At 63.7% G+C, this 44,261-nt stretch carries 43 protein-coding genes and 1 pseudogene; 31 read left to right on the forward strand and 13 right to left on the reverse strand.

Annotated features, from left to right (window positions below; translation table 11 throughout):
* From AC1D34_RS15685 to AC1D34_RS15695, 3 genes are all read left to right on the forward strand, one after another.
* Positions 1 to 472, forward strand: a 472-nt coding sequence (locus tag AC1D34_RS15685; RefSeq protein ID WP_476824687.1) for a YbfB/YjiJ family MFS transporter, incomplete at its 5' end; no start/stop codon positions are given.
* Between the two features lie 314 nt (positions 473 to 786).
* Entirely contained in the window at positions 787 to 1,626 is an 840-nt protein-coding gene (locus AC1D34_RS15690; RefSeq protein WP_441491212.1) for an amino acid ABC transporter substrate-binding protein, read from the forward strand.
* A gap of 86 nt (positions 1,627 to 1,712) precedes the next feature.
* On the forward strand, positions 1,713 to 2,429 hold the full coding sequence (locus AC1D34_RS15695; protein WP_441506769.1) for a glutathione S-transferase: 717 nt from the start codon (positions 1,713 to 1,715) through the stop codon (positions 2,427 to 2,429).
* Between the two features lie 157 nt (positions 2,430 to 2,586).
* Here the strand turns inward: AC1D34_RS15695 and AC1D34_RS15700 are convergent, their stop codons facing one another.
* Positions 2,587 to 3,792, reverse strand: a complete 1,206-nt coding sequence (locus tag AC1D34_RS15700) for an NAD-dependent formate dehydrogenase (RefSeq protein WP_441506768.1) — start codon at positions 3,790 to 3,792, stop codon at positions 2,587 to 2,589.
* Positions 3,793 to 4,347: 555 nt separating this feature from the next.
* On the opposite strand from AC1D34_RS15700, the gene AC1D34_RS15705 reads away from it, so the two are divergent.
* Entirely contained in the window at positions 4,348 to 4,641 is a 294-nt protein-coding gene (locus AC1D34_RS15705; protein ID WP_476824688.1) for an HdeA/HdeB family chaperone, read from the forward strand.
* 312 nt (positions 4,642 to 4,953) lie between these two features.
* Here the strand turns inward: AC1D34_RS15705 and AC1D34_RS15710 are convergent, their stop codons facing one another.
* Positions 4,954 to 5,589, reverse strand: a complete 636-nt coding sequence (locus tag AC1D34_RS15710; protein ID WP_476824689.1) for a hypothetical protein — start codon at positions 5,587 to 5,589, stop codon at positions 4,954 to 4,956.
* 350 nt (positions 5,590 to 5,939) lie between these two features.
* Complete coding sequence (locus tag AC1D34_RS15715) at positions 5,940 to 6,761, reverse strand: universal stress protein (protein WP_476776148.1); 822 nt, start codon at positions 6,759 to 6,761, stop codon at positions 5,940 to 5,942.
* Between the two features lie 722 nt (positions 6,762 to 7,483).
* On the opposite strand from AC1D34_RS15715, the gene AC1D34_RS15720 reads away from it, so the two are divergent.
* Both AC1D34_RS15720 and AC1D34_RS15725 read left to right on the forward strand, forming a co-directional pair.
* A complete protein-coding gene (locus tag AC1D34_RS15720; protein WP_476776149.1) occupies positions 7,484 to 7,720 on the forward strand; it encodes a hypothetical protein in 237 nt (78 codons plus the stop codon).
* Between the two features lie 231 nt (positions 7,721 to 7,951).
* A complete protein-coding gene (locus AC1D34_RS15725) occupies positions 7,952 to 10,291 on the forward strand; it encodes a xanthine dehydrogenase family protein molybdopterin-binding subunit (protein WP_476824690.1) in 2,340 nt (779 codons plus the stop codon).
* Between the two features lie 47 nt (positions 10,292 to 10,338).
* Here AC1D34_RS15725 and AC1D34_RS15730 read toward each other — a convergent pair whose 3' ends face one another.
* Positions 10,339 to 10,974 (reverse strand): DUF1062 domain-containing protein, encoded by a 636-nt coding sequence (locus AC1D34_RS15730; RefSeq protein WP_441506804.1) that lies wholly within the window; start codon positions 10,972 to 10,974, stop codon positions 10,339 to 10,341.
* A gap of 892 nt (positions 10,975 to 11,866) precedes the next feature.
* On the opposite strand from AC1D34_RS15730, the gene ehuB (AC1D34_RS15735) reads away from it, so the two are divergent.
* From ehuB (AC1D34_RS15735) to AC1D34_RS15750, 4 genes are all read left to right on the forward strand, one after another.
* Positions 11,867 to 12,757, forward strand: a complete 891-nt coding sequence (ehuB, locus tag AC1D34_RS15735; protein WP_476776151.1) for an ectoine/hydroxyectoine ABC transporter substrate-binding protein EhuB — start codon at positions 11,867 to 11,869, stop codon at positions 12,755 to 12,757.
* Between the two features lie 93 nt (positions 12,758 to 12,850).
* On the forward strand, positions 12,851 to 13,549 hold the full coding sequence (locus tag AC1D34_RS15740; protein WP_441491202.1) for a GntR family transcriptional regulator: 699 nt from the start codon (positions 12,851 to 12,853) through the stop codon (positions 13,547 to 13,549).
* A 66-nt stretch (positions 13,550 to 13,615) separates the two neighbouring features.
* Positions 13,616 to 14,872 (forward strand): peptidase dimerization domain-containing protein, encoded by a 1,257-nt coding sequence (locus AC1D34_RS15745; protein WP_476824691.1) that lies wholly within the window; start codon positions 13,616 to 13,618, stop codon positions 14,870 to 14,872.
* Positions 14,873 to 14,898: 26 nt separating this feature from the next.
* Positions 14,899 to 15,651, forward strand: coding sequence for an SDR family oxidoreductase (locus AC1D34_RS15750; RefSeq protein WP_476776153.1), 753 nt, complete (start codon positions 14,899 to 14,901; stop codon positions 15,649 to 15,651).
* An 8-nt stretch (positions 15,652 to 15,659) separates the two neighbouring features.
* On the opposite strand, the gene AC1D34_RS15755 is transcribed toward AC1D34_RS15750, so the two are convergent.
* Positions 15,660 to 16,328: a GntR family transcriptional regulator gene (locus AC1D34_RS15755; protein ID WP_476776154.1), complete on the reverse strand. Its 669-nt coding sequence runs from the start codon at positions 16,326 to 16,328 to the stop codon at positions 15,660 to 15,662.
* A 153-nt stretch (positions 16,329 to 16,481) separates the two neighbouring features.
* Here AC1D34_RS15755 and AC1D34_RS15760 point away from each other — a divergent pair, with 153 nt between their 5' ends.
* From AC1D34_RS15760 to AC1D34_RS15800, 9 genes are all read left to right on the forward strand, one after another.
* On the forward strand, positions 16,482 to 16,859 hold the full coding sequence (locus tag AC1D34_RS15760; protein ID WP_441491198.1) for a RidA family protein: 378 nt from the start codon (positions 16,482 to 16,484) through the stop codon (positions 16,857 to 16,859).
* Between the two features lie 27 nt (positions 16,860 to 16,886).
* A complete protein-coding gene (gene ehuB, locus AC1D34_RS15765; RefSeq protein WP_476824692.1) occupies positions 16,887 to 17,789 on the forward strand; it encodes an ectoine/hydroxyectoine ABC transporter substrate-binding protein EhuB in 903 nt (300 codons plus the stop codon).
* A 27-nt stretch (positions 17,790 to 17,816) separates the two neighbouring features.
* The gene (gene ehuB / locus AC1D34_RS15770) at positions 17,817 to 18,707 is read left to right on the forward strand and encodes an ectoine/hydroxyectoine ABC transporter substrate-binding protein EhuB (RefSeq protein WP_476824693.1); all 891 of its coding nucleotides are present in this window, start codon (positions 17,817 to 17,819) and stop codon (positions 18,705 to 18,707) included.
* A gap of 24 nt (positions 18,708 to 18,731) precedes the next feature.
* Positions 18,732 to 19,397 (forward strand): amino acid ABC transporter permease, encoded by a 666-nt coding sequence (locus AC1D34_RS15775; RefSeq protein WP_162768001.1) that lies wholly within the window; start codon positions 18,732 to 18,734, stop codon positions 19,395 to 19,397.
* Positions 19,370 to 20,053 carry an ectoine/hydroxyectoine ABC transporter permease subunit EhuD gene (ehuD, locus tag AC1D34_RS15780; RefSeq protein WP_476776157.1) on the forward strand — a complete coding sequence of 228 codons (684 nt, stop codon included), beginning with the start codon at positions 19,370 to 19,372 and terminating at the stop codon, positions 20,051 to 20,053. The genes AC1D34_RS15775 and ehuD overlap by 28 nt, the downstream gene beginning before the upstream one ends.
* Before the next feature lie 47 nt (positions 20,054 to 20,100).
* A complete protein-coding gene (gene ehuA / locus AC1D34_RS15785) occupies positions 20,101 to 20,895 on the forward strand; it encodes an ectoine/hydroxyectoine ABC transporter ATP-binding protein EhuA (protein ID WP_441506755.1) in 795 nt (264 codons plus the stop codon).
* 82 nt (positions 20,896 to 20,977) lie between these two features.
* Entirely contained in the window at positions 20,978 to 21,976 is a 999-nt protein-coding gene (lhpI, locus tag AC1D34_RS15790) for a bifunctional Delta(1)-pyrroline-2-carboxylate/Delta(1)-piperideine-2-carboxylate reductase (protein WP_476824695.1), read from the forward strand.
* A 62-nt stretch (positions 21,977 to 22,038) separates the two neighbouring features.
* Positions 22,039 to 23,076: a trans-3-hydroxy-L-proline dehydratase gene (locus AC1D34_RS15795; RefSeq protein ID WP_476824696.1), complete on the forward strand. Its 1,038-nt coding sequence runs from the start codon at positions 22,039 to 22,041 to the stop codon at positions 23,074 to 23,076.
* Positions 23,077 to 23,190: 114 nt separating this feature from the next.
* Entirely contained in the window at positions 23,191 to 23,595 is a 405-nt protein-coding gene (locus AC1D34_RS15800; RefSeq protein ID WP_441506753.1) for a RidA family protein, read from the forward strand.
* 366 nt (positions 23,596 to 23,961) lie between these two features.
* Here the strand turns inward: AC1D34_RS15800 and AC1D34_RS15805 are convergent, their stop codons facing one another.
* Complete coding sequence (locus AC1D34_RS15805) at positions 23,962 to 24,942, reverse strand: alpha/beta hydrolase family protein (RefSeq protein ID WP_476776158.1); 981 nt, start codon at positions 24,940 to 24,942, stop codon at positions 23,962 to 23,964.
* Positions 24,943 to 25,190: 248 nt separating this feature from the next.
* On the opposite strand from AC1D34_RS15805, the gene AC1D34_RS15810 reads away from it, so the two are divergent.
* The 6 genes from AC1D34_RS15810 (at position 25,191) to AC1D34_RS15835 (ending at position 31,444) form a co-directional block, all read left to right on the forward strand.
* On the forward strand, positions 25,191 to 26,786 hold the full coding sequence (locus AC1D34_RS15810; protein WP_441491189.1) for an ABC transporter substrate-binding protein: 1,596 nt from the start codon (positions 25,191 to 25,193) through the stop codon (positions 26,784 to 26,786).
* 45 nt (positions 26,787 to 26,831) lie between these two features.
* Positions 26,832 to 27,851, forward strand: a complete 1,020-nt coding sequence (locus tag AC1D34_RS15815; RefSeq protein ID WP_441491365.1) for an ABC transporter permease — start codon at positions 26,832 to 26,834, stop codon at positions 27,849 to 27,851.
* Positions 27,848 to 28,765 carry a nickel transporter permease gene (gene nikC / locus AC1D34_RS15820; protein ID WP_441506750.1) on the forward strand — a complete coding sequence of 306 codons (918 nt, stop codon included), beginning with the start codon at positions 27,848 to 27,850 and terminating at the stop codon, positions 28,763 to 28,765. Before AC1D34_RS15815 ends, nikC begins: the two co-directional genes overlap by 4 nt.
* A gap of 11 nt (positions 28,766 to 28,776) precedes the next feature.
* A complete protein-coding gene (locus tag AC1D34_RS15825) occupies positions 28,777 to 29,646 on the forward strand; it encodes an ABC transporter ATP-binding protein (RefSeq protein WP_441491187.1) in 870 nt (289 codons plus the stop codon).
* Complete coding sequence (locus AC1D34_RS15830) at positions 29,643 to 30,413, forward strand: ABC transporter ATP-binding protein (RefSeq protein WP_441491186.1); 771 nt, start codon at positions 29,643 to 29,645, stop codon at positions 30,411 to 30,413. Before AC1D34_RS15825 ends, AC1D34_RS15830 begins: the two co-directional genes overlap by 4 nt.
* Positions 30,414 to 30,505: 92 nt before the next feature.
* Complete coding sequence (locus AC1D34_RS15835; RefSeq protein ID WP_476824694.1) at positions 30,506 to 31,444, forward strand: LysR substrate-binding domain-containing protein; 939 nt, start codon at positions 30,506 to 30,508, stop codon at positions 31,442 to 31,444.
* 28 nt (positions 31,445 to 31,472) lie between these two features.
* Here AC1D34_RS15835 and AC1D34_RS15840 read toward each other — a convergent pair.
* The 3 genes and pseudogenes from AC1D34_RS15840 to AC1D34_RS15850 form a co-directional block, all read right to left on the reverse strand.
* Positions 31,473 to 33,092 (reverse strand): annotated as a pseudogene (locus tag AC1D34_RS15840) (potassium transporter Kup); the annotation flags it as partial.
* A gap of 340 nt (positions 33,093 to 33,432) precedes the next feature.
* Positions 33,433 to 34,146, reverse strand: a complete 714-nt coding sequence (locus tag AC1D34_RS15845) for a riboflavin synthase subunit alpha (RefSeq protein WP_441506746.1) — start codon at positions 34,144 to 34,146, stop codon at positions 33,433 to 33,435.
* A gap of 176 nt (positions 34,147 to 34,322) precedes the next feature.
* Positions 34,323 to 34,541 (reverse strand): hypothetical protein, encoded by a 219-nt coding sequence (locus tag AC1D34_RS15850; protein ID WP_441491182.1) that lies wholly within the window; start codon positions 34,539 to 34,541, stop codon positions 34,323 to 34,325.
* A gap of 156 nt (positions 34,542 to 34,697) precedes the next feature.
* On the opposite strand from AC1D34_RS15850, the gene AC1D34_RS15855 reads away from it, so the two are divergent.
* The 6 genes from AC1D34_RS15855 to ubiA all read left to right on the forward strand — a co-directional run bounded on the left by AC1D34_RS15855 (position 34,698) and on the right by ubiA (position 39,814).
* Positions 34,698 to 35,504, forward strand: a complete 807-nt coding sequence (locus AC1D34_RS15855) for a MerR family transcriptional regulator (RefSeq protein ID WP_441491181.1) — start codon at positions 34,698 to 34,700, stop codon at positions 35,502 to 35,504.
* Positions 35,505 to 35,515: 11 nt separating this feature from the next.
* Entirely contained in the window at positions 35,516 to 36,445 is a 930-nt protein-coding gene (locus AC1D34_RS15860; protein WP_441506744.1) for a hypothetical protein, read from the forward strand.
* A gap of 190 nt (positions 36,446 to 36,635) precedes the next feature.
* Positions 36,636 to 37,136, forward strand: coding sequence for a sugar O-acetyltransferase (locus AC1D34_RS15865; protein ID WP_441491179.1), 501 nt, complete (start codon positions 36,636 to 36,638; stop codon positions 37,134 to 37,136).
* A gap of 183 nt (positions 37,137 to 37,319) precedes the next feature.
* Positions 37,320 to 37,814 carry a hypothetical protein gene (locus tag AC1D34_RS15870; protein WP_441506743.1) on the forward strand — a complete coding sequence of 165 codons (495 nt, stop codon included), beginning with the start codon at positions 37,320 to 37,322 and terminating at the stop codon, positions 37,812 to 37,814.
* A 111-nt stretch (positions 37,815 to 37,925) separates the two neighbouring features.
* Positions 37,926 to 38,717 carry an endonuclease/exonuclease/phosphatase family protein gene (locus AC1D34_RS15875; RefSeq protein WP_476824697.1) on the forward strand — a complete coding sequence of 264 codons (792 nt, stop codon included), beginning with the start codon at positions 37,926 to 37,928 and terminating at the stop codon, positions 38,715 to 38,717.
* A gap of 182 nt (positions 38,718 to 38,899) precedes the next feature.
* Positions 38,900 to 39,814 (forward strand): 4-hydroxybenzoate octaprenyltransferase, encoded by a 915-nt coding sequence (gene ubiA / locus AC1D34_RS15880; RefSeq protein ID WP_441506742.1) that lies wholly within the window; start codon positions 38,900 to 38,902, stop codon positions 39,812 to 39,814.
* A 153-nt stretch (positions 39,815 to 39,967) separates the two neighbouring features.
* Here ubiA and AC1D34_RS15885 read toward each other — a convergent pair whose 3' ends face one another.
* The 4 genes from AC1D34_RS15885 to kce form a co-directional block, all read right to left on the reverse strand.
* A complete protein-coding gene (locus AC1D34_RS15885) occupies positions 39,968 to 40,684 on the reverse strand; it encodes an amino acid ABC transporter ATP-binding protein (protein ID WP_441506741.1) in 717 nt (238 codons plus the stop codon).
* A 240-nt stretch (positions 40,685 to 40,924) separates the two neighbouring features.
* Positions 40,925 to 42,136 (reverse strand): ABC transporter substrate-binding protein, encoded by a 1,212-nt coding sequence (locus tag AC1D34_RS15890; RefSeq protein ID WP_441491175.1) that lies wholly within the window; start codon positions 42,134 to 42,136, stop codon positions 40,925 to 40,927.
* 26 nt (positions 42,137 to 42,162) lie between these two features.
* Positions 42,163 to 43,203, reverse strand: a complete 1,041-nt coding sequence (locus AC1D34_RS15895) for an SMP-30/gluconolactonase/LRE family protein (protein WP_441506740.1) — start codon at positions 43,201 to 43,203, stop codon at positions 42,163 to 42,165.
* 8 nt (positions 43,204 to 43,211) lie between these two features.
* The gene (gene kce / locus AC1D34_RS15900; RefSeq protein ID WP_441491173.1) at positions 43,212 to 44,138 is read right to left on the reverse strand and encodes a 3,5-dioxohexanoate:acetyl-CoA acetone transferase; all 927 of its coding nucleotides are present in this window, start codon (positions 44,136 to 44,138) and stop codon (positions 43,212 to 43,214) included.
* Between the last annotated feature and the right edge of the window lie 123 nt (positions 44,139 to 44,261).

Here is a 44,261-nt window from a genome sequence, read left to right on the forward strand (position 1 = left end):
GGTCGGACAGGTGCTCACGGCCACCGATCCCGTGCATATCTGGGCGGTCTTCGGACTTGGCGCCGTGCCATCCTGCTTCTTCTGGCATGCCATGCACGAGCGCTTCGGCACACGTCGGAGCCTGGCTAGCAATCTGGTGGTTCAAGCGATCGGCGTCGCGCTGCCTGTGCTGCACACGCCCGCAGCCTACGTGCTGAGCGCATTGCTCGTCGGCGGCACCTTCATGGGCACGGCGACGATCGCCATGCCGGCTGCGCGCAAGGTGGCGGCGGCGGTCCGTTTCAACATGCTGGCGCTGATGACCGCCTCCTTCGGCATCGGGCAGATCATCGGCCCGCTCATGGCCAATGCGATCTATGCCCGTACGCAGGCGTTCGACATCTCCCTGAGCATCGCCGCCGCATCGCTGGTTGCCGGCGCCGTTCTGTGCGTGGATCTCCCCGGCAATAGGGCGCAATCGCATCCAGTCTGACTGCRCCGCCGGGGCGATCATCTCTCGGATCGCGTCACGGTCCCGACCCGGCTCCTGCGATCCCCGAAGGATCGAGAACAGGCATTCTTGCCGCTGCGTGACAAGCTGCATAACATGGTGATGTCGGCGAGGTCGTTCTGCTGGATTGTCATGAGGCGCGGCGCATCCTCGATGGAGCACTCATCGGCAAGAAGACACGGCAAGAATACGAGAAGCGATACGCACGCATCGCAAGCCCCGGCCGCCAGAAACGACGTTCTTCGATCCATCCGACCGGCTTAGTGTGCGCCATGACCAAAGGGCGGAACGCGACTATGCAAGCTTTATTGATCGCATTTCTCTGCGTGGCGACATCGGCGGCAAGCCTGGCGGCGGATACCCTGGCGCGGGCCCGCGAGACCGGGACATTGCGGCTTGGCTTCCGGGTCGATGCGCCCCCGTATTCCTATCGGACGACCAGCGGCGAACCCTCCGGCTATATCGTCGATCTCTGCCGCGAAGTCGCCGCCGGCGTGAAGAAGGCGCAGGGTTTGCCTGCGCTCAAGATCGACTATGTCGAGGTCTCGTCCACGGCTCGCCTGGAAGCGTTGCGCGACGGCAAGATCGATATTCTCTGCGATCCGACATCGATGACCATGTCGCGCCGCGCCATGGTCGATTTCTCGCTCCCGACCTTCATCGATGGCGCCGGCGTCCTGCATCGGACCAATGAACTGACGCGGCTCGAGGACCTGCGCGGCAAGAAGATCGGCGTGCTCCGGGGCACGACGACCGAGGAGGTTCTGAAGACGACTTTGACGCAACTCGGGATCGAAGCCGAGATCGTTCCGATGCTGGCTCATCCCGACGGGGTCCGCAGCCTGGCGGCGGGAAAGATCGACGCCTATTTCGCCGATCGCGGGATCCTGAGCTATCACCTGCTCAACAGCGAGAACCGCTCCGGCATGAAGCTCTCCGACCAGTATTTCACCTTCGAGACCTATGCGCTGGCTCTGCCGCGCGGCGATGAAAAGCTGCGCCTGCTTGTCGATGCCACGCTGGCGGAGCTCTATCGCACCGATCGCGTGAAGCAGATCTATGCCCGCAGTTTTGGAAGCTTCCCGCCGGATCAGTTCATCCGTGCCCTCTTCGTCATCAATGGCGTGCCGAAATGAGGGGATTGGGTGCCTGACCTGACAGGTCTCGAGGCTCCGACAAAAGTATTCGCCGGCGGAGACCGATCGCGAAGGAGGCCAGCTCCATGCAGGACTACACGCTCTATTACTGGTCGGTCCCGTTTCGCGGTCAGTTCGTGCGGGCGGTGCTGGCATGGGCCGGCAAGACCTGGCGCGAAGCCGGCGACGGCGAGATCGCAAAGCTCATGGACGAGCCGGTCGAGCTCGTGCCGGTCCCGTTCATGGGGCCGCCGCTGCTGATCGACAACGCGGACGGCTTCGCCATCGCGCAGATGCCCGCCATCATTCTCTATCTCGGCGAGACGCTCGGCCTCATGCCGGCCACGCCGCCCTTGCGGGCGTTGACCATGAAGATCGTCAACGACGCCAATGACGTCATCGACGAAATCACGCTGCAAGGCGGCCAGTCGATGTGGACGCAAGAGCGCTGGCGCGAATTCGTGCCGCGCCTCGAGAAGTGGATGTCGTTCTGGGAAGAGACCGGGCGTCGGCACGGGCTGACGGCAGAGGCTGGTTTTCTCCTCGGCGGCAAGGCGCCGGGCATCGCCGATGTCGTGACCGCAACCTTGTGGACGACGATGGCCGATCGCTTCCCGGTCCTCGCATCGATCCTCGAGGAGACCGCGCCGCTCACGAGCGGGCTCGCGCGCCGCGTCTCCGCCCTGCCCCCCTTGGCCGCATTGGCCGAGAAGGCCCGCAGGGACTATGGCGACGAAACCTATTGCGGCGGTCAGATCGGAATGGCTCTGCGCAAGGTCGCTGGCGAAACCGCGCATCGCTGAAGATGGCGGAGCCGTCTCCCCTCTCCGGAACAACGGCGAAGGCGCGCAAGCTCTCGGAATGGCCAAGGCAACGGCGCCTCAGGGAGCCCGCATTGACCTCGGAAGCCAGCGGCTGTCCGTCTCAGGTTTGCCGCTTGCGGAACAGATTCCGATTGGATCACGTCCTGGTCTTGAAGCGCGCCGCCTCTTCCGAACCATGGGTGGCGTCGCCGGCGCTATAAGAATGCGCGCCAGCGCCCGCGAGCTTGCCGCCATCGACGATCAGATATTCCTCCCGGATCGGCCGGCCTTCGAACCAGCATTCCAGGATTTCGCGCGTGCCTGCGGCGTAGCGGGCTTGGGCGGAGAGCGTAGATCCCGAGATATGCGGCGTCATGCCGTGATGCGACATTGATCGCCAAGGATGGTCCTGGGGGGCCGGCTGCGGGAACCAGACATCGCCAGCATAGCCGCCGAGCTGCCCGCCCTCCAGAGCGCGGGCCACAGCGTCACGATTGCAGATCTTGCCGCGCGCCGTGTTCACCAGATAGGCGCCGCGTTTCATCCTGGCGATCATCGCCTCGTCGAAGAGATTCTCTGTCTCCGGATGCAGAGGTGCATTGATCGTGACGACATCGCAAAAGCCAACCATGGATGCCGCGTCCGCGTGGAAGGTAACGCCAAGTTCCTGCTCGACCGCCAGCGGAAGACGGTGGCGGTCGGTGTAGTGCAGCTTCACGTCGAACGGCTTCAACCGGCGCAGCACGGCGCTGCCGATCCGGCCGGCACCGACGGTTCCGATCTGCATCCCCTCGACATCGTAAGAGCGCGCGACGCAATCGGCGATGTTCCAGCCCCCACGGAGCACCCACTGATAGGAGGGGATGTAGTTTCGCACGAGCGCCAGGATCATCATGACCACATGTTCAGAGACGCTGATCGAGTTGCAGTAGGTCACCTCGGCAACCGTTACACCACGATCCATCGCGGCTTGAAGGTCGACATGGTCTGATCCAATGCCGGCCGTGATCGCAAGCTTCAGTTTGCTCGCCTTGGCAATGCGCTCTTCGGTCAGATAGGCCGGCCAGAAGGGCTGCGAGATCACGATTTCGGCGTCGGGGAGCTCGCGTTCGAAAACGCTGCCGGGACCGTCTTTGTCCGAGGTCACAACCAGGCTGTGCCCGGCGCTTTCGAGAAATTTCCTCAGGCCGAGTTCGCCCGACACACTGCCGAGCAGAACCCCCGGTTCAAAGTCGATCGCCTTCGGCGTGGGAAGTGTCTGGCCGCCGGGGTAGCGGTCGAGTTCCGGCAGACCGTCCCGCGCATATCCTGCCGGGTAACCGTCGGCTGGATCGTCATAGAGGACGCAAACAACCTTTGCCATTCTATATCTTCCTTCGTCAGGCACGAAGAGGAAGACGCTTGATTGTCACTGCTGCCCGCCAAGACGATGATCATCGGCGGCCCGCTCTGAAGTGTCGGAGGCCAGCTGATCCTGGTGCTTCCTCGATCGGAAAGTTGCGCGCTAGTCCAAATAAGATGGAGAAGCCGGACATGGTTTCAAGACCGGAGGACAGTGGCCTGCCTCCCTGAAAAGTGGTCCTCCCGGAGGTATGGCTTTTGAGCCGACGGAGGACTGAAGAAATGGCCTGTCTCTCTTCTTCGGCATAATGGGCATCCTCCAAGGCTCAAAAAGCCTGGTGGATTGGTCGGGACGGAAGAGTCCTGGTTGGAATTCCCCGCGCCGCTGCAGCATGCGACATTGCGGGATGCATACCGGTATCAGCATCGACATTACGGCTTCGGACAGGGCTCGGCTTGAAGCGATCGTCGCTGGGGCCACAAAGCTGTCCCGGTAAATTTGGCGCGACTGTCATATTTCCAACAGGGCACTAGCGCTTCTTGCAAGGCGGGGGACTTCTAGAAGGAGGTCGTGACCATGAAACTCTGTTTTCCGATCGCACTCGCCGCTTCAACTATCGTTTTGGCAGGCCAAGTAATGGCGGCGGAAGTGGACATGTCGAAGCTCRCTTGCAAGGAGGTTGGCGCTATGCCTGCCGCGCAGACTATTGGGGTCGCCATGTGGGTGAACGGCTATGTCCATGGCAAAGCCGGCAATGCCATGGTGGACGGTGACAAGGCGCATGCCAATGCCCAGAAGATCGCTGACTATTGCAAAGCGAATCCCGCTGCCACGCTGACGAGCGCGATAGAGGCGGTCGCCAAGTCGTAGCAGCATATTAAATGATGGCCAGCTGAGTGGCCCCATTCCGGGACCACTCTTCTACGATGGTCCGAGGACTGAAACTCTGAAACCCTCACCACCAAAGATCTCAATCTAGTGGATTGATCGGGACGGAAGAGTCCTGTTTGGGTTTCCCCGCGCCGCTGCGGCATGCGACATTGCGGGATGCGTACTGGTATCAGCATCGACATTACGGCTTCGGACAGGGCTCGGCTTGACGCGATCGTCGCTGCGCGCAGTTCGCCCCAGAAGCAACCAGGACCGCGACGCGTGCGCTGATGCCCTACAGGTGTTGGAGATTTACCAGCGCCTACCGTAGTACCCAACAACTGGTCGGTTATTGTAGTATGCGGCGCGGCGGATGCCCGCACGAACGACAGGCCGGCCATAATAGCCGCCGCCATAGTAGCTTCTCCCGTAGTATCCGCCGCCATAATAGCCGCTACCGCCGTAGTAAGTTGAGGCCGGTGTGTTGTAATAGACGGTCTGCGGATAGCCGCTCGCGATTCCCGGATCGCAATATGCACTGCCGGAATWTGTGGTGACATAGGAAGCGTCGCCATAGCCGCCATAGGCATTATAGCCGTATGCTGCGGGAGCTGCGTAGCCATAGCCTGAACCGTAGCCATAGCCCGAACTGTAGCCGCTGCCGTAATAGGCAGCACCTGCTGCGAGACCGACGCCCGCTGCGAGCGCCCGACCACCGTAGTAACGGTTGCCGTAGTAACCGCCACGGTATGCCGCCCCACGGTAAGCTCCACGATATCCGGCACGGTACGCGCCACGATATCCAACGCGATAGCCACCGCCAATGGCAGTGCCTCGGTATCCACCGGCGCCGATACCACGGTGTTGGGCTTCGGCATCACGCGCGGTGAAGACGAGACTGCCGACGCCAATCAGAGCGACAACAGGGAGGGCAAGGAGCGTATTCATGACTTCACCTGCGCAAAGCCCACCACTGGATTGCAGACGCGGCTGGGCTTCTCCGCGAGGCAATTCGGTGAATTCCTTAACGGAACGATAACATGTTTGTTTCGATGAGTCCCAGAGGGGCCTCGCCGCGCCGGGCTGCCTTCCTGTGCTGCGACGCCAAGTCCGCAGCGCGCCCAGATCAGCGACGCCTGCGTCTGCGACTTTACCTAAGGGCATGCTGACAATATCCGGGCGTCCCCCGCACTTGATGGCCAAGGGCCGGGATGACGTGCCTCGCCATCAGCGAAGCTCCGAACCGCGCCCTCATGATTGGTTCTGATCGACGCAGCGCCACCCCGACGTCGCCACGATCAATGGCTCATCAAACAGCAGATCGACGCATGATCGAGGAGATCACGCGTGACGCCGCCGAATATCCACTCGCGCGTTCGGCTGTGACCATAGGCACCGGACACCAAGAGGTCCGCGCCTTCCTGCCGGGCCCGGTGTATCAGTTCGTCGGCGATGCGGGCTTCCCGTATCGCGCTGTCCTGGACAAGATCGGCGGTGATGCCGTGATGACGCAAATAGTCCCGCAGGTCTTGCGCGCTCGAACTCTCGGCGCCTTCTCCGGCGGTGACGACGAACACGCCTTCGGCAGTCTTCAGGAAGGGCAACGCATCGCAGACCGCGCGGCGCGCTTCACGCGTGTTCTTCCAGGCAATGACGATACGCTGCGCCGAAAGGCGGTCAGAGGTTGGCGGCACGAGCAGGACGGGGCGCCCGGCTTCCAACACGATCGCCCCGGGATCGACGGCGAAGCGCCAGTCCCGGTGGTCGCCGCTCCCCTGTCGGCCGACGATCAGGAGATCGGCCGCAGAGGCCTGCTCGAGAAGAAATGGTGCCGACTCGTCCATACCGGTTCGCAACGAGGTGCTTTCGCCGGACTTGGCGACCTTGATGAAATTGGCCTCGATCTGCTGCAATTCTTCCGCAGCGATCTCGCGCCATTGCTCGATCAGCGTCTGGGCGGAAAAACCGGCCTCCAAGGGGAGAGCGGGAATGATGCAGCGCGATGCCGAGCCGATCAAGCGCGCATGGAAGCGCTCTGCCAAGCCGACCGCAAGCGCAGTCCGGCTGGCCGCATGTGGGCCGAGATCCAGATTCACCATCAGGCTCGCGTAGGATGACATGACAACGCTCCTTGCAATCGATGTCGCTGTGCCACCACGGCCAAGACAGGTTTGCGTTGACCTACCGCAATAACGGCACGATTTTACTCGTCGGTCAGCTCTATGCGTAGACCTCCTGCCTGTATCGCGTTCCTGCGCGGCCAGCACTTGGCCGGCAGCAACAGACTTGGCGGAGAGAGGCTCAACATGACCCGACGGCGAGCAATCCGAGACGTCACGCGTCAAGCAGTGGCTTGCGGTGACATTGCTCTGTCGCAAAGCCGAGCAGCCACACGTGCAGTAGCATCAGTTGAGGATACCCCACTGTCGGACATTCTGAATCGCGGAGGCGGCAATGAAAACGACAATCAAGCACGGGCCGGAATCCTGCAGGTCGGACCCGCCTATGTTCACGATCGAGACTGTTGAAGATTATAAGATCGCAAGGCGGCGCCTCAAAGCGCTCACCGTGCAGGACGGCAGCAGCTACCGCGAATCGATAGCGCTCACGGAGGCTATTCGGATCTGGGAAGCGGACCACGCTAGCGTGACTGAGCCGCCGGCTCGGGCGCCTTGACCGCGCGGCAACGGAACTCCCTGCGTTCACCGAACCGCCGCGCCACGGCACCGCGAACGCGCCGTCGCCTTCCGGTCGCAGGTCCGCCAATTTTGATTCGTTTGACTCGTCAAGCCCCCATTCCGTCGCTAGCCTAGGAAGCGAGGATCTTGAACGGGAGGTGGCTATGCCGAACGTGACGATTGGCTCCCTGGAAGACCGCAAGGCTGCCGTCCTGAGGGCGGCCGCGCTGCTCCAAAGCGCGATGGGCTCCGACGAAGACCATGAATTCGAGATGCTGACCGAGGCCATCGCCGAGTTCGACATCCTCCAGGAGGCCCTGGCGCCGGTCGAGATTCCGCCCGCCTTCATGCCGTTCATCCGCGAAGTGGCGCGGCAGCGGGCTGCCAACCAGCGTTCCTAGGCACCTGCGCACTTTCGGCAGCGCGGGCCTTTGCGTAGCGCTGCGGCGATTGCCGCGAGAGCAGGCTGCTCCATGGCCGGGCGACGACGCACCCGACGCTTCGTGGGCCGCCGCTGCCCTGTTTCAAAAGCCGACCCCGAATGCCATGCTCGCATCCTTCGCGCCGGTCGCTGCCCTGCGGCAGGACGGGACGGCTGGGGGTTGGCGACACGACATGAATGATACCGGCCTATGAATGATACCGGCGTGGCGACGATCGATGTGGTTTCGCATGCGGCAACAGATCCACGATCGCTGCGTCGTTTCGAAGATGAGCGCTTCCTCACGGGTCGGGGTCAGTACCAGGACGACGAGCACGTGCCCGGCGCCCTGCACGCCGTGGTGCTGCGCTCACCCCATGCCCATGCCGACATCCTTGCAATCGATGCGCAAGCCGCGAAAAGCCTGCCTGGGGTCACAGCCATCTATACCGCAGCGGAGATCGAGGATCTCGGCCCACTGCCCTGCTCGCTCACGCTGAAGGCCGAGCCGCCGCTGATCGTGCCGCCGCGTTTCCCCCTGGCGCGCGGGCGCGTCCGCCATGTCGGGGACCCCGTCGCCTTCGTCGTGGCCGAAAGCGCGGACGCGGCGCGCCAGGCCTGCGAGCTGATTGCCGTCGACTACGAGATCCTGCCTGCGGTCACGGAGCTCGCCGCAGCAGCCGGGCCCGCCGCTCCAGAGATCTGGCCGCAAGCCGCGGGCAATCTCGCCCTGCGCTACCGCCTCGGCGATGACGATGCGGTCGCCGCCGCATTCCGCCGCGCCGCACATGTCGTGACCTGCCGGCTCGTGAACAACCGGATCACGGCTGCCGCCCTGGAGCCGCGGGCGGCGCTCGGGCGCTTCGACGCGGAGAGCGGCCGCTACAGGCTCTCGCTCAGCGGCGCCTCCGTTCACGACATCCGCCGCGAGCTTGGCCTCGTTCTCAAGGTCGGGCCCGAGCGGATCGATGTCGCCTGCCCCGATGTCGGCGGCGGCTTCGGCATGAAGAATGTCACCTATCCCGAATATGCGCTTGTGCTGATCGCGGCGCAGCGCCTGGGCCGGCCGGTGCGCTGGCTTGCCGAGCGGATCGAGGATTTCGCCGGCGGCGCCCATGCCCGCGACAACCTGACGACGGGCCGCCTCGCCCTCGATGCCAGAGGCCGTTTCCTGGCGCTGGCCGTGGAAACCATCGCCAATCTCGGCGCCTATGTCTCCTCGCTCGGGCCCGGCAGTTCGACGACCGCGCCGACGCCCGCCATGGGTGGGCTCTATGACATTCCGGCGATGAGCATGGATGTCCGCTGCGTCTTCACCAACAGCGCGCCGGTCGACGCCTATCGCGGCGCCGGCAAGCCGGAGGCGAACTACCTGATCGAACGCCTGGCCGATGAGGCGGCGCATCTGCTGCGGATCGATCCGGCCGTGCTGCGCAAACGCAATTTCATCCGCAGCTTCCCCTATCGAAAGCCCTTTGGCGCTGTCCTCGACTGCGGTGCCTTCACGGGGAATCTCGAGCGCGTGCTGGCGGCGGCCGACCGCGCCGGCTTCCGCCGCCGCCGCGCCGTCTCGCGCCGGCGCGGACAATTGCGGGGCTTCGGCATCGGCTGCTTCCTGGAAACCGCGCGCGGCGGACCGAATGAGGATGCCTGGCTCAGCTTCCGCGCCGACGGCCGGGTCGAGATGGCGGTCGGCACCCAGTCGAACGGCCAGGGGCACGAGACGAGCTTTGCGCAGGTCCTGTCGCAACAGCTCGGCCTGCCGGCCGAGCATTTCCATCTCGTGCAGGGCGACACGGCGCGCGTCCCCACCGGCGGCGGCCATGGCGGCGCCCGCTCGCTGCATATGGGGGGCGGCGCCCTCTTCCTGGCGGCGCGTGCCTTGATCCGGGCCGCCAAACCCGCCGCCGCAGAGTTGCTCCAGGCCCCAACCGAGGCCGTGCTCTTCCAGGACGGCTGGTTCCGTGCGCCCGGCGCCGGCAACGTCGCTCTCGCGACGGTCGCGCGCCATATCGGGGAGACGACCGGCCGGGCGCTCTCAGGCCATGGCGCCCATCGCGACGCCCCCCTCACCTTCCCGAACGGCGCGCAGACGGCCGAGGTCGAGATCGATCCCGAGACCGGCGCAGTGACGCTGCTGCGCTATGTCGCCGTCGACGACTACGGCACCCTGATCAACCCGCTCCTGACAAAGGCCCAGGTCCATGGCGGCCTGGCGCAGGGCATCGGCCAGGCGCTGATGGAGGACATCCGCTACGATCCGGAAGGCGGCCAGCTGCTGAGCGCGACCTTCATGGACTACGCGCTGCCGCGCGCAGCCGACCTACCCTGTTTCGAGCTCTCGCTGGTCGAGCTGCCGACGACGGCCAACCCGCTCGGCGTCAAGGGCGCCGGGCAGGCCGGCTGCATCGGGGCGCCGCAGACGGTGATCCACGCGATCCTCGATGCGCTGCGCCCGCTCGGCGTCAGCCACATCGACATGCCGGCGACCCCGGCCCGGATCTGGCGCGCGATCCAGGAGGCCAGGACGCCCGTAGCGAATGAACCATGACGTCACGTGGGCCTGAGAGCCTGAGATTTCAGGCCCACGTGACGTCGTTACAGCGGACCGCCCTGCGCCAGGGGTCTCCATGCGTGTTCCCGGTCAGCCTCGGTGGAGAGGTCGATCGTCACCTGCGTACCCGTTCTGATACGCCGCTTCAGGATGTCGGTGCGGTCCGGACTCGTCCGAAGCGCGCCGCCCTCGTGAAGCGTTTGGAGCCGTGCACGCGAGACCCGCAGCTCGGACGCCAGCAGCCGGTCAAGGCGCGTGCTGGTCGGAAGCGTAACCTTCAGGTCGATTTCCAATGTCGTCCAATTCAGGGTGTCGCGCAGGACCTCCTTTTGGATATCAAACTCGGGGAATTCTTCGACGCGCTGCGCCTTGCGCCTCAATGCTTCGAGATTGAAGGTCTCTCTCCGGATCCATTGCGGATCGTTCGCGTGTAGCGCTTCCAGCACGGCAGGATCGATGTCGCGGACATTCTGCCGCTCGAAGATCGGTCGGTTCCATGTCTTATCGCAGCTCAGGCATTTGTAGATCAGCCACGCATCAAGCTTGCGACCGTTGGCGTTGAGCCGGATCTTGCCGCTGGATTGGAAGGCTCTCAAGCCCCCGCATCCGCTGCAGGCAATCCAAGGCTGGGGAGCAGTCTGGGGGATGATGGTCCATCGAACCCGAAATGCATTGCACATGACGTCTTGGTCTTCCGTTCGGAAGTCCACCAAGAGGGTGCATGAGACGACCCTTGCGGGCACGGTGTGGCGATGTTTCGGGCGGCTGAAGAGCTGAGACAGCGGCGCTGCTCATGGCACAAAATAACAATGCCAAACCGGTCTCTTGCCGCCACCCGATGAACACGATCATACGCGGACAGCGCGTTGCTATCCGACAGTACGGGTGAAACTGGATTGAGACCGGTGTTTACTTAGGCAAAGTCGACCTCGGTGCGCCAAAGCTCTTCACCCACAGCGATACCAAATCATCGGTCCGAGATGGAGTCCTCCGGCGCGCCGGGAATCCGAAAGCTGCCAGGTGCGGCTTCCATGCAACTTTGTGGTGCAGAGAGCCGAGATCGCCCTCGCTCGGTCGTCGATACGCGGCCTATCGGCTTGTCACAAGGGCCGGTGGGTCCGGCTTGATGATCGGGATGGCGAAATCCGAGGCACGCCTTCCCTCCAGCTGGCACGGCGCAGGCCGCCCCCGTCCGTCATTGAGCCGAGAGTCCGCGCCCCAGCTAAAGCGGCGGACCTGTCCTCGAGCGCCTTCCAGTTCCGCCCACGGACGGCAATAGCCCGAAGAAGGCCGATTTCACCCGATGCTGACCGGCAGTGCGCCGCAGGTTTGGCACCTCACTGAGAGCTGCGGTCATGGCGCGGGTGATAATCACCGCCCCAACTCCCGGCAAACAGCCCTGCCATGGCCGGTGGCGGCGACCACCGAAGCGCACTGCGTTGACCCTGCAATCAATTGGGCGTAGCAGTAATATGTTACGCCTTACGCCTTAGCGCCACTGCGACGGGAGATCCCGTTAAGGCATGGCGCCTCGCACAGCTTGAAGATTTCTGCCGTCAGGAGATTTCGCACATGCAGATCCGATTTTTGCGGCCGCTTTCCCATGTACTCGGCCTCGCGTTCCTTAGCGGAATCGCCGTCGCCGGCCTGATTAGCCCGTCTTATGCCCAGAACACCCTTGAGCGGATCAAGAGCCAGAAATCGGTCAGGGTCGGCTTCTCAAATTTCGCTCCGACGTCTTTCGTTGGGCCTGGGGGTGAGATCACTGGCTCCTCCCCCGAATTGGCGAAGGCGTTCTTCAAGAGCCTCGGCGTCGAAAAGGTCGAAGGAGTGGTCGGCGAATTCGGCTCACTGATCGGAGGCCTGCAGGCGCAGCGGTTCGACATGATCGCGGTCGCGATGCAAATCCAGCCGCGGCGCTGCGAGCAGATCGCCTTCGGTGACCCGGAGATGCAGTTGCTTCAAGGATTTGTCGTCAAGAAGGGCAACCCACTTGCGCTGAAGAGCTTCAAGGATGTGGCTGACAACAGGAACGCCCGGCTGGGAATGCTGACCGGCGCCGGGCAAATCCGTTTCGCTGACATTGCTGGGGTGACCAGGGATCAGCAGATTCTGTTCCCTGACTTCGACAAGTCGGTTGCAGGGCTGCAAGCAGGCCGCGTCGAGGCGGCGGCCGGTGCCAGCGTTGCACTGAAATACATTCTGTCGAAGATCAACAGCCCGGAGGTCGAGTTTGCCGAACTCTCCCAGCAACCCGTGGATGAAAAGGGCCAGTCGGTGACCGCCTATGCAGGCATGGGCTTCCGGCAAGGCGATACCGAGCTTCTGGGCGCATGGAACGCCTGGCTGCGCGCGGCCCGGCAATCAGGAGAGGCGCTGAGGATCATGGCGCCATTCGGCCTTGGCGAGAATGACATCGCCCCGGTCAGCGTGACCGCGCAGTCGCTCTGCCAGAACCGATAGGGTCGGGCCTGCCATTTCGCGGGAATGGCAGGCGCACATCAAACCTGAGGCCACGGGGATACCTGGGCTCGTCTTCCCGTGAGGTTGATTTCGATGACGCTCACCTATGCCGCTGCCGAAGGCCTGTCTGGGGTCAGCCTTCGACAGCAGGCGATCCAGATTCTTCGCACCCAGATCCTGATTGGCGCGCTTGCGCCCGGCCGCCTCTATTCGATCGGAGAGATTGCCGAACAGCTCAAGGTGTCGCCGACTCCAGTGCGGGAAGCCCTGCTCCATCTCGCCGGCGAGCGCCTGATCGTCATGGTCCGGAATCGAGGCTTTTCGGTTCGCGAGATCGATGACCACGACCTCGATGAACTGGCCGAATGTCGGCATTATCTCGAAGTGCCGGCAATCGTGAGCCTCACGCAGAAATCCAGGCTCGCCGGACGTGCCCTCCTCGTCGACTTGGCGTCGCAGACCGAGAAAGCGGCAGCCGAGGGCGACCTTCTCTCGTTTCTCACCGCTGACCGGCAATTTCACGTGCTCTTGCTCTCAGAGACGGGCAATTCCCGGTTGGTGGAGATGGTTGCGACCCTGAGAGATCAGACACGCCTCCACGGCCTGACGCGCTTGCGAGGCTCGCACGAACTGCTGTCCTCGGCGAAGGAGCACCGCGCGCTGATCGATCTCATCGAGGCTGGCGATGTCCCGGCAGCCCGGGAGCTCATGGCGCGGCACCTTCGGCATACCCGCGGCCTCTGGGCCGGAACAGCCAGCATTCCCGCGGAACAGAGCGTCGATCGCTGTTGACTTACAGTATGTAACCGGTAACATATTACTAAGATCAAAGCCCGTTGGAGGCTTGCAATCTCGGCCATGGAGAGCAGCTTGTCTGAGCAGAATAGACTTAAGGTCGCCGAGGCGGCCAAAGCGTTGCGCGCAGAAGCGCTCGTGATGCTGAAAGACATGACGGCCATTCCGGCCGATGCGACGACGGGGACCGGCTACCCCGAAACAGTTGCCTATCTGAAGAAGCAGCTCGCCACCTTTGCTCCCACCGAAGAGATCGACGTTCCACAAAGCTATCTCGATGACCATTGGGGAAGCGGTCTGTCGCTTTCACGCGAGTATCTGCCGGTGTACCGCGCTGCTCCGCGCGTGCTTGTCACGGCGATGCTGCCGGGTCGAAGCGACGAGATCGGCATCCATCTGAACAACAACTACGATCTTTACTGGGGACCGCGAAAGGAACGCGCCGGCTCGATCGCCCAAATTCTGGCGCTCAAGGCCATCGCCAAGAGCGGTGTGAAGCTCGACAAATCGGCTTTCCTCTCTGCCACGCCCGACGCTTATATCGGCGGGGAGACCGGCGCGGGCTATCTGGTGCAGCAGGGCATGGGTCGCAGCCCGGTCGTTCTGGCCAGCAGCCTGGGCGGCCCGGATATCGTCACGGCCGGCTATAAAGGCCACTTCTGGGCGAAGATCACCGCTTTCKGCAAGGCAACGCATGGTTCGCGGCCAACGGAAGGCGTGAATGCCATCGAAGGCATGATGGCGGTACAGGACAGAGTTCGGAAACTCGCTCAGGAATTTACGGCGATCAAGACGCCCCTGGAGATCGTTCCGGCRCATGCCAACACGCCGACGATCGTCATGTGCCGCATCGCGGCCAACCTGGACGTGACGTTCATCCCGGACGAATGCGCACTCTATGTCGATCGGCGCATGAATCCCGAGGAGAAGCTGGACGATGCGATGGCGGTGCTGAGGGAACTCGTCGCTGACGCTTCGCGCGAGACCGGAATGCGAATGGAGGTCTCCTTCCCCCACACTGTTTCGAGTTCGTACACGCCACCTGAGCATCCCTTGCACAAGGCGCTGAGCGACAACCTGAAGGCCGTCACCGGACGCGAGCCCCGTTCGATCGTCTGGTCGCATTATCTTGGACTTCACTATTTCACGGCGGGCTGGGGCAGCGCGGCCGTCGCATACACCCCCGGCGCCGTCGACCACGGCAAGGTCGTGATCGAGGCGGGCGATCCCACGGTCTCGGATGACGAGCTGATGGCCGCGATCGAAGTGATCGCGCTGACGATCTACGATTTGACCACATCCGGCGCTGTCGACGCCTGACATCGATATCGGCCAAGGAGGCGGATATGCCATCTCTTCAGAAGGTAGCGCTCGTTACGGGCGCCGGATCCGGCATCGGCCGCGCCACGGCGGTAGCGTTTCTCAAGAGCGGCTATCACGTGGTGCTGACTGGCCGCAGGCTCGATGCCTTGCAGGAAACGGCCGATCTCGGCGGGTCGCCCGGGAACGCCTTGTGCGTCTCGTGCGACGTCACGCGGCCTGAGGCCGTGAGGGATCTGTTCGCTCAATGCAAACAGCGCTTTGGCCGGCTTGATGTGCTCTTCAACAATGCTGGCGTCACCCGCGGAGGATCGATCGAGGATATCGCCTACGAGGATTGGATGACGACGGTCTCGACCAATCTCACCGGCCCGTTCCTCTGCACCCAGGAGGCGTTCAGGCTGATGAAGAGCCAGACGCCTCAGGGTGGCCGGATCATCAACAACGGCTCGCTGTCCGCGCATGTTCCGCGGCCAGCCACGGCTCCCTACAGCGCCACAAAACACGCGATAAGCGGCTTGACCAAGACGACCGCGCTGGACGGCCGCCCGTACAACATCGCCTGCGGTCAGATCGACGTCGGCAACGCGTTGACCGAGATCGCGCGTGATATGATCGAGCGCTCCAAGGCAGCAGGCACCTACGCCCAGGCCGAGCCTGTCATGGATGTCGAGCACGTTGCCCAGTCAGTGCTCCACATGGCGAACCTGCCGCTCGAGGCCAATATCCTGTCGATGACTGTCATGGCGACCAAAATGCCATTCGTGGGTCGGGGATAGGAGGAGCCTCAGCCGGCCTCGGACCAACGAGTCTTCGTGGATTCGACGTGGTTGGTGATGATCTTGTGGAGCAGCGCCTCATCCCTCGCCAGGGCAGCATCGACGAGCGCGATATGTTCCTTCGATGCCGCCACGATCTCGCGACTTCCCAATCTGGCCCGCAATCCCCTCAGCCGAGCGCGATCGCGATAGTTCATGATGAGCTCGGTGAGATGCGGCATGGCCAACGGGGCCAGGAAGGCCTGGTGGAAGCGGCGGTCGCCTTCGACATAGCTGACCAGGTCGTTCGACTGCGCGGCCTGAACAGTGGCCTCGGCGATCGCCCGGGTTTCTTGCGCGTGCTCCTCCCCCATCTTCAGTCCGGCCTCGACCGTGGAGGGAACCTCGAGCAGGAGCCGGATCTTGTGGAGCTCCTCGAGCTCTTCCGGTGTGGTCGCAGGAACGGAGAATCCGCGGTTCTTGTGGATGACGAGGAGATCCTTGCTCGCCAGATCCAGGACCGCTTCGCGAATGGGCGTCGGAGATACATCGAGACCTGCCGCCAGTTGTGCGACCGAATAGATCTCTTCGGGAACGAACTCGCCCGACATGATCTGGGCCAGCAAAAGCTGCCGGACGCGTTCACGCAGGCTGACCGTCTGCGGAATTGAGAATTGGCTTAGACGTAGCTGGGACATCGACAGTCGCCCTTGTGACGGCACGACGCTTGTAGAGACGGGGCTCCGGCGGGTCGAGAAAAATGTTGACGGCTACAGGTAATATGTTACACCTCAGCTGCATCGGACGTGATGTCTGACGCTCTCTTGCTCTCCTTACAAAGGCTTAGGCACATGCGTGAAGCAATCACCCTGCCAGGGCAGCACGCCAAGTATTATTCCGATATCGTGAAGGCGAAGGGGACGCTCGTGTTCCTCGCCGGGCAGGTCGGCTGGGACGAGAACGGCACGTGGGCGCCTGATTTCGCGAGCCAGCTGGAACTTTCCCTCGAGAATATGAAGACCGCTCTGCATGCGGCAGGCGCGACGATCGACGATGTCGTCAAAGTCAACGCCTATCTCGTCGACGTTCGGTACGGCGACGAATTCAACGAGGTCTACGCGCGTTATTTCAAGACCGACCGGCCGGTACGGACCCGTGTCCAGGCGGCGATGCTTGCGCGCGATTGCCTGGTCGAAATCGACGTCATCGCGGTGATCGACGACGCTTGAACGCGATCCATCAGAGGGGCAACGGCAATGGGATTGAAAAACTCGGATCATCTCTCGCGGCGCCTGCTCCTTTGCGGCGCGCTGGCGAGCTGGGCGGTGGTGGGAGCGTCAGCAGCGCTGTCTCAGCCGCAGGACGACAGCCTGGCGCGCATCAAGTCTCAGGGCAAAGTCCGGATTGGCTTCGCCAATATCAATCCCTACGGCTACGTGATGCCCGATGGACGGGTCACCGGGCAGGCTCCCGAACTCATCCGCGCCTTCTTCGCGGATATGGGCGTGTCCTCCCTTGAGCCCGTCGTGACGGATTTCGGTTCGCTGATCGGAGGGCTTGTAGCCAAACGCTTCGATATCGTCGCAACGGGCATGCTGATCCAGCCCGAGCGCTGCAAGATCGTGTCCTTTGGCGACCCCGAATATCAGATCAACCGCGCCTTCGCGGTCAAGAAGGGAAACCCCAAGGGCGTGACGAGCTTCGTCAGCCTGGCAAGGCACGCCGGCGCGAAGATCGGCTTGTTGACGGGCGCCGGCGAGATCCGCTTTTCGGAGCTGGCCGGCATCCCCCAGGAACGCCGCCTCCTCTTCCCCGATCTTTCAGCGGCAATCGCGGGTCTTCAGGCCGGCCGGGTTGATGCCGTGGTGGCGTCGACCGTTACGATCCGCGGAGCGCTTTCGCGGGCGAATGATCCGCGCCTGGATTTCGCCGCCCTGTCCGAGCAACCCCGCGACGAATCCGGCAATGAATCGATCGGATACGGCGGCATGGCCTTTCGCAAGGACGACATTTCACTCCGTGAGGCCTGGAATACCTGGCTCGCCAAGGCCCTGAAGAGCGGCCGCGTCACGTCGATCATCGAGCCGTTCGGCTTCGGGCCGGAGACGTTGCCGAAGGAAGGCACCACTGCCGAATACGCCTGCGCGGAACGCAAATAACCGCTCGCCAAGACAAGGGGGAACACCATGAAGATCACGTCCCGGACGGCCCGTGTCGCGAATGCGCTCGCAAGCGCCCTGATCGTCAGCGCTGCGCTGTCGTTCCCGACGATTGCCCATGCCGACAGCCTGTCTTCGATCAAGAGCGAAGGCTATGCGCGGGTCGGCTTCTCGAATTTCACCCCGTGGGGCTATGTCGACGACAAGGGAGAGCTTTCAGGGGTCGAGCCGACGCTCGTCCGAGCGTTTCTCAAGTCGATCAGCGTAGACAAGATGGACGGCGTAGTCACGCAGTTCGTCTCGATCATCCCCGCACTAGATGCCAAGCGACTGGATTTCATCGGCGCCGGCATGCAAATCCGGCCCGGTCGCTGCCAGCAGATCGCTTTCGGCGAGCCGGAATGGGTCAGCACGCAGGGTTTCGTTACAAAGGCCGGCAATCCGTCCAAACTGACAAGCTTGGATGATGTGAAGAGCAATGCCGCCACCCGTCTTGCTGTTGTCGCCGGTGGCACCGAGCGGGAGTACGCCAGGATCAACGGCATCCCTGATGCTCAGGTCGTCATCTTCCCAGATCTGCCCACCGCGGCGTCTGGCATCAAGGCGGGCCGGGTCGACGCCATGATGCAGACCTCGATCACCATCCGCGGCTTGCTGGCGGGCGACAAGCATCCTGAGCTCGCCTATGTCGCAATGTCGAAGCCGCCCCTCGACAAGGATGGCAATCCGGTCATCGGATATGGGGCAGTTGGTTTCCGCAAATCGGATCCGGAGCTTCTCTCCGCCTGGAATGCCTGGCTCAAAGGAGCCAAGCAGTCGGGTGAAATTGTGCGACTGCTGGAGCCGTTCGGCTTCACGGCGGCAGATATCGCACCTGACACGATCAAGACGGCAGATCTCTGCGCCGCAAAGAACTGACCGTCGCATGCTCCAGGATGAATCGTGAACCTCCTGCTTGAAATCAGTCCGGTGTTGCTGCGGGGAGCATACACAACCGTGTTGCTCACGTTGGTATCTGGGACCTGCGCGCTCCTGGTGGGCTTCGCGGTTGGGCTCGCTCGCCTGGCCCGGACCCGGTGGCTGTCCATTCCGCTGGCGATCTACATCGAGGTATTTCGCAACACGTCCTCGCTGGTCCAAATCTTCTACTTCTTCTTCGTGCTCCCTCTCATTGGGATTCGGCTCGAGGCATTCACGACAGGATGCCTCGTGCTGGCACTGAATTTCGGGGCTTATATTTCCGAGGTTGTGCGCTCAGCCATTCTTTCGATTGACCGCGGACAGCACGACGCCACCATCGCCCTGAATATGCCCACCAGCCTGAGCTACCGGCGGATCATYATCCCCCAGGCCATTCCGGTCATGCTTCCTGCCTTTGGGAATTACGCACTGGAATTGTTGAAGGCCACCTCGCTGGTTTCGCTCATAACAATCACGGAGCTGACGTTTTCCGGGGCTCAACTTGTCCAGTATTACGGGCACCCCACCCTCATCTACATGTCGATCTTCGTGATCTACCTGCTTCTGGCCTTGCCTCTAGTTGCTCTCAACAAGGCTCTTGAGCGGCACTCCGGAGGCCAGTGGAAGCCAAAGGTGCCGACGACATGAATTTCAGCCCTCAAATCACGGCGGAACTCCTCCCGGCACTGCTCAGAGGGACTGTCGTCACTCTGTACGCTACGGCCGCTGGCATGGCTGTCGCATTGGCCGTCGGGCTCTTGATCGCCGTCGCCCGCCGTGGCGGCAATCCTGTCGCCGTCCTGATCATCGACAGCTTCGTCACCGTCGTACGCAGCACGCCTCTCCTGATTCAGCTGTATCTGCTTTTCTATGTGCTTCCACTTTACGGGCCGTCGTTCAACCCCTTGTTTACGGGCATCCTGGGCCTGGGGTTGCATTACAGCAGCTACATCTCCGAGGTCTTCAGGGCTGGCATCGATGCTGTCCCCCGCGGGCAGTGGGAAGCCTGCATCGCCCTTCAATTCTCGCGTGTAAAAACCTGGACGAGAATAATCCTACCGCAGGCTTTTCGCATCGTCCTGCCGCAAATCGGCAACTACCTCATCTCAATGTATAAGCATGCGTCCCTTCTCGCCACGATCACAGTGGTCGAGCTTCTCGGAGCGGCATTGAACTTTGCCGGTGAAACGTTCCGATACTTCGAAGCCTTCACGCTTGTCGGCATCATATACTTCGTGATCGGCTTCGCATTTTCACGTCTTGTCCGTTACCTGGAGCAGAGAACGACTTACGGCCGGGCCTGAGTGCAAAGGTCGTTTGTATGCTTCCTGCTCCTTATCGAGTGCTGAGAATGGACCATCAGAGCGCAACTGCCTCCCAAACGCCGCTGGCGGCTGAATTCGTCAATGTCTCGAAGTCGTTCGGTGCATTCACGATCATCGACGATCTGAACCTGCAGATCAGGCCGTCAGAGCGCGTCTCGCTGATCGGCCCGAGCGGCTCCGGGAAAACCACGATCCTGCGTCTTCTGATGACCTTGGAGCGACCCAACGAGGGTGAGATCAAGGTGTTTGGAGACATCCTTTCGGCCGGCGGCGAAGGATCTGCGAAAGCTCGACCGGATCGGGAATTCAGAGCGATCCGCGGCAAGATCGGCATGGTGTTCCAGCAGTTCAACCTGTTCCCGCACATGACCGCGCTCGAAAACGTCATGGAAGCGCCGGTGCAGGTGCTCGGAATGCAACGCCAGGAGGCCCGAGACCTTGCCGAGAGTCTATTGAAACGGGTCGGCCTGGCCGAAAAGGGCGCCTCCTATCCATCGCAACTGTCAGGTGGCCAGCAGCAGCGCGTCGCGATCGCGCGGGCCTTGGCCATGAAGCCCCAGATCATGTTGTTCGACGAGATCACGTCTGCGCTTGATCCCGAGGTCATCGGTGAGGTCCTCGAGGTTGTCCATAATCTCGCCCACGAGACCAAGATGGCGATGTTGGTTGTGACGCATGAAATGGGCTTCGCCCGTGACATTGCTGATCGCGTGATCTTCATGGAACGAGGAAAGATCGTCGAAGACGGCTCTCCGGGCGAGATCTTCAACGCTCCAAGAAACGACAGAACCAAGGCGTTTCTGAACGCAATCAAGCGATAGCCGACAAAGACATCACAGCAAAACCGGCCTGATTGGACTCATGCAGTCGGGCGACGGCCGTGCATTGCCGCGAGCAAGGGAGATCACAATGTCCTCACCTACGATAATCGGAGCCCCCGAGACCGCTTCGGCTCTCGCCTACCGTCCTCTCATAGATGCATTGGCAACCGGTTTTGCGGCGGGATGTCAGGCGCCGCTGCGCCATCACCACGCGATCGATCAGGCCGGGCAGCCGCAAGCCACGCTGCTCCTGATGCCGGCGTGGAGCCATGATGGCGACGCAGACAGCCTTCTCGGCGTCAAGATCGTGACCGTATACCCCGGCAACGCCGCGAAGGGACTGCCGGGACTCGCCTCGACCTATGTGCTCTATGATGGCTCGACGGGCCAGCAACTGGCGATCATTGACGGGAACACCATTACAGCCCGCCGAACCGTCGCGACAGCGGCGCTGGGCGCCCGGTTCCTGTCGCGTGAGAACGCACGAAGCCTACTGCTGCTCGGCTCCGGTCGGGTTGCCAGCCTCGTCCCCGGAGCGATGCGAGCCGTTCGACCGATCGACAAGGTCGCGGTCTGGGACATCGATGGCGTCGGCGCGCGCCGTCTGGCAGACAACCTCACCGCCAATGGTTTTCAAGCAACCGTCGTCGACAATCTCGAGCATGCGGTCGGCGAGGCCGACATTATTTCGGCAGCGACGTTGTCGACGCACCCTCTCCTTCGCGGTGATTGGGTTCGCCCGGGTACGCATGTGGATCTGATCGGCAGCTTCACGCCGACAATGCGTGAAGCGGACGATCGTCTGATGGCGGCTGCGATGATCTATGTCGATACAAGCGACGCGCTGCACGAGTCCGGCGATCTCATTCAGCCGATTGATGCGGGGGTCATCACCGCTTCCGACGTGCGGRCAACACTGACGGAACTGTGCAGGGGCTCCGCTTTCGGGCGCCAATCCGCCGAGCAGACGACCGTGTTCAAGGCCGTCGGATCGTCATTGGCCGATCTTGTCGCGGCCCGCCTTGTCTACCGTACCTTGAAGGCTCCCGAGCAGCAGATGCGCCTGAACACCGCCTCCTAATGGGTCGCGCGGCCCCATCGGGGCGACCTGGTGAGAAACCCTGTGATCTTCCGAGGAATCCCATGCAAAGCAACCGCGTTATTCATGTTGTCAGTTGTCATGCCGAGGGCGAGGTCGGCGACGTCATCGTGGGCGGCGTTCTGCCGCCGCCGGGCGAGACGATCTGGGAGCAAGCGCAGTTCATCGCCCGCGATCAGGGATTGCGGAACTTTGTGCTCAACGAGCCTCGAGGCGGCGTATTCCGCCATGTCAATCTCCTGGTGCCCCCCAAGGACCCCAGAGCCCATACCGGCTGGATCATCATGGAACCCGGCGATACCCCACCGATGTCCGGCTCAAACTCGATCTGCGTTTCGACCGTCCTGCTCAACAGCGGCATCGTCCCGATGCAGGAACCAATCACACGCCTCATCCTTGAACCTCCGGGAGGGCTGATCGAAGTCGAGGCCGAATGCAGGGACGGCAAGGCCGAGCGCATCCGGGTCCGGAACCATCCCTCCTTCGTGGACAAGCTCGATGCGCAACTCGAGATCCCTGGCATCGGCACGATGGCGGTCGACATTGCCTGGGGCGGCGACAGCTTCGTCATCATCGATGCGCCGTCGCTCGGGCTCGCAATCCGGCCGGACCAAGCCCGTGACATTGCCGAGATTGGCGTACGCGTCACGAATGCAGCCAACGGACAGCTGGGTTTCTCTCATCCGACCAACGGCTGGGACCATATCTCCTTTTGCCAGATGACCGAGCCGGTGACACGAAGGGACGGCGTCATGCACGGCACAAGCGCCGTGGCGATCCAGCCGGGCAAGATCGATCGATCGCCGTGCGGAACGGGGTGTTCGGCGCGGATGGCGGTCCTTAACGCACGCGGCGAATTGGCTGTTGGCGAACGGTTTGTCGGGCGGTCGATTGTCGATACCGAGTTCGATTGCCTGCTGGAATCGGAAGCGGGCCTGGGCGGCAAGCGAGCGATTGTCCCGGTGATTTCGGGCCGTGCCTGGATCACCGGCATCCATCAGCACATGCTCGACCCCACGGACCCATTCCCGGCCGGCTATCGGCTGTCCGATACCTGGCCAATGCAAAAACTGCAGAGATAGCGGAGCGAGCTCTTGCCCGGGGCTTTCTTGAATCCAATCGTAAAGCATTACGCGTAGCACCTTAGTTGCCCGCAATTGGGCATTCCGCGAACCTATGAACAGAGGATACCGAACATGCGCGAGTCGATTACCCTGCCCGGCCATCCCGAAAAATGGCCCTGCTTCTCCGATGTCGTGAAGGCGAAGGGGACACTGGTCTTCCTGGCGGGCCAGGTCGGCTGGGACGACCATGGCGTTTGGGCCGAAGGCTTTGAGAAACAGGCCGAACTTGCGCTCCAGAACATGGAGAGGGCTCTGGCAGCGGCCGGCGCCACGATCGACGACGTCGTCAAGGTCGTCGTCTTTGTGGCCGATGCCCGGAACGGCGACGCGGACTATCGCACCGGCAACAATTTCAACGAGATCTACTCCCGGTTCTTCAAGCGCAACTTTCCGGTTCGCACGCGGGTGCAGACCGGCATGCTCGCGAGAGATTGCCTCGTGGAGATCGATGTCATCGCTGTCATCAGCGACGATTGAACGATGGGCGGCCGATCCAACGCCGCCCACAAGCGTGCGAAAGGGAAGGCAGAGGTCTCCCCTTTCGCCCCAGTTTTGCTTGGACGGCCTTTGCCAAACATGGGCAATAGCGACTAGGCCCTGCTTGCTTCGCCTTGTGGCAGCGAGACTTCCCGACAGTTGGAAAGGGGAAGTCGCGAGAGGCGAAAACTGCGCGAAGCCTGTGTGCCAGACGCGAGACCCCGGACGTGGAAGCCTTGGTGCGCCCCCCTCTGTCCAGCCATGAGGCGTGTGGCCACCTTCATGTGTCCAGCCGGGACGTGGCTGCCCATTCCAGCCTCCTGGACGGGCCAGATACCCGTTGCGGCCGGCGCCCCAAGCGTCGCATCAAGGCCTTGCGCTCGCCCCCCAGATGCGATCGAGGAACCGGTCGGCATAGGGCTGCCAGAGTGCGCGGCCCTCCGGCGTCGGAAACAGCCTGTGCCCGTCTTCGCCGAATGCGCCCAGGAGATGATATTCGGCATCGCCGCCGGCGGAGCGATAGGCCCCTGCCATGCGGGCGGTCAGGGCGCTGTCGAAGAAGCGGTCGTTCCGGGTATAGATCCACAGGGTCGGGATCTTCGATGAACGGCCGAAGGTCGCCGCCGCGTCGACAAGGCTGTCCGGCGCGCAATTGTTGTTCGGCCGGCCGCCGGCATAGCCACCGCGGCCACCGGCGAAATTGATGACGGCGCGCACGCTCTCGGGGCCGCGGCTCGCTGCGGCCAGCGAGCCCCAGCCCCCGGCCGACTGGCCCACGAGCAGGATGCGGTCGGCCCGGATCGTGGGAAGGGTCGCGAAATAGCGCGCGACATTCTGGATATCATCCGCAGTCGCCAGCCCGCCGCGAACGTAGTCCGGCTGGCTGCACGGTCCGTAGGCCTCGGCCCATTCGCCTCCGCGCGGGCCATATCCGCGACGCAGCGGCAACACGACCATGAAGCCACGCGAGACCAGCCACTCCGCCCCCGCCCGGTATTCGGGCGGCGCCATGGTCTTGCGCGCAGCCGCATTCGCGGGCGAGCCGTGGCTGACGACCGCGAGCGGGAACGGGCCGGGCCCGACCGGACTGAACACGCGCGCCGGCAGCAGGATCTCGGCCCCCTGCGCATCCCGGCCCACCGGGACGAACCAGGCCTGCTCGCCGGGGCGCTCCAGATCGGCCGGCAACCGGCCCGGCCGGGGATGCTCGACCGCCTCCCAGGGGTTTGACGGCTGCGCCTGAGCCGGAGGGGCAAGCCCCAGCGCCAGGGTCGACGCCGCAACGGCACATTTCAACGGCAGCATCCAATCCCCGACAGAGGCGACGCTCGATGCAAACAGAGACATATTCGCGTTCCATCCCTAGATAATTTTCCAAACTGAAGTATCTTGCAGTATGAGAGTCAAGCGATATCGCAAATATGCGGGGTGTATCGAATACTTATTGCAATGTATTCGAAAATGTATTGAGTTTATGCAATTAACTCATAACTGTTATCTTGATACCGCTCGTCTTTTCAAACATCCTGCCCTCAAGAATATCGTGATCGAGGCGGCCCTTCCGCTGATGTCGATCCGCATGGGGAGCGTTCGCTATGTTACGCAGATTGACCCGAGCCGCTCTCGCGGGCTCGTTCCTGCTCGGCCTTGCCGTGGCTCCGGGACAGGCCGCGACGCCCAAGGACGTATTCGTCATGGCGAGCGACCTCACCACCTTCATCACGTTCGATCCGGCTGCAGCCAACGAGTCGTTTCCCAACGAATTGTTGCGGCAGATGTGCACGCCGCTGCTCTCGCTGGATCACAAGGATCCTTCGAAAGTCGTCGCCGGTATCGCCGAGACATGGTCGAGCTCCCCGGACGGGAAGACCTGGACGTTCGCGCTGCGGCGCGGCATGGTTTTCCCGTCTGGCAATGCGGTCACCTCGTCGAGCATCGCCTGGGCCATGCGCCGGTCGATCAAGCTCAACCTGGTCAGCGCGAGCCTGATGCGCGACTGGGGGCTCACCTCGCCGGATCAGATCGCAACACCGGACGACCACACGCTCGTCATCACCCTCGCCAAGGATCTGGCGCCCTCGGTGACGCCCTTTGCCTTCACCAACCACCGCATGGGGTCGGCCCTCGACCGCGACACGATCATGGCGCGCGAGAAGGACGGCGATCTCGGCGCCGGCTGGCTGAACACGAATGTCGCCTGCTACGGCCCCTACCGCCTGAACACGCTGCGCGCCCAGGAAGTCGCGATCCTGGAAGCCAATCCGACCTACTGGAAGGGCGCGCCGGCGATGAAGCGGATCATCGTGCGGCATGTCCCGGAACCGGGCGCGCAGAGGCTCCTGCTCGAAAAGAACGACATCGACTACGCCAAGTCGGTCGAAGCCTCGTCACTGGCGGCCATGGTGGCCAATCCGGAACTGCGCTTTCAGTTTCAGCCGCGACTCGACAGTGTCTATCTCGCGCTGAACCAGAAGGACCCGATCCTCAGCAACCCGAAGGTCATCGAGGCCTTTCGCTACCTGATCGATTATCAGGGGCTGAAGGAGACCGTGCAGAAGGGGCGCGCCGAAATCCGCCAGAGCTTCGTGCCGGCCGGCGTGTTCGGGGCGCTGCCGAAGGGCGAGGACCCCTATCGGCTGGACATCGCCAAGGCAAAGGCCCTCCTCACCGAGGCAGGCTATGGCGACGGCTTCAAGAAGACCGTCCTGACGATGACGAATTACCCGTTTCCGGATCTCGCGCAGAACTTCCAGCAGAATGCCGCGAAGGTCGGCGTGACGCTGGATATTCGCACCATGGCGACGGCGCAGCTCTACACCCTGATGCGCAGCCGCGACTTCCAGATGCTGATGGCGGTCTATGATTACGATTATCCCGATGCCAACGATATGGCGCTGCGGATGGCGTATAACCCCGACAACAGCGATGCCGCGAAGGCGACGAATTTCCTGGCCTGGCGTGCCGCATGGGCGCCCGACGCCTGGTTCAAGCAGCAGGTCGAGGCCGCGCAGGTGGAGCGCGACCCCGCCAAGCGCACCGCGCTCTATGCCGAGCTGCAGCGCCGCCACATGCGCGAGGCGCCGATCATCGGCATCTTCCAGCGGCTGGGCGCGATGGCCCTGCACAAGCGGGTCAAGCGCTTCGAATATAACGGCTCGGAGTTCTTTTACGACACGATCGAGAAGGAGTGAGGCGTGAGCTCCCTGACCGGTCTCGCGCCGCGCCGAAACGCCCGCCTGCGCCTGCCGCGCTGGGCAGCGCCGGCCCTGCGCGGCGGGCTTTCCGTCGCGCTCACCCTGCTTGGCCTGCTGGCCCTGACCTTCTTCATCGGGCGCGTGCTGCCGTTCGACCCGATCGCCGCGGTCGTCGGCGAGAAGGCCGATGCCAGCGTCTACGAGAACGTGCGCATCAAGCTCGGGCTCGACCAGCCGCTCTACATCCAGTTCGTCATGTTCCTGCGCGACATGCTGAGCGGCAATTTCGGGCGGGCGATCTTCACCGGCAATCCCGTCGCCGACGATCTCAGACATGTCATTCCCGCGACGGTCGAGCTTGCCACCGTCGCCATCGTGATCGGCAGCGGGCTCGGCATCCCCTTCGGCGTCGCCGCTGCGGTCTATCGGGGAAAACCGATCGACCACGCCGTGCGGCTCCTGTCGCTGATCGGCCATTCCGTCCCGATCTTCTGGCTCGGCCTGATGGGGCTGATCGTCTTCTATGCCTGGCTCGGCTGGGTCGGCGGCTCCGGCCGGGTGGATATCTTCTATCTCGACGCCGTGCCGAAGCGGACGGGGCTGCTGCTCGTCGATTCAGCACTGGCGGGCGACTGGGACGTGTTCGTCAGCGCCGCGCGGCACATCATCCTGCCGGCTCTCCTGCTCGGCTATTCCTCGATGGCCTATATCAGCCGCATGACCCGGAGCTTCATGCTCGATCAGCTGAGCCAGGAATACATCACCACGGCGCGGGTCAAAGGGCTCTCGCGGCGGCGCGTGGTCTGGGGTCATGCCTTCCGCAACGTGCTGGTCCAGCTCGCCACGGTCATTGCGATTTCCTATGGCGGGCTGCTCGAAGGAGCGGTGCTCACCGAAACGGTCTTCGCCTGGCCCGGCTTCGGTCAGTACCTGACGACCGCCCTGATGATCGGCGACATGAACGCCGTTCTCGCCTGCACATTGATCGTGGGTCTGGTCTTCATCTGCCTGAACCTGATCACCGATCTCCTTTACCGCTTCCTGGATCCGCGCACCCGATGACGGCTCATTCCTTCGAGCGCAACGCTTCGTTGCGATCCTGGCTTCTCGCCGAGGCACCGCAATCGGGCTTCCAGGCCTGGATGCAGAGCTTCTACCTCGCCTGGCTGCGCCTGGCCGCGAACCCCCTCGCCGTCATCGGCGTGGTCGTCCTGCTGGTGATCGGGCTGGTCGCGCTGATGGCGCCGTGGATCGCCACCCACTCGCCCTTCGACCAGGTCCTGGCCGAACGGCTTCAGCGCCCGAGCGCCGCGCATTGGCTCGGAACGGACGAGCTCGGCCGGGATGTCTTCAGCCGCATCGTCTATGGCGCCCGCACCACGCTCTACATCGTCGGCCTCGTTGCCGTGATCGTCGGGCCGATCGGCCTGTGCATCGGCGCGACGGCCGGTTATCTCGGAGGCTGGGTCGAAGCGCTGCTGATGCGGATCACCGACATCTTCCTGTCCTTCCCGAGCCTGATCCTGGCGCTGGCCTTCGTCTCCGCCCTGGGCCCGAGCCTGGACAATGCGATCATCGCCATCGCGCTGTCCTCCTGGCCGGGGATCGCCCGTCTCGCCAGGGCGGAAACCCTGACGATCCGCTCCAGCGACTATGTCGATGCCGTCCGCGTCATGGGGGCCTCGACACCGCGGATCATCTTCAAGCACGTCATGCCGATGTGCCTGCCCTCGGTCGTCGTGCGGGTGACGCTGAGCATGGCCAGCGTCGCGTTGACCGCAGCCGGCCTCGGCTTCCTCGGCCTGGGCGCCCAGCCCCCGACGCCGGAATGGGGCGCCATGCTCTCGACGGCGAGACAATACCTGCTCGAGCACTGGTATCTCGCCGCCATGCCCGGCCTGGCCATCCTGACCGTCAGCCTCGCCTTCAACCTGTTCGGAGACGGGTTGCGCGACATGCTCAACCCGCGCTCGTGAGGGAGGGGACGATGTCCGGGACCACAAAGAGCCCCATCCTCACGGTCGAGGACCTGCGCGTCGGCTTTCCCGGCCCGCGCGGCCTGGTGGAGGCCGTGCGCGGCATCAGCTTCGAGGTCGGCCGGAACAAGGTCGGCATCGTCGGCGAGTCCGGCTCCGGCAAGTCGATGACCGGGCGGGCGATCCTCAACCTGTTGCCGTCGGGAGCGACCTCCACCGTCAAGTCCATGAAACTGGGCGAGACCGAGCTCGCAGGACTGAGCGAAAACGAGATGCTCGGCATCCGCGGCAAGCGCGTCTCGATGATCCTGCAGGATCCGAAATACTCGCTCAATCCGGTCATGCGGGTGGGGCATCAGATCGCCGAAGCCTTTCGCGTGCATCATCGCGCCTCCCGCGCCGAGGCGAACGAGCGGGCGCTGGAGATGCTGGCGGCGGTCCGCATTCGCGATCCCAAGCGCGTCTTCGCGCTCTACCCGCACGAGGTCTCGGGCGGGATGGGCCAGCGCATCATGATCGCCATGATGCTCATTCCCGAGCCCGAGCTGATCATCGCGGATGAGCCGACCTCGGCGCTCGACGTCACCGTCCGGCTCCAGGTCCTGGCCATTCTCGACGAGCTCGTCACCACCCGCGGCATCGGCCTGATGTTCATCAGCCATGACCTCAACCTGGTCTCGACCTTCTGCGACGAGGTCTTGATCATGTATGCCGGGCGCATCGTGGAGCGATGCCCCGCCGCGGACCTTCACCAGGCGAAACATCCCTATACGCGCGGGCTGCTGGCCTCACTGCCCCGGCTCGAGGACGGCCACAAGCGCCTGCGGGTGCTGGAGCGCGACCCGTCCTGGCGCAACGAACCCATTCCGGCGGAAGCATGATCGAAGTCAGCCATTTGCGCGTCGCCTTCGGCGCGGGTGAAAACCAGTCCGTCGCCGTCGACGACGTCTCCTTCTCGATTCCCGAAGCGACCGTCTACGGGCTGGTGGGCGAGTCCGGCTGCGGCAAGACGACGATCCTGCGGTGCCTTGCCGGCCTCAACCGGCAATGGTCGGGGACCATCAGGATCGCCGGCAAGACCGTGGGACCGGTGCGCGATCTCGCGTTCTACCGGATGGCCCAGATGGTGTTCCAGGATCCCTATGGCTCCCTGCACCCACGGCACACCGTCAACACCATTCTCTCGGAGCCGCTGGTGGTGCACGGCATCGCCGGCATCGGCCCGCGCGTCTCCCGCGTGCTTGCCCAGGTCGGTCTTGGCGAGAGCTACCGCTACCGCTACCCGCACCAGCTCTCCGGCGGCCAGCGCCAGCGCGTGGCGATCGCGCGGGCTCTCATCCTCGAGCCCCGCATCCTGTTTCTCGACGAACCGACCTCGGCTCTCGACGTCTCCGTCCAGGCCGAGGTTCTCAACCTGCTCCGCGACATCCAGGTCGAACAGGGCCTCACCTGCGTCCTCGTCAGCCACGACCTGCCCGTCGTCGCCAATCTGTGCAACCGGCTCGCCGTGATGAACCAGGGCAAGCTGATCGAGGAGCTCGGCGTCGCCGACCTGATGTCGGCGCGCGCCCATAGCGGCTACACGCAGAGGCTCATCGCAGCCAGTGCCGGCTATGATCGTGCGCTGGTCGGCCTCGATGCGGACTAGCCCGGCCGTGGGGCGGACGGAGGTGGATGTCGACGCGGCATCGCCCTGGACGCGGCCGGGCGCTGCGACCCTGTCGCGTTAGGGAGGACGCCATGGAGGTCAAATGGTTGGAGGATTTCCTCAGCCTTGCGAGCACGGCAAGCTTCTCCCGTTCCGCTGCCGAACGCCATGTCACCCAGTCCGACTTCAGCCGCCGCATCAGGCAACTCGAGGATTGGGTCGGCTTGCCCCTCGTCGATCGGGCCTCCTATCCGGTCCGGCTGACCTCGGCAGGCGAGAATTTCCGCGGGACCGCGCAGGAGCTGTTGCAGGACCTGTATCGCGCCAGGGACAAGCTGCGGGAGAAGCAGGGCCTGCGTGCAAACACCCTGTCCTTCGCGGCGCTCCACACGCTGTCGCTGACCTTTTTCCCGCAATGGCTGCGGCGCATCGAGCCCCGCTTCGGCGGGCTGCGGACGAGAGTGAGCGCGGACAATAACGGGATCGATTCCCTCGTGACCTCGCTGCGGGAAGGCGGCAGCGATTTTCTGCTGATCTACTCGCATAGCGCGGTGCCGGTTTTCATCGTGGACAGCGACATCATCCATATGCGATTGGGCGACGAGCGCGTCGTCCCGGTTTCGGCCCCCGACGCCAGCGGTCGCCCGCTTCACCGGATCGAGCCGGGAGCGACCCCGGCGCGGCACCTCGCCTATGGCGCCGGATCGTTCTTCCATCACGTGCTGGCGGATCTCTTCGCGAGACGAGCGCTCGAACGCATCACGATCCACGAGAACACGATGTCGGAAGGCCTGAAGGCGATGGCTCTGGCCGGTTGGGGGCTGGCCTGGATACCGGAGAGCATCGTGCGGCTCGATCTTGCCAGCGGGCAACTCGTGCGCGCCGCCGATGCCAGCTGGGACCTGACGGTCGATATCCGGCTCTATCGGTCCTTGTCGAATTCCCGTCCGGTCGTTGAGCAATTCTGGCGCACCGTCAGCGAGGACGAGCAGGACGCGGTCAGTGCAAAGCCGCAACTGGTCCGCTGCTAACGGGTAAAGGCAGCCGCTTGCCCATGCCCGTCAGATCTCGATCTCGGTTCCGAGCTCGACCACCTGCGCGGGGGACCTCTGCGATGACGACCGTGACCAGCAGGATGCGCTCATGCAGGACGCGGTTGTGCTTGACGAACTGCGTCAGCGCGAGCGGCACGCCATGGGGAGCCGAGGCCATGAAGACGGCGGTTCCGGGCAGCCGCGAGCAGCAGGTCGCGACCGCGCTCTCGATCAGCTCCTCCTCCGGCTGGCGCAGATTGCGGCGGGCGCGCTCGACCAGTTTGACGCCGCTGCGCCAGGTCAGCATCACGAAGGCGGCCGCGGCCGCAAGCAGGAGCGGGAACCAGCCGCCTTCGAACAGCTTGGTCGTGTTCGCGGCGAAGAAGATGCAGTCGATGACGAGGAAGAAGCCGTTGACCGCAATCACGATCAGCGGCGGGTAGCCCCAGTGCAGCGCAACGAGCGCGGCCAACAGGGTGGTGATGGCCATCAGCAGGGAGACGGCGATGCCATAGGCGCCTGCCAGCGCATCGGACGAGCCGAAGCCGATCACCGCGCCGAGCGTCGCCGCCGCCAGCAGCCAGTTCACCAGCGGCACATAGATCTGGCCGATCTCGTGGCTTGCCGTGTGCTCGATATGCATGCGGGGCAGGAAGCCGAGCTGGATCGCCTGCTGCGTCAGCGAGAACACCCCGGAAATGATGGCTTGCGAGGCGATCACGGTCGCCACTGTGGCAAGGGCGACCAGCGGGTAATGCGCCCAGTCCGGCGCCAGCTGGTAGAATGGATTATCCAGCGCGGCGCTGTCGGTGATCAGGAGTCCGGCCTGACCGAAATAGTTCAGCACGAGCGCCGGCAGGGCAATGCCGAACCAGGCGAGCCTGATCGGCAGGCGGCCGAAATGTCCCATGTCGGCATACATGGCTTCGCCGCCGGTGACGGCCAGGAATGCCGCGCCGAGAATGGCGAAGCTGACATGGAAGTCCTGGTGGATCAGGAAATTGACGGCGTAGAGCGGGCTCAGCGCCACAAGCACGCCGGGCGCCTGGGCGATGCCGTGGAGGCCAAGCAGCGCGATGATGATGAACCAGCCAAGCATGACCGGACCGAAGATCGCGCCGATGAAGCCTGTGCCCTTCTTCTGGACGGCAAACAGGCCGATCAGGATGACCACGGTCAATGGCACCACGACATGCTGCAGCGCCGGCGCGTCGAGCTTCAGGCCTTCGACGGCGCTCAGCACCGAGATGGCCGGGGTGATGGCGCCGTCGCCGTAAAGCAGCGCCGCACCGATCAGGCCGACGATCAGGAGATAGGCGCGCCAGCTCCCCGGCTCGGCGTTGCGGGCCGAGAGCAGGGCCAGCATGGCGACGATGCCGCCCTCGCCGCGATTATCGGCACGCAGGATCAGCAGCGCGTATTTCATGGAGATGATCAGGATCAGCGCCCACAGGATGAGCGAGACGATGCCGAGCACCGCATCCTGACTGAGGCTGCCGCCCTGGGTCGCCGCCCTCGCCGCTTCCCGCAAGGCATAGAGCGGACTTGTTCCGATATCGCCATAGACGACGCCGAGAGCGCCGAGCGTGGCGGCGACCGGCAGGGCAGCGGGCGGTCTCGTTACCTGAGCGCTGTGGGCAGTCATGGTTCGATCCCAGCTGCAACCCAGTACATAATCTGCGAGCATTGGGGGCAAATTGCTAGGGGGCGAGGATGCCGGTCGCGCGGGTCGGAAGGACCATCGTCGTCCCGCAGGTCAGGCGCCCGTCCAAAGGGCTGCGCTTCCTCGCCGTGCGGGATGCCGTGCGCCCCTGGTCTGATCCTCACGATCGGCCAGAACGGAGGTCAAGTTGGACCAGAACCATGGGGCCGCGTCTGAGTCACCCAAACGCCTTCAGGGGCCCTGGCCGGTTCAGGTGAAGACCGACGATTGCGGTTCGCGATCAGGCAGGACGAGCTCCGCAAGGCGCGGAGGCCGCGCCCCCTCAGTGACGGGGAGGCAACAGGGCCGAGGGCGTCACCAAGTCCTCCAGAGCCAGGCCACGTTCCTTCAGCAGGGCTTCGAGCAACGGGCGCAGCTCGCCGAGGCTTTCCGCGACGGTGTCCCGCACCGTGTCGACAACCACCTGAGTCCCCCGTTCGATCTCGACATTGACCGCGTCACCCTCTCGCTTGGCGTCGAGATTCGTCACCCGGCGCGTCTCGGGGATAAGCCAGATCTCGAACCAGCCCTCGGCCTTGTTGCACTCCGAGACCGTCAGGCTGCATCCGTTGATGGCGATGTAGCCTTTCGGGAAGATGTACCGCTCGAAGGGCCGAGGGATGGAGAACCGGATGGCCTTGTTGCCTCCGTATTCCTTGATGAGGTCGATCCGCGCTGCGAAGTCGATATGGCCCGAGAGAGGGTGCCCACCGATCTCTGCGCCATCCTTCGCCGCCCGTTCGACATTGACCATGCTGCCCGGCCCACAATCCCCCAGCGTGGTGACCGCGAGGCTCTGGAGCATGACGTCGAAGAGCACCCGCTCAGTGGACATGATCGTCGTTGCCGTCAGGCAGACGCCATCCACGGCGACGCTGGCCCCGATGCCGAGCCCATCGGTAAACCCTGCGGGGAAATCGAGCGTGAAGGTCCGGATGCCATTGTCGTCCTCAATGGCTGCAACCCGCGCTACGGATTGAACAATGCCGGTGAACATCGCTGTCCTCATCCTCTCGAGCCGCGCCTTATAGCGCTCGCCGGATGCGGCAGGCCAGTCGATCAGGGCAAGGCCTGCGAGCGTCCGCGATGGGTCGGAGTTGGCTGTCGGCCGCTTTGACCAGGACAGCCCGGATGAACGGGCGCAGGGGCGATGGACCATGCCGGTCCGAAGGCTCAGCGCCGCCGCGCTGGGAGCGAGCGGGCAACGTAGCCCAGAGCAAACGTCACCATGGCGACCGCGAGCCCGGAGCAGATCAAGCCAGCCGGAGTGATCCGCGCCCGTCCCTGCAGGGTGATGTGCTTGCCGACACGCAGGTCGAACTCGGATCTGATTTCCTCGGGATGAGTCGGAGCCTCGTCGGCAACGGGGTTCCCGGCGCTGGCATTGGTCATCAGGCGCTCCACGTCTGAATGGCAAGGCTCGGATCGTGCCATGAAGCCCGATGACATCGCCAGCCCGGAGACTGGAAGGCCGAGGTCGGGCCGCCATGGCGAAGGCTCCTTCGGGCGCTTGACCTCGCCCCAAGGGCTGACTCTAGAGATGGATTCATGAGCGATTCCTATCTTCTTGCCGGACGTTTCGGCGCCGCCACGCGGCTGTCACCGAAGGCCTTGCGGCTCTATGCCGAACAGGGCCTGCTCGTGCCGGCCCATGTCGATCCGCAGACCGGGTACCGCTATTACGCCCCCGAGCAGGCGCCACGGGCGCGGCTGATCGCCAGGCTGCGGCGGCTCGGTCTGCCGGTAGCGCGCGTCGGGCAGCTTGTCGCGCTTGCGCCCGAGGCGCGCGCCGTCGAGTTGCAGACATGGCTCAGCGCGCAGAACGAGCTTCTGGCAGAGCAGACCGAGGGTGTTCGGGCGCTTGCCCGACACGCCGACGGTGGTGAACCCGCCTTGGCCACGGCGATAAGCTTGCGCGAGATCGAGGCCAGCAAGGTCGTGTCCCGCCAGCGCCACGTCGGCGTCGAGGCCCTCGACGATTTCGTCGCCAGCGCCGAGGCCGATATCCGCGCCCATCTGCGGGGCTCGGGCCTGCCGGGCGACGGGCCGATGAGCGTGCATTGCCACAGCCTCGTCAGCCGCGACAGCGAAGGTCTGGTCGAGGTCGCCATCGCCTATGAGGGCAGCCTGGAACCTGCCGGCGACCTGCGCCTATGGCTGCAGCCGGCGCGGCGCGAGGCCTATCTGCCGGTGCCCAGGGCTTATGAAGATTTCCCGCTCGTCCTGCGCGTCTATGACGCGATCGAGGCGTGGCTCGACGCACGAAGCGATCTGAGCTGCAGCGACAGCCCCTGCGAAACCTATCCCGGAACCGGCGGCGCACGTTTCGATGTCGCCTATCCGATCACCCTGTAAGCGAGCCCGCCATGACGCATTTTTCCTATACGGGCTCCGGCCCCTATTGCTACGCCAATTCCTTCGCGATGATGTTCGGGGCCGACGCGCCCTCCACCGCGGTGATCGAGATCGCCATCGGCAGTCCGTTCGGCATGCAGTTGATCGGCGGCACGCTGCCATTCTTCGATCCCTATGGCTGGGACCCGGAGAAGGGCTTTGAGGACGCGCTTTCGTCGCTCGGCTGGACATCGACGGTCACGCAGGGCGGCGAGGCCGAGGAGGCCCTCGCCCGGCTCAAGGCGGCGCTGGCTGGCGGACCGGTCTGGATCGGCCCGGTCGAGATGGGGCATCTGCGGCACCAGCCGGGCATGCGTGGACCGATCGAGGCCGACCACTACGTCGTCGTCCTTGAAGCGGATAATGAGCGCGTGGTGATGCATGATCCGCAAGGCTATCCCTATGCCACCCTGCCGGTCGCCGATTTCATGGCCGCCTGGAGCGCCAGCACGCTGATCTATGGCGCGCCCTACACCATGCGAACCGCCTTCAGGCGCGTCGCAGAGGTCAGCGAGGTGGAGACGATCCGTGCGTCCGTCCCGGCGGCGATCCGCTGGCTGTCGATGGACGGCGATCTCGGCATGCCGGCCGGAAGCCTCGGCAATGGCGAAGCAGCCGAAGCCCTGGCGGCACGGATCGAGGCGCGATGCGACGAGGCGCTGCGCGGCCATATGGTCCATTTCGCGGTCAGGGTCGGCGCCCGCCGCGCGGTCGATGCCGCAGCCTGCCTGGCGCGCGCCGGCTATGCCGAGGCCGCGCGGATTGCCGACAGGCAGGCGCGCCTGATCGGCGCGATGCAATATCCGCTGGTTGTCGGCAACGACGCCGTTGCGGCGACCGCCCTTCGTGACCTGGCGCCCACCTACGACATGCTGCGGACGGCCTTGGAAAACCAAAGCTGAATGCCTGCCTGGGAGTGGACGCGCCTGGACGTTTGGCCGCTTATCCCGGCGATTTGCAGCTACCCTCAGCGAATCCCGGCGGCGCTGTCATGCACCGGGACCTCGCTTGACCGCGCCCGGAGGACAATACCGAATGGCGAATGATGATCGCACCAGGTTCATTCCCAGGAGAACGCCGGAATCGGCGGCGATGTCGGCAAACGTCAAGCGGGCGATGACGATCACCGCCACCCTCAACCGTTTGACCTATAACGATGCCGATGAAGTCCGGGCCTTGTTCAGCGATCTCATCGGCAAGAGGGTCGACGACAGTTTCGTGTTGATACCGCCGTTCTATACGGAAAATGGGGTCAATATCCGTGTCGGGCGCAATGTCTTCGTCAATCAGAACTGCACCTTCTATGATCTCGGCGGGCTCGATATTGCCGACGACGTGCTGATCGGGCCGAATGTGAGCATCATCACGACCGGCCGCCCCCTTGAGCCGTCCCAACGGCGCGCCCGCGTCACCGCAAAGCCCATCGCGATCGGGAGAAATGTCTGGATCGCAGCCGGTGCGACCATCATCGGTGGCGTGACGATCGGAGAGAATTCGGTCGTCGCGGCGGCTTCGGTCGTCACCAGAGACGTTCCTTCGAACACCCTTGTCGGTGGCAATCCGGCGCGGGTCATTCGTTCGATCGCCGACTGAAGAACCGCCCGTATAATGGGCAGTCAAATGCTCCTTCGCCCGCGATCCCCTGGCGAATGCCGGGCCGGTTAAAGTTTACGCGGCACGGCCGGTCCATCGGCATTGCGTCAGCGCCATTGGTGGCGCAGAGGAAACGAGCGGGCTGCAGGTCACATGTGTCACCTGGCTCTTGAGAACTCTCCCATGTCTATCGCCCGTCTCTGCCTTGCGGCTTTCGCCGCCGCGCTTCTGTGCGTCGTGCCTGCCGCCGCCAAGAATTTCGCGGTTCCCGACAAGAACCCGGCCATTACGCTGACCGTTCCGAACAACTGGAAGACGCAGGAGATCGAGTTCGGCTACTCCGCGCGCCCGCAGGACGAGGCGATCTTCTTCTCGGTCGAGTTCGCGCATGCCCGCGAGATCGACAAGATGATGGCCACGAACGAATCCTGGATGAAGGAAAACAAGATCAAGCAGGTGAAGCCGATCCAGGCAGAAGTCCCGATCAACGGGATTTCCTCGACCGTCTTCCAGTTCCGCACCACTGACGCGAACGGCCCGACGACAGTCGATTTCATCCTGATGCCGGCCGGCAGCGGCCGGATGATCATGATCACCGTCTGGGGCAATGACGAAGAGCGCGAGACGCACGCCAAGGCGCTCGACGATATCTTCGGCAGCATCAAGTCGATCAACTGAGAAGACCCGGCGCGTATCGGACCTTCCGATACGCGTCTCTCCGCAACGGCCGCACGACGGACGGTGCAGCACGTGTCGGCAATTGCCGCGCAGCGCGACAAGGCGCTAGTCATTGTCCGGGATTTCCGCGTGATCCGCGCTCTCTCCGCATCGGACGCCTATCTCCGCAGCGCTCTACCCGACATCCTCTGCCTGCAGGAAGTCGTGCATACGCCTTCGTCGTCAAAGGACTGGCTGACCTACCGCGACGGCGATCATGTTCTTCCCCAGCGTGCAAACTTTTTCCGCGATATTGGCGCGGCTCTGCCCGACCATACCGCGATGTTCTTCCCGGCGGCGCAGGGCGTTCTCTGGGACGACGGCAAACCCGTGCCCTCGCAATGGGGCCTGGCGACATTCGTGCGATCTGCCTATCCGATCATCGGGCAGGCACAAGGCTTCGTGCACAGGGCGTTCTCCTGGGATGGCTACGGAGACCATCCCAGGTCGCGCAATGCTCATGTCATCCGACTTTTCGATTTCGAACGGGGGTGGCCGATCACCATCGCGCATATGCACGGGCTTCGCGACCTCGCGGGCAAGCAGGACACACAAGAGCGCCTGGAGCAGGCGACGCGCTTCGCGCGCTTGATCGCGAAWGTCGCGCCGCCCGGGGAGCGCCTGGTCGTCTGCGGCGATTTCAATGTCGAACCTGGCAGCCGGACGTTCGACATCCTGGCCGAGATCGGCCTGCACGACCTCGTCACGGCGACCGGATGCACCGACACCCGAACCTCGCACTACAAGAAGGCGGGTCGCTACGCCGACTATATGCTCGTGCGCAGCAGCATCGACGTGATCGAATTCACGGTGGTCGAGCATCCCGAGGTCTCGGACCATCGACCGCTTCTTCTCACGATATGACAGACGCCGCCGGAAATCCGCGACATGCTGCGGGAGCGCTTGTCGGAAGCGGATGGCGCGCCGCGTCGCCCCCATTGCCGGCTTCGATCCTTGGCGCACAAATTCCATTCTGCGATGGTGCTGGAATCGCGGACAAGACTGTCGCGTTCATCGGAAGTTCGCGACAGGACATAGATCTGSCCATGACAACTGCAAGCCGCCCGGACTTGAGCGACATCCATCAGGGCGATTGGGTCGATCGCCGGCTGCCGGCCGCATGGCGGCCCTATACGCGGCTGGCGCGGCTCGATCGCCCCGTGGGCATATGGCTCACGCTGTTCCCCTGTTGGGCCGCCCTGATTCAGGCCTCCGATGGCGTTCCCGACCTCGGGCTCCTGGCCATCTTCTCTCTCGGTGCGTTGCTGATGCGAAGCGCCGGCTCCACCATCAACGATATCGCCGATCGGAACTTTGACGGCCATGTCGAGCGAACCCGCTTCAGGCCGTTGGCAAGCGGGCAGATCGGCACGCGACAAGCTTTCGTCTTTCTGGGCGTGCAGCTTGCGCTGGCGGCTGCGCTGCTGCTTGTCCTTGCCCCATACACAGCTCTGGTCGCGCTGTGCGTACTCCCACTCGTGTTCATCTACCCGCTTTGCAAGCGTTTCACCCATTGGCCGCAGGCCGTCCTGGGCGCGGCCTTCAATTGGGGGATGCTCATGGCATGGGCCGAGGTCGCGGGGCATATCCCGCCCGGCGCGGTGCTGATGTGGGCCGGGGCCATCGCCTGGCAGATCGGCTACGATACCGTCTATGCCTATGTCGACGTGAAGGATGATAGCCGCCTCGGCCTGAAATCGACGGCGATCCTGTTCGGGCGGCACGGCAAGGCGTGGATTGGGCTGTTCTATGCCCTGACGCTTTCAGCCTGGTCGCTCGGCGGTTGGCTGCTGGGCATGTCGCCGCCTTACGCCATCGGCATGCTGCTGATCGCCGCGCATCTGGCCTGGCAGACCTGGCGGATAGACCTTGCCCGCCCGGACGTGAATTTTGGCTTGTTCCTGGCGAACATCCTGACCGGGGCGCTGCTGGCAGCTGCAGCCTTGCTGGGGACGATGTGAGGCCAGGCGCGGTCTGTCGTGAAACTCGCTCGCTAAAGCCCGCGGTTCCCGACTGACGTGCATCCTCATGCCCCTCGATCTCCGCCCTCGCCAGCAGCTGCCCCCCTTAAGCGGACGTTCGACCCGCTTAATTTGCTCCTGCCGGCGGTGAGCTCAATGCAATAGGACAGCGCTTTGAAACGTCTCCAGCTCCGGCGTGCGAGGCCGGGCGAGCGTCGCGGCCGCGGGACCTTCCTCCCAGATCAGGCCCTGGTGCATGAACGCCACGCGGTTGGCGACCTTGCAGGCAAAGCCGATGTCGTGGGTCACCAGCATGATGGTCATGCCGTCGCGCACCATCTCCTCCAGCAGTTTCGGCACCTCGCCGACCAGCTCCGGATCGTCGAACAGGATGAGTTGCGGCGACATCGCCAGCGAACGCGCGATGGCCAGACATTGCTGCTGACCGCCGGAGAGCTGATCGGGATAGACGTCGATCTTCTCGGCCAGTCCCACCTTTCGCAGCACGGTTTCAGCCAGGTGCCGTGCCTCGGCCAGCGGCACCCCCTTCACCACATTGGGCGCGAGCGTGATGTTCTCCTCGGCGCTGAGATGCGGGAAGAGATTGAAGCTCTGGAACACGATGCCGACATGCTGGCGCAGCTTGCGCAGATCCGTGCCGGGATCGTTGACCACGGTGCCGTTGAAGGAGATGGTGCCGCCCTGGATAGGCTCCAGCCCGTTCACGCAGCGCAGCAAGGTGCTCTTGCCCGAGCCTGAGCGGCCGATGACGGCGACGATCTCCCCCTTCGCGACGGTGAGCGACACGCCATTCAAGACCGTGTGCTGGCCGTAGCGCTTGACCACGTCATTCAGATCAAGGAGCGACATGCAGCCTCCGCTCGAGCCGCCGGCTCCATTGCGTCAGGTCGAAGCAATGCGCGAAGTCAATGATAGTGATCATGACATAGATGGGGATGAGCCGGAAGGTGGTACAGGCGCCACCTCCAGTGTCTCCGAACACCCCGTCCCGGTCTCCACGAAACCGGCGGCGCGCGCGGGGCGGCGTCGCTGCTGGCCTGGAGGCCAGGGCGATGACGTCCCCAACCCCAGACCATCGGCGACGCCTCTCTATTTCTTGAGAGCCGGGCAGGCGCCGTCTGCGAGCGAGCGGAAGGCCTGGTCTCCGGGGATGGTCGCGACGAGGTTGTAGAAGTCCCAGTCGCCCTTCGACTCTTCCGGCTTCTTCACCTGGAAGACGTAGAAGTCATGGACCATGCGTCCGTCCTCGCGCAGCTTCGCGCTGCGCACGACATCGTCCTCGATCGGGATCTCGCGCATCTTGGCGATGACGGTCTTGGCGTCGTCGGATTTCGCGGCTGCGACCGCCTTGAGATAATGCCGGACCGCCGAATAGATTCCGGCATGGATGGCCGAGGGAACGGTGCCGTTCTTCGCCTTGAAGCGCTCGGAGAAGGCGCGCGTCCGATCATCCAGGTTCCAGTAGAAGCCTTCCGTCAGCACGGTGCCCTGCGCGCCCTGGAGGCCGACGCTCTTCACATCCATCACGGTCATGAAGAAGGCGACCAGCTTCTGGGCGCCCTGGCCGACGCCAAAGTCCCGAGCCGTCTTGATCCCGGCGATCGTGTCGCCACCGGCATTGGCCAGCGCGATGATGTCGGCGCCCGAGCCTTGCGCGGTCAGGAGCTGCGACGATAATTCGGTTGCGGGAAAGGCATGCCGGACCGAGCCGAGATAGTTCCCGCCCTTGGCCGTCACCAGGGTCTTGGTATCGGCTTCGAGCTGGTGTCCCAGCGCATAATTCGCCGTCACCAGATACCATTTCGAGCCGGGCTTCGTCAGCGCATTCGCGACCCCGGAGACCTGGACATAGGTGTCCCACATCCATTGCACGATATGATCGGGCTGGCAGGCGTCACCGGTCAGCCGCGCCGTGCCGCCCGGAAACAGGCCGACCCGGTTCTTCTCCTTCAGCAGCGGCGGCAAGGCGAGCTGGAGCGAGGCGTTCGACATGTCGGCGAGGACATCGACCTTCTGCTGGTCGATCCATTCGCGCGCGATCACGGAGGCGACATCGGCCTTGTTCTGATGATCGGCCGAGACGGTTTCGATCGTCATGCCGGCGCATTCGGCCGCAAGGCAATCATCGATCGCCATCCGGGTCGCCAGCACCGATCCCTTGCCGGTGATGTCGGAATAGACGCCGGACATGTCGGTGAGGACGCCGATCTTGACGACTCCGTCGGAGACCTCCGCCTTGGCCGCGAGACCCGGCCACCCGAGCGCCAGCGCGACCGTCGCTGCTACGAACTTGATCCGCATTCCAAATCCTCCCAATCCGTCGACCGTCAGGCGGGTCGATCGTTCCCGTGCCAATGAGCCAGCGGCAATCCGGCAACAGGTGACCGGAATGTCGGAATGCGCGTGCCCCTCAGGCTGCCGATATAGGCGGTGCGCAGATCGGGACCGCCAAAGGTGATGCTGGCGAACCAGGGGGCGATGCTGCCGCCACAGGCGAGCATCAGCTCGGGCGTCGCCTCGTCGCGGGCGAAGGCCGCCATCAGCGCCCTGCCCGCCGCGCTGCCGCGATCATCGTCGAGCAGGATGCGCAGGTCGCCGTCGGGCGTGATCGCAAAAATGCGGTCGGTCATGACATGGGTGCCCCAGAGATTGCCGTGGGCGTCGAAGGCGATGCCGTCGATGAAGGCGCCATGATCGCTGGGGCCGAATGTCTCTCGCTGCGAAAGGCTGCCATCCCCGCCGACACGCAGCCGCGTCACGCGGCGGCCGCAGGTCTCGACGACATAGAGCCACTCCTCGGCGGCATCGAGCCTGATCTCGTTGGTGAAATGGAAGCCGTCGGCGACGACGCGCAGGCGCCCGCCATCATAGAGCGCGACATAGCCGTCCCGGATCGCGGGGCTCATCGCCTTCATCCAGTTCTTCGTCCGGGTCGAGATCGTCAACCAGATCCGGTCCCGGCTGTCGCGCAGCACGAAATTGACCTTGCCGATCGGCTCGCCGTCGATGTTGTCGATCAGGACGCGCGTCTGCCCGTCCCGGGTCATGATCTCGAGCCGGTCGGTCCCGAAATTCGAGATCAGGATGTCGCCATTGCGGGCAAAGGCCAGCCCGTTCGGCAAGGTGCCGGCGACGAAGCGGTCCTCGTCGTTTCCGGCCTCGGCAAAGCCGCGGCTCGCCTGCTGCACGATCAGCCGCTGGCGCCCGTTCGGGACGATGCGCACGACACCGCCGCGCGCATCGGCTGACCAGAGCGTGCCGTCCGGCTCGGCCAGGATGCATTCCGGGCGCTGCAGGCACTCGCCGACATAGCTGATCGCCGCTGGATCGACCGTGAAGCCGTCGATCGGATTGGGTGTCCCCGCCATGGCGCGCCTCAGAAGTTCACCTGGTCGCCGCCCTTCAGCCCGAGCGTGGCGCGTGCTTCCGCCGGCGTCGCGATCTCCATTCCGAGTTCCTCGACAATGCGCCGGATCTTGGCGACCTGCTCGGCATTGCTGCGGGCGAGCTGCCCGCGGCCGATGAACAGGCTGTCCTCGAGGCCGACGCGGACATTGCCGCCCATCATCGCAGCCTGCGTGCAGAACGGCATCTGGTGGCGGCCCGCGGCCAGGACGGACCACTGATAGTCCTTGCCGAACAGCTTGTCGGCCGTGCGCTTCATGAACATCAGATTGTCCATGTCGGCGCCGATGCCGCCGAGAATCCCAAAGATCAGCTGCAGGAAGACCGGAGGCTTGAACCAGCCCTGATCGAGGCAATGGGCGAGGTTGTAGAGATGGCCCACATCGTAGCATTCATGCTCGAACTTGGTGCCGTGCCCCTCGCCGAGCAGCTTATAGATCCGCTCGATATCGGCAAAGGTGTTGCGGAAGATGAAATCCTTCGTGCCGGAGAGATAGGGCTCTTCCCAGCCATGCTTCCAGTTGCTGTAGCGCTTGGCGAGCGGATGCAGCGCGAAGTTCATCGAGCCCATGTTGAGCGAGCACATCTCGGGCGCGGCCTGAAGCGGCGCGGCAAGACGCTCCTCGACGGTCATGTTGAGACCGCCGCCCGTGGTGATGTTGATCACCGCATCGGTCGCCTGCTTGATCCGCGGCAGGAACTCCATGAACACGGCCGGATTGGGCGTCGGCCGCCCATCCCTGGGATCGCGCGCATGCAGATGCAGGATGGCGGCGCCGGCCTCCGCCGCCTCGATCGCCTGCTGGGCGATCTCGCCCGGCGTGATCGGCAGGTGCTCGGACATGGTCGGCGTATGAATGCCGCCCGTGACCGCACAGGTGATGATGACCTTGCCCATATGCCCCTCCCCGGGATCGGCCGTTGTGTTTCGACCTATGCCTGCGATGTCATGCGTTCAGAATGGCGACAGCCCGGGTCCAGCCGGCCGAGCCGCCCTTCACCTTCACCGGCAGGCAGGAGA

It is taken from the genome of Allobosea sp. P1_A7 (assembly GCF_056406775.1).

Coding starts and splice junctions, on each gene's coding strand:
- AC1D34_RS15725 (WP_476824690.1), top strand. CDS start 7,952: ATGAATGATACCGGCGTGGCGACGATCGATGTGGTTTCGCATGCGGCA.
- AC1D34_RS15750 (WP_476776153.1), top strand. CDS start 14,899: ATGCCATCTCTTCAGAAGGTAGCGCTCGTTACGGGCGCCGGATCCGGC.
- AC1D34_RS15700 (WP_441506768.1), bottom strand. CDS start 3,792: ATGGCAAAGGTTGTTTGCGTCCTCTATGACGATCCAGCCGACGGTTAC.
- AC1D34_RS15835 (WP_476824694.1), top strand. CDS start 30,506: ATGGAGGTCAAATGGTTGGAGGATTTCCTCAGCCTTGCGAGCACGGCA.
- AC1D34_RS15855 (WP_441491181.1), top strand. CDS start 34,698: ATGAGCGATTCCTATCTTCTTGCCGGACGTTTCGGCGCCGCCACGCGG.
- AC1D34_RS15830 (WP_441491186.1), top strand. CDS start 29,643: ATGATCGAAGTCAGCCATTTGCGCGTCGCCTTCGGCGCGGGTGAAAAC.
- AC1D34_RS15740 (WP_441491202.1), top strand. CDS start 12,851: ATGACGCTCACCTATGCCGCTGCCGAAGGCCTGTCTGGGGTCAGCCTT.
- AC1D34_RS15800 (WP_441506753.1), top strand. CDS start 23,191: ATGCGCGAGTCGATTACCCTGCCCGGCCATCCCGAAAAATGGCCCTGC.
- kce (WP_441491173.1), bottom strand. CDS start 44,138: ATGGGCAAGGTCATCATCACCTGTGCGGTCACGGGCGGCATTCATACG.
- ubiA (WP_441506742.1), top strand. CDS start 38,900: ATGACAACTGCAAGCCGCCCGGACTTGAGCGACATCCATCAGGGCGAT.
- ehuB (WP_476824692.1), top strand. CDS start 16,887: ATGGGATTGAAAAACTCGGATCATCTCTCGCGGCGCCTGCTCCTTTGC.
- AC1D34_RS15805 (WP_476776158.1), bottom strand. CDS start 24,942: ATGTCTCTGTTTGCATCGAGCGTCGCCTCTGTCGGGGATTGGATGCTG.
- ehuA (WP_441506755.1), top strand. CDS start 20,101: ATGGACCATCAGAGCGCAACTGCCTCCCAAACGCCGCTGGCGGCTGAA.
- AC1D34_RS15795 (WP_476824696.1), top strand. CDS start 22,039: ATGCAAAGCAACCGCGTTATTCATGTTGTCAGTTGTCATGCCGAGGGC.
- AC1D34_RS15890 (WP_441491175.1), bottom strand. CDS start 42,136: ATGCGGATCAAGTTCGTAGCAGCGACGGTCGCGCTGGCGCTCGGGTGG.
- AC1D34_RS15885 (WP_441506741.1), bottom strand. CDS start 40,684: ATGTCGCTCCTTGATCTGAATGACGTGGTCAAGCGCTACGGCCAGCAC.
- AC1D34_RS15850 (WP_441491182.1), bottom strand. CDS start 34,541: ATGACCAATGCCAGCGCCGGGAACCCCGTTGCCGACGAGGCTCCGACT.
- AC1D34_RS15690 (WP_441491212.1), top strand. CDS start 787: ATGCAAGCTTTATTGATCGCATTTCTCTGCGTGGCGACATCGGCGGCA.
- AC1D34_RS15695 (WP_441506769.1), top strand. CDS start 1,713: ATGCAGGACTACACGCTCTATTACTGGTCGGTCCCGTTTCGCGGTCAG.
- nikC (WP_441506750.1), top strand. CDS start 27,848: ATGACGGCTCATTCCTTCGAGCGCAACGCTTCGTTGCGATCCTGGCTT.
- AC1D34_RS15810 (WP_441491189.1), top strand. CDS start 25,191: ATGTTACGCAGATTGACCCGAGCCGCTCTCGCGGGCTCGTTCCTGCTC.
- AC1D34_RS15715 (WP_476776148.1), bottom strand. CDS start 6,761: ATGTCATCCTACGCGAGCCTGATGGTGAATCTGGATCTCGGCCCACAT.
- AC1D34_RS15755 (WP_476776154.1), bottom strand. CDS start 16,328: ATGTCCCAGCTACGTCTAAGCCAATTCTCAATTCCGCAGACGGTCAGC.
- ehuB (WP_476824693.1), top strand. CDS start 17,817: ATGAAGATCACGTCCCGGACGGCCCGTGTCGCGAATGCGCTCGCAAGC.
- ehuB (WP_476776151.1), top strand. CDS start 11,867: ATGCAGATCCGATTTTTGCGGCCGCTTTCCCATGTACTCGGCCTCGCG.
- AC1D34_RS15730 (WP_441506804.1), bottom strand. CDS start 10,974: ATGTGCAATGCATTTCGGGTTCGATGGACCATCATCCCCCAGACTGCT.
- AC1D34_RS15720 (WP_476776149.1), top strand. CDS start 7,484: ATGCCGAACGTGACGATTGGCTCCCTGGAAGACCGCAAGGCTGCCGTC.
- AC1D34_RS15845 (WP_441506746.1), bottom strand. CDS start 34,146: ATGTTCACCGGCATTGTTCAATCCGTAGCGCGGGTTGCAGCCATTGAG.
- AC1D34_RS15870 (WP_441506743.1), top strand. CDS start 37,320: ATGTCTATCGCCCGTCTCTGCCTTGCGGCTTTCGCCGCCGCGCTTCTG.
- AC1D34_RS15865 (WP_441491179.1), top strand. CDS start 36,636: ATGTCGGCAAACGTCAAGCGGGCGATGACGATCACCGCCACCCTCAAC.
- AC1D34_RS15860 (WP_441506744.1), top strand. CDS start 35,516: ATGACGCATTTTTCCTATACGGGCTCCGGCCCCTATTGCTACGCCAAT.
- AC1D34_RS15825 (WP_441491187.1), top strand. CDS start 28,777: ATGTCCGGGACCACAAAGAGCCCCATCCTCACGGTCGAGGACCTGCGC.
- AC1D34_RS15760 (WP_441491198.1), top strand. CDS start 16,482: ATGCGTGAAGCAATCACCCTGCCAGGGCAGCACGCCAAGTATTATTCC.
- AC1D34_RS15895 (WP_441506740.1), bottom strand. CDS start 43,203: ATGGCGGGGACACCCAATCCGATCGACGGCTTCACGGTCGATCCAGCG.